Source organism: Alteriqipengyuania triglochinis (genome assembly GCF_054655655.1).
The window spans coordinates 275,975-333,135 of sequence record NZ_BAAHNC010000003.1 but is presented as its reverse complement, the minus strand read 5'-3'; the positions used below and the strand labels follow the sequence as shown (position 1 = coordinate 333,135).

Below are 57,161 nucleotides of genomic sequence, written 5' to 3'. Positions count from 1 at the left end.
GGATCACCGCGCCGCGCAGGCGATCCTCCAACCGTTCGCGCACCCGCTCGATCTCGCGCACGCCAGGCAGGAAGGCGAGGATATCGCCCCCTTCCTCGCGCCATGCCTGCACGACCGCCGAGGCCATCGCATCCTCGAACCGTTCCGTCCCGCTCGACCCAAGCCATTGAATGCGAAGCGGATGACTTCGCCCTTCGCTCTCGATCACCGGGCAGTGGCTCATAAGCCCCGCGAACCGCTCCCCGTCGAGCGTAGCCGACATGACCAGCAGGCGCAGGTCCTCACGCAGCACGGCCTGCGTCTCCAGCGCGAGAGCGAGGCCGAAATCGCTGTCGAGGTGCCGCTCGTGCGCCTCGTCGAACAGCACGGCAGAGACGCCCGCCAGCTCGGGATCGGCGACGATCCGGTTCACGAAGATCGCCTCGGTCAACACGGTGATCCGCGTTTTTGCGGAGCGTTTGCTGTCTAGTCGCGTCAGGTAGCCGACCGTCTCGCCCGGCTTCTCCCCCAGCATCGCCGCCATCCGCTCCGCCGCGGCGCGCGCAGCGACCCGGCGGGGGGAGAGCAACAGGATCTCGCCGGTGCACCAGTCCACGCCCAGCAGTGCGGGCGCGACGGCGGTGGTCTTGCCCGCCCCGGGCGGCGCAACCAGCACCGCGCTGGGCGCATCGCGCAGCGCGGCCGTCAGCTGCGGGAGTACGTCATGGATAGGGAGGCGTGAGTCGGCAGGCATCACGCCGCCTCTAACCCAACCCGTCACCCCTGCGAAGGCAGGGGCCCGGATAACATGGCGGCTGCCATTCCATCGGCAAACGGCAAGCCCGCTGCCTATTCGCGACCCGCAATCGCCGGATGGACCCTGCCTGCACTGGGGCGACGCTAGCCCAGCGTGCCACTCACCCGTCTCAGACGAAAAGACGCGCCAGCAAGCCCAGAACGACCCCTAATGCCCCCGCGCCACCGCAAAGTGCGCCGCTTCCACCATCGCCTCGCGGGCCTTGCCGTCGGGGAAGATCGAGAGCGCATCCGCCGCGCGCTGGGCGAAGTGGCGGGCGCGGTCGCGGGTGGCGGTGACGCAGTCGTGCTTTTCAACCAGCGAGACCGCGTGGGCGAGATCCTCGTCCGAGGTCTGGAAGCCCGCGATCGCGCTTTCCCAGAACTTGCGCTCTTCCGCGTCGCCGCGGGCATAGGCGAGGATCACCGGCAGGGTCATCTTGCCCTCGCGGAAATCGTCGCCCCGGTCCTTGCCCATGTCCTTGGCCTCGGCCGAGTAGTCGAGCGCGTCGTCGACCAGCTGGAACGCGATACCCAGGTTGCGGCCATAATCGTCGAGCGCCTGCTCCTCCGCCTCGCTGCATTCCGCGACGACGGCGGAAATCCGGCTCGCGGCCGCGAAAAGCGCTGCGGTCTTCGATCCGATGATGTCGAGGTAGCGTTCCTCGCTGGTGGCGATCTTGCGTTGCGCGGTCAGCTGGGCGACCTCGCCTTCGGCAATGATCGCGCTGGCCGAGCTGAGGATCTTGAGCACCTTCAGGCTGCCATCCTCGGTCATCAGTTCGAACGAGCGGCTGAAGAGGAAATCGCCGACCAGCACGGTCGCCGGGTTGCCGAAGATGATGTTCGCCGCGGCCTTGCCCCGGCGCATCTCGGAACCGTCGACGACATCGTCGTGCAGCAGGGTGGCGGTGTGGATGAACTCGACTGCAGCGGCCAGCTTGTGATGGCGCGTGCCCTGGTAGCCGACAAGCTCCGCCCCGGCGAGCGTCAGCATCGGGCGCAGGCGCTTGCCTCCGCCCGAGATCAGGTGCCCGGCAAGGCGTGGAATCAGCGGGATCTCGCTCTGCATCCGGTCGAGGATCACGGCGTTGACCGCATTCATACCCGAAGCGGTCAGCGCGAGCATCGCGTCGATAGAGGCTGGAGAGGCGCCGGACGCGCGGGCGATAGGGACGATCTCGGCAGTCATCCGGTCAGGCAATGGCCAACCCGTGCGATCATTTCAAGCGCATAACGGACAACGGCTGTTGCGCTCCCCGAACAGGTGCTCCGGGCGTGCCATTCTGCGCACAGTACCGTGCAACGGGGCGCGCTTCGCCGGTGCGGGGGCAACCGAAGTGTGGCTATTGGGTCGCAACCCGGCGGTAGCCCAACGCTGCGATGCAAACAGCCGTTGTTAAGCGATCCCGAAATAGCATAAGCTTTCCACTCGGAAACTCAGGAGATTACACAATGAAGCTTGGCAAAGTTCTCGCCGCAGCCACCGCAGCCAGCCTCGCCGTCGCCCCGATGGCCGCACAGGCGGACGTCCGCACCAGCGCGCCGGTCGAAGGCGAAAGCGAGCTCGGCGGCTACAGCCTGCTCGCCGTGTTCGCCATCGTCGCCATCGGCATCGGCGTGGCCGCTTCGGGCAACGACGATGGCGTCAGCGCCTGAGCCGATCGTCGCGAATTGAATGATCCGAAGGGGTGCGGAGCGATCCGCGCCCCTTTTTCTTTGGCGCTGGCCCGCTTCCGCGCCGGGCGCCGCAACTCAGGCGCGCGGCAACGACAGCCTGACGAGGAGGCCGCCCAGGTCTTCGCTCTCGGCAAGGTCCACCGCTCCACCGTAGATTTCCGCGACATCGCGCACGATGGCAAGGCCAAGGCCGGTCCCGGGCTTGCCGGTGTCGAGCCGCGCACCGCGGTCGAAGATCTCGACCCGCTTTTCCTCGGGAATGCCCATCCCGTCATCCTCGATCCAGAGCACGCAGCGCGGATCGTCGGGCTCCGCATCGATCGTAACGAACACGCTGCCGCCGCCGTATTTCGCGGCATTCTCGATCAGGTTGCCGAGAATTTCGTCGAGGTCCTGCCGCTCGATCGCGACCTTCGCCTCATGCGAACCGTCGATGTCGAAGCGCACGTCGGGATAGAGCCGCTCGACCGCACGGCGGACCGCTTCCGCGCTGTCGCGCACCGGCGTCTGCGCATGGCCGACCGCACGGCGCCCTACGGCGCGTGCGCGGGCGAGGTGATGGTCGACATGGCGACGCATCGTGCGCGCCTCGCGGATCACGGTGTCGGCAAGGTCCGGCGCATGTGCGGTCGCGGCATTGTTGACCACGGTCAGCGGCGTCTTGAGCGCGTGGGCTAGGTTGCCCGCATGGGTGCGCGCCTCTTCCGCCTGCCGCTCCGAATGTTCGAGCAGCATGTTGAGCTCCTGCACCAGCGGCTGGACCTCCAGCGGCAGCGGGGCGGTCACGCGGTTGCTGCCGGCATTGCGGATGTTCTGGATCGCGTTCCGGATGCGGCGCAGCGGGCGCAGGCCGACATAGCTTTGCAGCAGCACCAGTACCATCAGGCCAAGACCAAGGATCACGAAGCTGATGACCAGGATCCGGCGAATGCGGTGGATTTGCTCGTCGATCTCGTCGCGCGAGGAGGCGACCGCGAAGGTCCACAAGGTATCGCCCCCCGGCAGCACGGCGTCGCGCTGGGCAATCCGCAGCGGTTCGCCTTCGAACTGGCGGCTGTCGTAATTGACAACCTCGTCCTGCACCGACGGGCGCAGTTCCAGCGCCTGGTCCCACAGCGATCGCGAGGGATGGACCGCTTCGCTGTCGAGTGTCACCGGCTCACCCGCGGGGCTGATCTGGTAATAGAGGCCTGAATTGGGTTCCAGAAAGCGCTGGTCACCCATGGGACGGATCAACCAGACCTGGCCGCCCGGCTGGATCTGCGCCGAAGCGATCAGTGCAGTAAGGTTGTTGTCGAGCTGAGTGTCGAAGTTCGTTTCGACCATGCTGGTCAGCGTGCGATCGAGCGCGAGCCCGCCGCCCAGCAACAGGATGATGATCCACAGCGCCGAGATGATGATCATGCGCCATGTCAGGCTGCCAGTATGCGGCGCCATGAAATCGCGCGGACGCCCTTCATACGCCTCGCCCGCCACACGGTCCGGCGCATTCGGATCGCGCCTGCCCGGTTTGTGCGTCCGCACGACCGCCGCAGGCGCGCCCTTACGCTCGGGGGGCGTCGGCGGGGTCGTCGAGGCTGTAGCCAAGGCCACGGATCGTTGTGATGACTTCCGCGCCCAGCTTCTTGCGGATGCGGGTGACGAAGACCTCGATCGTGTTCGAATCGCGGTCGAAATCCTGATCGTAGATATGCTCGATCAGTTCGGTGCGGCTGACCACCTTGCCCTTGTGGTGCATCAGATAGCTCAGCAGCTTGTATTCCTGCGCCGTCAGCTTGACCGGGTCGCCACCGCGCGTGACGCGGCCCGAACGGGTGTCGAGCCGCACGTCGCCGGCAGTAAGCTCGCTGCTGGTATTGCCAGAAGCACGGCGGATCAGCGCACGCAGGCGGGCGATCAGCTCTTCGGTCTGGAACGGCTTGGCGAGGTAATCGTCCGCGCCCGCATCCAGGCCGGCGACCTTGTCCGACCAGCTATCGCGCGCGGTCAGCACCAGCACGGGGAAGGTGCGTCCTTCCTTGCGCCACATGCCGAGCACGGTCAGCCCGTCGATCTCGGGTAGGCCGAGGTCGAGGATCACCGCGTCGTAATTTTCGGTCGAGCCGAGGAAATGCCCGTCCTCCCCGTCGGTCGACAGGTCGACGGCATAGCCGTTCTGTTCCAGCGTCGATTTCAGCTGCTCGCCCAGCGTGGGCTCGTCTTCCACGATCAGGATGCGCATCGGCGTCTTTTCCTTGTCACTTGCCCAGTCTCTCTAGCAAGCTCGCTCCTTGGAGCGGATAGCGCACAAACGTCAACAACATGGCCTGCCTTTGTGCCAGATAGCTCAGCGGGAGCGGCCGATGACACGGCCGGTTCGCGCGTCGATGTCGACGTCGATGACCACGCTCCTGCGGATGAAGCGAAACCGGTAGGCGGTTGCGACCGGGTCGTAGGCGAAGCCGAGATATTCGTAGCAGTTGTTCGCGTTGCGCGCATTCGAACACAGCGGCCCGTCCAGCGTCTTGAAGGCGATCTGTTCGAGCTGTCGCAGCGGCAGGGCCTTGCCCGATTGCGTATCGCGCCGCGCCGCGTCCTGCGCGGGGCTGCTCTGCGCAAGCGCAGGCACTGGCGTTGCGGCGATGGCGCAACCGAGCAGAAGAGGGGCGACGATCCGTTTCATGTGTTCGTTACCAGTGGCCCGAAGCCATTGAACGACCTCTGAATGCACCGCAGCCCCCTTCGTTCAGATTCCTGCTCGAATTTGTGAACGAATAACTTAATTGACCGCCTCGTAGGTGACACTGACGGTGACCCCGGTCTCGACCATGCCCGGCTGCACCGGCGGCGCACCGCCGATCCGCGAGCCGGTAACGACGATGGCATCGGCGCTGAATTCGCGCGCGGAACCCTGGACACTCTCCGAGATGCTGAGGACGCGGACGTTGGAATAGCCCGCGACCGCCGCATAATCCATCGCCATCGTCCGCGCCCGCTCCAGCGCGCGGCGGCGTGCCTCGGCCTTGGGCTCGGTGTCGTCGGAGATCGAGAAGGTCGGACCGTTGATGTCGTTCGCCCCGGCCTTCACCAGCGCATCGAGTACGTTGCCGACCTCTTCGGTATCGCGCAGGGTCACGCGCACCTGATTCGATGCTTCGTACCCGCGAAAGATCTGGTCTCGCGTCTGCTGATCGTAATCGAAGCGGGCACCGAGGTTGATGCGCGTTGTCTGAATGTCGCGCTCGGGAATGCCGAGCGAGCGCAGCCGCGCAATCACCTGCTCCATAGCCTGCGAGTTCTGCGCCAGCGCTTCCTGCGCGGTCATCGCCTCGTTGCGCACGCCCGCGCTGATCGTGACCTCGTCCGGCTCGACCTCGACCTGCTCGTTCACGACCAGTTCGATCACCGGACCCGTGGCCTGAATCTGGACATCGGCAGCCGCGGCGGGGGCGGCCAGCAGGGCAGCGCTTGCAAGAAGAATGGGGGAGATGCGCATGATGGGGGAAAGTCCTTCTCTTGATAGAACGGCGCGATGAGGCTTACGAGTCTCGCAAGGGGAGAGCACCAGCAATGAAATTGTTCCGCATCACCATGTCGATCTTGCTTGCCGCGAGCGTAGCGCCCGCGCTTGCCCAGTCAACGCCCGAACCGACCGGCATGGAGCGGGTGCCCGATCGGCCGGCGGATGTCGGCGAAGGGCCCTTCGGCAGCCTGATCGTCTCCGGCGCGATGGTCATCGACGGGACCGGCGCGCCGCCGACCGGACCGCTCGACATCGTGATCGAGGGCGACCGGATCGTGGCCATGGCACCCAGCGCGGCCAATGCGCGGGCACGCGATGCCGCCGACCGGGTGGTGGATGCGGGCGGGATGTACGTGATCCCCGGCATGATCGACATGCACGGCCATAATGGCGACCCCGGCAAGGCCCCCCAGTCCGACTATGCCTATCGCCTGTGGCTGGCCCATGGCGTCACCACCGTACGCGGGGTGTCCTTCTATTTCGGCCCCGGCGACGACCTGTCCGACCGCGCCCGAAGCGCGGCGAATACGATCGTCGCCCCCCGGCTGGTCCCTTACGCCGCATTCGGCGACAAGTGGGACGGCGGCAGCATCGACAGCCCGGCCAGGGCGCGCGAATGGGTCCGCTGGGCGAAGGCGGCCGGGTTCGAAGGGGTCAAGTTCTTCAGCCATCCGCCCGCACTGCTGGAAGCCGCGCTCGATGAGGCGGAGAAGCAGGGCATGGGCACGGTCGCCCACCTTGCGCAGATGGGTGTTGCGCAGGTCAATGCCCGCCGCGCGGTGGAGCTGGGGCTCGACGACGTCACCCATTTCTACGGCCATTTCGAAAGCCTGCTCTCCGACACGGCGCTGGTCCGCTACCCTGACGACTACAACTACCGGGACGAACAGGCCCGCTTCGCCTGGGTCGCTCGTCTGGCCGACCAGATCGTGGAGCCGGGGAGCGAGGAGTGGGACGAATATGTCGACTTCCTGATCGACAGCGACGTCACGCTGACGCCCACCTTCAACATCTACTCGGCGAGCCGCGACGTAATGCGGGCGCGCACGCTCGAATGGCACGAACGGTACACCCTGCCCTCGCTGATGGATTTCTACGAGCCGAGCCTCACCAATCACGGCAGCTATTACCACGACTGGACGACCGAGGACGAAGTCGCCTGGCGCCGCTTCTACCGCCACTGGATGGACCTGACGCGCGATTTCCACCGCAAGGGCGGCAGGGTGACCGCGGGATCGGACCCAGGCTATATCTACCAGACGTGGGGCTTCGCCTATGTCGCGGAACTGGAAATGTTGCGCGAAGCCGGGCTTAGCGCGCTCGAGGTGATCCGTGCGGCAACCTACAACGGCGCACAGGAGATCTGGGAGCACAAGGGCGAGGAGCCGCCCTACGGATCGATCGCGGTCGGCAAGCTCGCCGATCTCGCGATCGTGGACGGCAATCCGCTCGCCAACCTGAAGGTGCTCTACGGCACCGGGCACAAGCGGCTGAACCGGGAAACCAATACGATCGAGACCGTCGGCGGCGTGCGCTGGACGGTGAAGGACGGCATCGTCTACGACGCCCCCGCCCTGCTCGAGAGCGTAGCGCAGATGGTCGAGGAGCAGAAGCGGCAGCGCGGCGAGCCATGATGGCTTGATGCAGGGCCCGCGCGCGCCTACCTCGCGCGCTCTATGGCGCAGCCCCCGATCCTCTCCTGGGAAAACCTCGGCCTCCAGCAAGGGGGCCGTTGGCTGTTCGGCGGGCCCGATCAGGACAATATCGACCTGCATGTCGGCCCGCGCGATCGCCTCGCGCTGATCGGCCGCAACGGTGCGGGCAAGACGACGCTGTTCCGCCTGATCGACGACAAGCTCGATGCCGACCAGGGCCAGCGCAAGGTCAAGCCCGGTACGCGAATCGTGGTGCTGGAGCAGGACCCTGATGTGTCCGCCTGCAACACCCTGATGGACTTCGCGCTCAGCGGCGAGAACCCGCCGGCCGAGCACGAGGTGGAGGCGATCGCATCCCAGCTCGGGATCGACATGAGCCGCGAGGCCAAGGGCGCGAGCGGAGGCGAGAAGCGCCGTGCAGCCATTGCCCGCGCTTTGGCGCAGGACCCCGACCTGCTGCTGATGGACGAGCCGACCAACCACCTCGACCTCGCGGCGATCGACTGGCTGGAAAGCTGGCTCGACCGCTATACCGGTGCCTTCGTCGTCATCAGCCACGACCGTACCTTCCTCAAGCGGCTGACCCGCGCGACGCTGTGGCTCGACCGGGGCACCATGCGCCGCAAGGAAGTCGGCTTCGGCGGGTACGAGGCGTGGGAAGAGCAGGTCTATGCCGAGGAAGCGCGCGCGGCGGAGAAACTCGACGCGAAGCTGAAGCTGGAAGCGCACTGGCTGGAGCGTGGCGTCACCGCGCGGCGCAAGCGCAATCAGGGGCGGCTCGAAGCGCTTTACAAGATGCGCGCGCAGCGTGCCTCGATGATCGACACGAGCGGCACGGCCAAGCTGAAGCTGGCGACCGAGGAGGACTTCAAGAGCAAGTCGGTGATCGTCGCCGACCATATCTCGAAGAGCTATCCCACCCCGGAAGGTGGTGAGCGCACGATCATCCGCGACTTCAGCTTGCGCATCCAGCGCGGCGACCGGATCGGCATCGTGGGCTCCAACGGCGCGGGCAAGACCACGCTGCTGAAGATGCTGACCGGCGAGATCGAGCCCGACAGCGGCAGCGTCGACATCGCCAAGACGCTGACCGGCGTGATGATCGACCAGCAGCGCAGCCTGCTCGGCCAGGGCAAGACCGTGCGGCAGGTACTGGCCGAAGGCGGCGACTGGATCGACGTTCGGGGCAATCGCAAGCATGTGCAGGGCTACCTCAAGGAGTTCCTGTTCGATCCGGGCATCGTCGACACCAAGGTGGACATCCTGTCGGGCGGCGAACGGTCGCGACTCCTTTTGGCCCGCGAGTTCGCGCGTGCGTCCAACCTCCTCGTGCTGGATGAGCCGACCAACGACCTCGACCTCGAGACGCTCGACCTGCTGCAGGAGGTCATCGCGGACTACGAGGGCACCGTGCTGATCGTCAGCCACGACCGCGATTTCCTCGACCGCACCGTCACCGTCACGCTCGGCCTCGACGGTTCGGGCAAGGTCGATGTCGTGGCGGGCGGGTACGAGGACTGGGTCGCCAAGCGCGCCAAGCCCATCGTGGGCAAGTCGAAGTCTGCGACCAAGAGCGCGCCGCCGCCGCCTCCCCCGCCTCCGCGCGCCGACAAGCTCAGCTTCAAGGACCAGCGCGACTACGACACGCTGCCCGAACGGATCGAGGAGCTGGAACTGGCGATCGCGCGTGGCGAGCAGATCCTCGCCGATCCGGACCTGTATTCCAAGGACCCGCAGCGATTCGCCACGATCTCCAAGGGCATCGAGAACGCGCGGGCAGAGAAGGACGCGGCGGAAGAGCGCTGGCTCGAACTCGCCGAGCGGGTCGAGGGTTGAGCGCGGCGGATCCGAACACAGACCTGCACCGGGAGATCGCCGCCTGCCGGGTGTGCGAGACAGCGCTCGGCTTCACGCCCCGCCCCGTGGCGCAGTTCTCCGCAACCGGTCGCATTCTCATCGTCGGGCAGGCACCGGGCAGCAAGGTCCATGCGAGCGGCATTCCGTGGGACGATGCGAGTGGCGCGCGGCTGTGCGAATGGAGCGGACTGACCCGCGACCAGCTGCACGATCCAGCGCTCGTTGCAATCGTCCCGATGGGCTTCTGCTATCCCGGCAAGGCGAGCGGCGGCGACAAGCCGCCCCGCCCCGAATGCGCACCGCTGTGGCACGAGCGTGTGCTGGCGACCCTGCCCGACGACCGGCTGACGCTGCTCGTGGGCACTTACGCCCAGAAACGCTACCTCCCCGCCACGAAGGGCGAGCGGATGGCGGACCGGATCGCGAACTGGCGAGATTTCGGCGACACCATCCCGCTGCCCCACCCCTCGTGGCGATCGACCATGTTCATGCGCAAGCATCCATGGTTCGAAGCCGAGATGCTGCCCGAAGTCCGCAAGCGCGTGCGCGCCATGCTCGCCTAGCCGAGCCCTTCGTCGGCCATCGCCGCCTTCACCGCATCGCGCGCGAGGTTGCGCTCGCGATAGGCGACCAGCGATTGCGGAAGGTCGATGCCGAACTTGTCGGCCCACAGCAGCGTGACCAGCAGGTAGTTATCGACCACCGTAGGCCCATCGCCGACCAGCCACTCGCGCCCGTCCATCAGCGTTTCGGCGAGCTGGTATTTCTGCGCCACTGTGTCCTTCGCCTTGGACTTCGCATCGCCCTCGGCCCCGCCGAACAGCGGCGCGTAGGCATTGTGGATCTCGGTTCCGATGAAGCCGATCCATTCGTGCAGGCGGAAATGCGCCTCGCCTTCGGGCAGGGTGCCGGTGGCCTTCGCCAGGTACGGCAGCACGGCGGCATTCTCCGTGATCAGGCCGAAATCGTCGGTGACGATCGCGGGCACGTAGCCGCGCGGGCTGATCCGGTAGAAATCATCGCCATCCTCGGTCCGATGCTTGGACAGGTCGACCTTCACCGTTTCGTGGTCGAGACCGCCCTCGATCAGGGCGATATGGCTGGCAAGGCTGCAGGCGCCGGGGGAATAGTAGAGCTTCATGGTCGATGGTCCTTCATGTCCGCGTCTTCCCACGACCAACGGGCGGAGCGCCCGCACGATCCACAAGCGCGGACCGAACGCGCGATGCCTGACACACCTGACACAGTGTCCAGAAGGCAAAAACCGCACCTCACCGAATGCGGTAGAAATCGGCCACGCGCTCCAGCGCGAGCTTGAGCACCAACTTGCCGCTGCGCGCTGGCCATTGCAGCGCGCGTTCGGCCTGCGGCAGGCTCTCGCACGCGCAGACCACGCGCCACAGCACATCGGCGAGGCCGCTACCCGCCGCCGCCAGCGCGCCGTCGAACCGCTCCTTCGCCGCCAGTTGCCGCTCCGTCGGCGAGAGCCCTGTATCGGGCCCGCCTTTTATCCGCACCGGGTCCCACCGCATCGTGACCGAGGGCGAAAGCTGCGCCTTCTCGTAGTCGGCGCGCAGCCGCTCGCCCGCGTCGAACAGGCGATCGCTCAGATGGCCGCGCGCGTGCAGCCAGGTTAGCGGGCTTTCGGCGAGGTTCACGGTGACCGATCGCCGCCGCGCCTGCACCTTGCCCTCCCTCGTTCTCCGGGGCCCCTCGCTCGTCAGCTCGCGTTCCGCCAGTTCGCGCGTCATCTCCATCTCCATCGCTGCTTCACTCGGCGCGGGACTTGCCAAAAGCGACAGGCTGTAGGAAAGTGAATTCACCGGATTGGTAAAAGGCGAGCCAAACAATGATTAACCGGATACGTGATATTCGCCGTCAGAAAGGGTGGACACTGGCCGATCTGGCCGCCGCCTGCGATCCGCCCACCACCGCGCAGACCATCGGACGGCTGGAGACGGGCACACGCAACCTCTCGCTCAAATGGATGGAACGGATTGCGGCTGCCCTCGGGATCGATCCCGAGCTGCTCGTCCGCTCGGAAGACGCAAACCCGATCGCCATCGTCGCGACGCTGGACGATAGCGGCGCACACGCGCTCGAGACCCCGCGCGAGGCGGTGACGCCGGGCGACATGGGACAGGGCGCAACGCAGCTGGTCATGCAGGTCGCAGCGAGCACCGGGGCCTATCGTGCGGGCGATCAGCTCTGGCTGCGGCAGATCGCGCCGGAAGACGCGGCACGCGCGATCAACCGCGACGTGCTGGTCCCGCGCCGCGCGGGCCGCTTCGCCTTCGGGCGACTGGTCGACAGTGCACCGGGGCGCCTCGCGCTGCTGCCGCCCGAGCCGGGCCGCAAGCAGGTCGTGGTGGAAGATCCCGCCTGGCTCGCCGTGGCCGAAACACTGGTGAGGCCGTTGTAGCGCGATGCCCCGGCTGCTCTCCCTCGCAACGCTCTACCCCAATGCCGCTCGTCCGCGCTTCGGCACCTTCGTGGCCAATTCGCTGGAGGCGCTGGCGGCGCAACCCGGCTGGGATGTAACGGTGGTCAACCCGGTCGGACTACCCCCGGTGATCGTGGGCGAATACAGCGCCCTCGCCGACGCCGCTTTCGACGAGGATCGGGGCGGGATCAGCGTTCATCGGCCGCCTTTCACGTTGATCCCCAGGATCGGCGGACGGCTCAACCCCGGCATGATCGCGCGCAGCGTCCTGCCGCTTGCCCGCCGGCTGCACGAAGAGCGGCCCTTCGACATGGTCGATGCGCAGTTCTTCTACCCGGACGGGCCCGCCGCCGCCGCCATCGCGCGCGACCTGGGCCTGCCGCTGGCGATCAAGGCACGCGGCGCGGATATTCACTACTGGGGCGGCAGGGGCTTCGCGCGGGCGAAGATGCTCGACGCCGCGAAGCAGGCCGCGCGTCTGCTATCGGTCAGCAAGGCGCTGGCCGGAGACATGGCCGCGCTTGGCATGGACCGCGGCAAAATCGCGATCCACCACACCGGCCTCGACCGTGACCGGTTCCGGCCCCTTCAAAACGCGGGGCTACGGCGTCTGCTGGGCGAGCGGCTCGATCTGCCGTTGGGCGAGAAGGAGCTCATCCTTGCCACCGTGGGCGCGCTGATTGAGCGCAAGGGCCAGGCACTGGTGCTGCGCGCACTGGCAGAGCTTGCGGCAGAAGCCACGCCCGGCGCGCGGCTGCTGCTGGTCGGCAAGGGACCAGACGAGGCGAGGCTGCGCGCGTTGGCTGACGAGCTTGGACTGGCCCCTCGGGTGCACTTCCTCGGCTCGGTCGACCACGACCTGCTGCCGCTGATCCTGTCCGCCGCCAATGCGATGGTCCTGCCCTCGGCAAGCGAGGGGCTGGCGAACGCGTGGGTCGAGGCGCTTGCCTGCGGCACGCCCATCGTGGTGGCGGATGTCGGCGGCGCGCGCGAAGTGGTGCGCGGGGCCGCCGCTGGAATCATCGTGGCGCGCGATCCGTCTTCTATCGCACGGGGCGTGCGCACGATCCTCGACAATCCGCCCGCCCCTGCGGACACCGCGCGGGTGGTCGAAGGTTTCGGCTGGCCCGCGCACGCGCAGGCCCTCGATGCCATTTATTCGGAGGCGATCGCGGGCTGAGTTGCCTCAGCCCGCGATCGCAAGCGTCAGGGATCGGCTGGCGGGCCTCAGGCCTCGCCGCGCGCAATCTTCTCCTGCTGGTCGGCCTTGCCATCCTGCGGCACGAAGCTGGTCGAGGTGACGCCCAGCCAGATCAGCAGCGGGGCCGCCATGTAGATCGAGCTGTAGGTGCCCACGAAGATCCCCAGCGTGATCGCCGCGACCATGCCGAACAGGCTGGCCGGCCCGAAGAACAGCAGCGGGATCAGCGCGACGAGCAGCGTCAGCGAGGTCATCACGGTACGCGCCAGCGTCTCGTTGACCGACAGGTCGAGCAGTTCGGGCACGGGCATCTTGCGGAACTTCTTCAGGTTTTCGCGGATGCGGTCGTACACCACGATTGTGTCGTTCAGCGAATAGCCGATGATGGCGAGGATCGCGGCGATGATCTGGAGGCTGAATTCGAGCTGGGTCAGCGCGAAGAAGCCCATCGTCAGCGATACGTCGTGGAACAGCGCGAACAGGCCGCCCACGCCGAACTGCCATTCGAACCGGACCCAGATGTAGATCGCAATTGCTGCCATCGCGGCCAGCAGCGCGTACAGCGCACGCTCCCGAAACTCGTTCGAGACCTTGCCGGACACGCTGTCGACCCCGTCGATCCGCATGTTCGGGTATTCGGCGTCGAGCGCGGTGGTAATATTGCGCGTCAGGCGATCGGCGAATTCCTTGTCGCCTTCGGCCTCGGCTGGCAGCTTGACGCGGATCGAGATCTCGTTGGCGGCGCCGAAGCGCTGCACCACCGGGTCGCCGGTATCGGGCAGTCCGGCCACCGTCTCGCGGATTTCGGGGATCGGCGCCTCTTCCTGGCCGACGAAGGTGGCGCGGATTTCCTGACCGCCGGCGAAGTCGACGCCGTAGTTCAGGCCCATCGTGGCCACCGCGGTCCAGCTCAGTGCGATCAGGATGATGCTGAACACGTAGAACGGCACGCGCCACTTGAGGAACTTGATGTTCGTATCGTCGGGGACGAGCTTCAGGAGTTTCATGTGTCTTCTCTCGCCCCGGTCAGATGTTGAGGTCGCGCGGGCGCTTGGCCTTCAGCCAGCCCGCCACCCACATGCGGGTCAGCGTGACGCCGGTGAAGACGCTGGTGAACAGGCCGATGATCAGGACGACCGCGAAGCCGCGGATCGGGCCCGAGCCGAACATGAAGAGCAGCGCACCGGCAATGAAGTTGGTGATATTGGCGTCGTAGATCGCACGGCTGGCTTCGCGGTAGCCGGTTTCCACCGCCGTCACCACGCGCCGCCCGCGCTTGCGCTCTTCGCGAATGCGTTCGTAGATCAGCACGTTGGCGTCCACCGCCGCACCGATGGTGAGCACGAACCCGGCAATACCGGGCAGCGTCAGCGTGGTGTTGAGCACCGCCATGATGCCCAGGATCATGATCACGTTGATGACCAGCGCCATCGTCGCATAGACGCCGAAACGGCCATAGGTGACGATCATCAGGGCCACCACCAGCAGCGAACCAATGCCCATCGCGATCAGGCCCGCCTTGATCGAGTCCGCACCAAGGTCAGGCCCGACGGTGCGTTCCTCGACGATCGCGAGGTCCACCGGCAGCGCGCCCGAACGCAGCGAGATCGACAGCGCGGCTGCGCTATCGGCATTGAAGCTGCCCGAAATCTGCGCCGAACCACCGCGGATCGGCTCGTTGATATTGGGTGCGGAAAGAACTTCGCCGTCGAGGATGATGGCGAAAGGCTTACCGACGTTCTGGGTGGTCAGCTGCGCGAAGCGCTGGGCGCCCTGCGAGTCGAACTTGATGTTGACGACGTTTTCGTTCGTCTGCGGATCGACGCCTGCGCTCGCGTCGACCAGCCGGTCGCCCTGGATGCCGCCGAGGCGACGGACCGCGATGCTGCTGCCTTCGAACGGGGTGCCCGCGGCGTAGGGGAATATCTCGCTGCCCGCAGGCGCAATGCCCTGCGCCACATCGGACGGCAGCGCGTCCTGATCGACCAGCTTGAATTCGAGCCGCGCGGTCTGGCCGAGCAGTTCCTTGAGCTGTTCGGGATCCTGCAGGCCGGGCACCTGCACCACGATCCGCGTATCACCTTGGCGGATGATCGTCGGCTCGCGCGTGCCCAGCTCGTCGATCCGGCGGCGAACCACGTCGGTCGCCGAATCCATCGCCTGCGTCACCGCATTGTCGATCGCCTGCTGCGAAGGCGTAAGCACGACGCGGCTGGTGTCGACGACAGTCAGCTCCCATTCGCGGGTCAGCCCCTCGCCGTTCATCAGCGGGGTCAGGATTTCGCGCGTCCGGTCGATCTCGCCCGCATCCTCCAGCATGAAGGAGAGGCGGCCATTGCTGGTCGAGACATCGCCGATGCGCACTTCCGGGCTCGCATTGCGAAGCGCGTTGCGCACGCTCTCTTCCATGTTCTGGAGGCGCTGCGCCGCCACCTGCGAGGGTTCCGCCTCCAGCAGGATGTGGCTGCCACCGGCGAGGTCGAGGCCGAGGTTGACCGTCGGCTCGGGCAGTTCATCGGGATAGGAAATGCCCGCAGCGGCGAACAGCGAAGGGATCGCGCAGATGGCGACGGCGAGCGTGAGCCCCCACAGCCAAATTTTGCGCCAGCGTGGAAATTCGAGCATCTCGCGGGTCTTCCTGCGCTCAGTCGTTGCTGGCTTTGGGGAGGATCACGTCGCCGATCGTGCTCTTCACGGCCTTGACCCGCACGTCCCGCGCCAGTTCCAGTTCGACCTCGTCATCGCGCACGGCGACGATCTTGCCGATCAGCCCGCCCGCGGTGACGACCCGGTCGCCCTTCTTGAGCCCGCCGATCTTTTCCTGATGATCCTTCTGCCGCTTCATCTGCGGACGGATGATAAGGAACCAGAAGATCAAGATCATGCCCACGAAGGGCAGGAACTGCATCCAAGCCGGTGGCGCACCTGCTGCGCCGGCCGCGGCGGTCATGAGATCGAGCATTGGGAACCGGGTACCTGTTTGAAAGTGAACGGTCGAGATGGAGTGCCGGGATGGTGAGTGCAAGCTTCGCGGCGAAGCGAAACGCAGCTGCCCTCCCAGGCCCGCCTTGACCGGCGCGACTAGCAGCCTTGCAGGCGGAGAGCAATCGCGCTCGGCCCGACTTTGCGTGGCGAGTGAAAGGAGGGCATTGCCAGCCGCGCGAAGCGTCCCTATAGGCCCCCTTCCACTGCTCGGGAAGTAGCGCAGCCTGGTAGCGCATCACACTGGGGGTGTGGGGGTCGCAGGTTCGAATCCTGTCTTCCCGACCAGTGGAATTACCCTCTTCATCGCGATGTGCACCACCCGCCTTCCCGCCCATCCGGGCGATCGCGCAGGCTGGTATCCAACGGCCGGGACCCTATGTGGGCGGGCATGACAACACGCCCCCTCCTATCGCTCCACCGCGCCGTGCGCGATGATATCGACACGCTCGTCACCCGCCGACCCGTGCCGGGCGCAGGGCTCGAACAGGTCGATCCGTTCCTGTTCCTGAACCACCACGGGCCGCAGACCTACCCGCCCGGCAATCGCGGCCTGCCGTTCGGGCCCCATCCGCACCGCGGATTCGAGACCGTGACCTTCATCCTCGAAGGCAGCCTCGCCCATCACGATACCGGCGGCGGCGAGAGCATCGTGGAAGAAGGCGGCGTGCAATGGATGACCGCAGGCAGCGGCCTGACCCATGCCGAGCTTTCGCCCGAATCCTTCAAGCAAAGCGGCGGCCCGCTCGAGATTCTCCAGCTTTGGGTCAACCTGCCCGCGCGCCTGAAGATGACGACGCCTGCCTACATACCCGTAACCGCGGACCAGATCGCGGCGGTAGAGCTGGCCCCGGGCGTTACCATGCACCCCACCTCGGGTACGCAGGGCGCGCCGATCGAATCGCTCACTGGCGTCATGCTCGCCACGATCGAGATAGCGCCCGGCAGTTCGGCCACCCTCCCCGCCCCCGAAGGCCGCAATGTGCTATTCTATACCGTGCGCGGCGCAGCAAGCGCCGGCGGCAGCGAGGTGCCCGAGCACACGCTCGCGAAGCTGGGCGACGGGGATGGCGTCGAAGTGTCGAGCGAGAGCGGCTGCCTGCTGTTGTTCGGCCATGCGGACCCGATCCGCGAGCCGATGGTCGCCCACGGCCCGTTCGTGATGAACACGCGCGAGGAAATCGTGCAGGCCATCAGGGACCATCAGGCCGGCAAGTTCTGAGCGCGGGTTCCGCGCCCATGGCCGGTGCGCTAGACCGCTGGGCATGAGCAATATCACCATCACCCGGGTCGAGAACGATTCGAAGGGCCTCTACGTCGCTCATGTCGATGGCGTCGACGAGGTGGGCGAACTCACCTTCTCCCGTGCCAGCCCCACGCTCGTGATCGTCGACCATACCGGCGTGCCCGACAGCCTGCGGGGCAAGGGCATCGGTTCGGCCCTTGCAGAGCGGGTCGTGGCGGATGCACGAGCCGAGGGTTTCCGCATCGTCCCGCTGTGCCCCTTCTTCAAGGCCCAGGCGATGCGCCACCCCGACTGGGCCGACGTCGTTCAGTAAGGCGGGCCTGCGCAGGGGCCATCATGTCCCCACCCCCGGGAAAGTAAAAACGGCGCGGAAGGCATTGCCTCCCGCGCCGTTTCTTTGGGCAGTGCCCGGGCTTGCGATCAGAAGCCCGCGCGCACCGTGATGCCGTAGGTCCGCGGCTCGGCGAGGTAGGCAGAATAGGTCTGCTGCTCGGCCACGAAGGGCGTGTTGAAGGCGACCTGCGTGTAGTCCTGGTCGAACAGGTTCTGGCCCCACAGTTCCAGCGCCCACTTTTCGTCCGGGCCACGGATGCCGATGCGTCCGTTGACGAGTACGAAGCCGTCCTGTTCCTTGCCGTACAGCAGGTCGGAGCCGGTGTTGTAATCGCTGCTCATGCGGGTGTTCAGGTAGAACAGGCCGCTCAGGCCGCTGTCGCCGATCGGCGGGGTATACGAAACCGATGCGGTCGCGGTGATCTCCGGCGCGTTCGACATGTTGTCGCCCGGCAGCAGACGCAGCGCCGGATCAAGCGGAGTACCCGTATCATCGCCGATCAGGTCGTCCTCGTACCGGGTATCGGCGTAGGTCAGGCCGAAATTGGTGGTGAGGAAGCGTGCCGGCCGCAGGCTCAGTTCGGCCTCGACGCCCTTGGCGACGACGCCGGGCTGCACGTCATCGGGGCTACAAGCGCCGGTCGTGATGTCGTTGTCCAGATCCGCCCCGCCCAGCGACGTGCCGCACGCGTTGATGTTCTGAACGACGAAGACCGAGCCGTTGAAGGTGTTCAGCTGGAAGTTCGAGAACTCCTGGTAGAACGCGGCGACCGACAGCGTCCAGTTGCGCCCGTCGTACTTGCTGCCGATTTCGAAGGCGTCGACGGTTTCCTGGCCGAACTGGAGGTTTTCCGTCGAACCGGTCACCGCCGGGTTGCCGACCACCGGGCTCGCCTGAAGCGCCGAACGGTCGAGGTTGAAGCCGCCCGCCTTGTAGCCGCGCGAGTAGCTGGCGTAGGTCAGCAGGCGATCGGTCGGCTTGAACGAGAGGATCGCGGTGCCGGTGAATTCGTCCTCGTCACGGCTGTCGGACAGCGTGACGCCGTTGAGTTCGGCGGTGCTGTTGCCCTGGCATGACAGCGAGATAATCCCGCCCGCCAGCGCTGCGGCACCCGTGCCGAGCAGCGGCGAAAGCAGCGCCCGGTTGGTCGGGCACACGGTGTTGTCGTTGCCGAAGGCTGCGTCGAAGTCCTTGGTTTCGCTGGTGTACCGAAGGCCGAGGGTCAGGTTGAGCCGGTCCGTAATGTTCACGATGTTATGCGTGAAAACCGCGAAGTTGTTGCTCTCCTGGTTGTAGACATCCCTCGTCGAACCGAGATCGTTGATCGTCGCGAGGTTATCGAGCCCGGCGAAGATCAGCGGCGATGCCGGGCCGAGCAGCGGAGCCACGACCGTGCGGGCTCCCGCCGAGATACAGCCCGAAGAGGACGGATCGGCCAGCGCGGGGTTGATCGCGTTGACGACGCGGCAGGGCGCGAAGGCTCCGTACTGCGTGCCGAAGCGCAGGTTGTCGCGCGTTTCGAGCTTCTCATTGGCAAAATAGCCGCCGATCAGCCAGTCGAGCGTGCCGTCGAAGGCTTCGCCCTGCAGGCGCAGTTCCTGACTGAAGGTCTTGAACTGACGCGCACCGGCGTCTTCCCCGGGTGTGCGGTAGAGGATGTCGACCTGCGTGTAGTCGGTGTCCGACCCCTGGAAGTTGGAATATTCGCGATACCCGGTGATCGAGGTCAGCTGCGCGCCGCCGAAATCCCAGTTCAGTTCGAAGCCGACGCCGTAATCCTCGGTCTCACCAGCATAGCTGCGGCCCTGACTGACATAGATGTCGCGGTTGAAGGTATCTTGCGTCAGCGCAGCCGGATTCTGGCCGAGCGCCAGCAGCACCGGCACGATCGGGTTCGCCGTGCTGGTCAGCGCGGGGGTCTGCGTGCCGGGATAGTCGAACTTCGCATCGGCAGAGACCGGCGAGACATCGTCCGCAAGGCGCGCCAGCGGTGCGAAGCTGGGCTGCACGAAGGTCGCGGCGCAGCACGCCTCGTCCTTCTTCGAATAATCTGCCGTCAGGCGTGCGGTGATCGTTTCGGACGGTTCGAACAGCAGCTGCCCGCGCACCAGATAGCGGTCGCGATCATTGACGTCGGTATTGTTGACGACATCGTTGTAGAAGCCGTCACGCTTGAAATAGACACCGTCGACACGGGCCGCGAGCGTTTCGCCGATCGGGCCGGTGACGCCGCCTTCGACACGGATCGCATCGTAATTGCCGTAACTGAACGCGCCGTAGCCGCCGAATTCGAATTCGGGCGGAGCGGTGTAGATGTTGATCAGGCCGGCCGAGCTGTTGCGCCCGCCGAGCGTGCCCTGCGGACCGCGCAGCACTTCGACCCGGTCGATCGGGCCCAGTTCACTCAGCGCGTTGCCCGAACGCGACCGGTATACGCCGTCGACGAACACCGCGACCGAGCTTTCGAGACCGGGGTTGTCGCCGACCGTGCCGATGCCGCGGATACGCGCGGAACCATTCGATTCGTTGCCGGTGGAGGAAACCAGCAGCGAGGGGGCGACCTGGTTGAGTTCGCGAATATCGTTCGCGCCGGAATTGCGCAGTTCTTCCGAAGAAACCACGTTTACCGCGACCGGAACATCGGTCAGCTGCTGGGTACGACCCTGCGCGGTAACGACGATGACGGGGCTGTCATCGAGCTGCTCTTCCATATCGGTGGCAGCGCTTTGCGGATCGGTGTCCTGCGCGAAGGCAGCCACATGCGGAAATGCGAGACTGCCGGCGAGCGCGCCCAGCGCGATCGAGCGAGTGAGGGTGGCTTTCATGCTTACTCCCGGTAAAAATTATTACATGCGACGGGAGACGGGCAGGCCGGATTGCAGGCGCAGACGCTGCATTTCCAACCTAACAACCCAAGCGGCGCGCCATTCTTTAATGTGTCGTCACCACTCGGAAATAGCCTTCTCCCAAGCATTTGCAGCTTGCCTGCATTGGAATAGAATTACAAGTCGCAGCAGCTTTCGGGTCATTACTGTGGCACTTCCGCGACACCGCGCGCAACAACCGAGCTTTCCGTAACGTCAGTATAATTTGAGTCTTGCGTAAAGCGCACGCAAGTGGCCGCGCGACCTCTAAATGGCCTCGATCAAACGGGTGCATCCCAAGTAAAAACCGATGTCATATTCGTCGTTCCTTGCGATCCCGCCGTGCCCCCTGCGCGCGTTGCTGTCGCCCGCCGCCGCTCCGCCAGCGGATCACTTCGCCGCAGCCGCTACCTCGCAGTTGAGCAGCGTGTCTTCGAAGAACATGCGCAGCGCCTCTGCGCTCGAACTGGCGTCGAGCTTGGCGAGCATGTTCGCCCGGTGGATTTCCACCGTCCGCGGGCTGATCCCCAGCCCGATCCCGATCGCCTTGTTCGAATGCCCGTCCGCCATGCAGGCGAGCACCTCGGCCTCGCGCGGGGACAGCCTGCCCAGCCGGATCCGCGCACAGGCGGCCCTGCGGCGCGCGCTGGCGTAGTCCGCCTGCCCCTTGTCGAGCTGCGCCAGACTGCGCTTGAGCAGGGCCGCGTCGATCGGCAAGGCGAGGTAATCGTAACCGCCCCCTTTGACGAATTCGGCGATCCGCTGCGGCGAAGGCTCCTGCCCGAACGCGATGATCGCCAGCCACTCTCCGAACTCCATCAGCCTGCGGCGCACGACGAGCGCGTCGAGCCGGTCATCGGCGACCAGCACCGCCGTGTCCGACGCCTCGCGGTACAGCAGGAACTCGGCCAGCCGCTCGTACGGCTGCACATGAAATCCGGTCGCAGCCAGCACGCGCAGCATATGCGCCAGCGCATCCTTGTCCGGATCGATCAGTACCACTTTGTCGCGCATTGCCGATGTCCCCCATGCTTGCGGCCGCACTGGCCGTGAGGACAACATCCGCGTTTATGCGCTCCGCAGAAATACGAGGAACTGCGGATGTCGAGCTATCGGGCACGCGGGCCGCGCGCTCACAAGGGCCGCCGCCACCGTAACCGCGCAATGGCGCGTGCTCCGAAACGGACGAAAATCGCCGCCGACATCTTGCGAGTGCATTAACCTTAAGAAGCTATTGCCGCTGCGCAGATGCCGTGCGGCTCCCGCTCGCGAAGCGCCCTTTAAAAGTGCGGTCGCAATGCCGTTCTTGGTCACGGGAAGAGGAAGAACGATCATGCGACATGGGCGGGCTGCTGCCGAGGAGGTTAACCACGAGGCGCTGCGCGCGTCACCGGGACTTCACACACCGGAGCACCACGGCGACATTCACGATGCCATGGGGCGGATCGCCGACATTGTCGTCGCCAACGGCGAGGGGCTGACGCTCGAAAGCCTGATCAAGGCGTTCTGGCGCAGCTATTCGGCGAGCCAGGGCAACGTCGTTTCCATTCACGAGGCACGCGGCGGCACGCCCGGCCCCGTCGCGGCCGAAGATGCCTTTGCCCGCATGCCCGGACGGATCGACCGGATGGCGCAGAGCCTCGGCCTTCTGGGCGACCGGGTCGACCGGAACGAAGAGCGTTTCGTGCGCGAAGCCGCCCGTGCCGCGCGCGCCTATCGCGACGAGCTCGACCTGGCGACTGCCTGCCTGCCCGTGCATCGCCGCCATGCCGATGGCCTGGGCGACGCGCGCCCCGATGCGCCTGCGATCGAGACGAGCCTGCCCAACCGCGCCCAGTTCGAGGTCGCCCTGAGGGAGAATTTCCGCATCGCCCGCAACGAGGTGGAACCGCTGTCGGTCGCGATCTGCTCGGTCAGCCGGATCGATCAGATCGTCGAGAACCACGGGCTTCATACCGCCACCCGCCTGATGGAACGGGTCGCCAGCACCTTGTCGCTGGCAACGCGCGGGGAATGCTACAGCGCCCGCAAGACCGCGTCAGAATTCATCATGCTGGCGCGCGGGATCACCATCACGCAGTTCCAAGCAATCCTCGAACAGAGCATCGTCGACCTCTCGGCGCGCCGCTGGCAAGACAGGTTTTCCAACAAGACGCTCGGCATGGTCGAAATGCATGTGGGCATCGCCCACGTCTTCGATTTCGCCAATCCCGCCGAAGCGATGCGCGCAGCGGATTTCGCCCACGGGCGGGCGATGCTCGAACCGGCGGGCACGGTGGTGCTGGCCGATGCGTGCGACCTCGACGAGGATTGAGCAGGGCCAGCGCGATCGCCCGGCGCCACCCCCTTGCGATCGAGAACTTTATTTCTTTGAAAGCAGTGCTGGCCTAGCATCGCCTGCATGAACGGCACATCCCCTTCCAAGAGCGGTGGCGCGTCCCCCGCCCCCGTCCTCGTAACCGGCGGCGCCGGCTATATCGGCAGCCACGCGGTCCACGCCCTGCGCGATGCAGGCCGCCCGGTGGCGGTGATCGACAATCTTTCGACCGGCTTCCGCTTTGCGGTGCCGCAGGACGTCCCCTTCTACGAAGGCGACGTTGCCGACCGCGACCTGCTCGCCCGCATCTTCGCCGACCAGGGGACGCGCGCGATCATGCATTTCGCGGGCTCGATCATCGTGCCCGAATCGGTGGAGAAGCCGCTCGCCTATTACGACAACAACACGGCCAAGAGCCGGACGCTGATCGAAGCGGCGGTGACGGCAGGCGTGCCGCACATCCTCTTCAGCTCGACCGCCGCGACCTACGGCGTGCCCGACGTCTCACCGGTGACCGAGCGGACGCCGACCGTGCCGATCAATCCCTATGGCTGGTCCAAGCTGATGACCGAACAGATGCTTGGCGACAGCGCGGCGGCTTACCCGATCAACTTCTGCGCCCTGCGCTACTTCAACGTTGCAGGGGCAGACCCGCAGGCGCGCACCGGCCAGTCCACCGCCGGCGCGACGCACCTGATCAAGGTTGCGGTCGAAGCCGCGCTGGGCAAGCGCGACGCGGTGAGCGTGTTCGGGACCGATTACGACACGCCCGACGGCACCGGCGTGCGCGACTATATCCACGTCAGCGATCTGGCGGCGGCGCACGTCCTCGCGCTCGATGCCCTGATCGCGCAACCGGACCGATCGATGACGATGAATTGCGGCTACGGACGCGGGTTCTCGGTGCTTGAAGTGCTCGACGCGGTCGACCGGGTGACCGGCGCCCAGGTCGAACGGGTCTTCGGGGGACGGCGCGCGGGCGACCCGGCGATGCTGGTCGCCGACAGTTCGCTGCTGCGTGCGACAGTGCCGTGGACGCCGAAATACGACGATCTCGATACGATCATCGAACACGCGCTGGCATGGGAAAAGAAGCTCTCGTCGATCCGCGCCGAAGGGTAGCGGCTAGGCGGCGCCGGCCCGTGCGTCGCGCTTAGATCGCCACCGCCATGCGCGCCATCAGCCGCCGTGCCGCGTTCCAGACCGACTGGCGGCGCGACGCATCGAGCATGTCGCACAGAAACGTGTCGAACGACGCGCGGTCGTTCTTCGCGGCGGCGGTCGCGCAATCCACCAGCAGCATTTCGTCATAGCTCATGCGGCTGCGGCACGGCGGGTTCAGTACGATGGGTTCGGGCCACGCCCTGCCCGCTTCATCAAGGAAGACGAGGAAAGAATGCACCGCCAGCGGCGCGCCGAGCTGGTCGGCCAGGTCATCGCAGCAGAAGCTGCGCCCCCGCCGGGCAAGGTGCGTGTAGCGCAGCGCCTGGACGATCCGCGCGTGGACGGGCGCGACGTTCCGGATATCGGGCGTGCTGGTGAGAAGATCGAGATCGAAGGCCATGGCGATGGTCGTGCTCCTTGCTGCCGTCGAATCGGGAGTACCCCACCTTTTCCCCTCTGTAAATGCGACTAACTCGCATTAGCATATTATGGCGCAAGACATGGCGGCTGCTCGTGAACAAATCGCCCATCGCGACCGAAGACGGCGCGAAGCTGGTCACCGTCATGATGAAGCGCTGCATGTTTGCCGCGCCGCAAAGCGATCCCTTGTTCCTTTTTGAAAACTAGGTATGCTCGCTCCCAGAACGTGCAAAAGCGCGTCGCGTGGGAGAGAAAACGATGGCCTGGGATTTCGAGACCGAGCCCGGTTTCCAAGAGAAGCTGGACTGGATGGAAGGCTTCGTGCGTGAGAAGGTCGAGCCGCTCGGCCTGCTCGGCATTCATCCCTATGACGTCAAGAACTCGCGGAGAAACGCGCTTGTTCGGCCCTTGCAGGACGAGGTGAAGCAGCAGGACCTGTGGGCCTGCCACCTCGGACCGGAACTGGGCGGACAGGGCTACGGCCAGGTCAAGCTGGGCCTGATGAACGAGATTCTCGGCGGCGCGAGCTTCGCGCCGATCGTGTTCGGCTGCCAGGCGCCCGACACCGGCAATGCGGAGATCATCGCCCATTACGGCACGCCGGAACAGAAAACGCGGTATCTGGAACCGTTGCTTGAAAACAAGATCGTTTCAGCTTTCTCGATGACCGAGCCACAGGGCGGATCGGACCCGACCAACTTCGTCACCCGCGCCGAGCCTGACGGCGATGACTGGAAGATCAACGGGGAGAAATGGTTCTCCACCAACGGCAAGTGGGCCGATTTCCTAATCGTGATGGCGGTGACCGATCCCGATGCTCCGCGCCACCAGCGGATGAGCATGTTCATCGTGCCGGTCGACACACCCGGCGTCGAAATCGTGCGCAACGTGGGCGTTTACGGGCAGGAGAACGGTTCGGAGAGCTACATTCGGTACACCGACGTGCGCGTTCCGGCGGATCATCTGCTGGGTGAGCGCGGCGGGGCCTTCGCCATCTCGCAGACCCGGCTGGGCGGCGGCCGCGTCCACCATGCGATGCGTACGGTAGGCAATTGCCGCCGCCTGCTCGACGCGATGAGCCGCCGCGCGGTCAGCCGCAAGACGCGCACCGGCACGATCGCCGATTACCAGAGCGTGCAGATGCAGATCGCGGACAGCTATATCGAGCTGGAGCAGTTCAAGCTGTTCGTCCTGAAAACCGCGTGGATGATCGACAAGCACCAGGACTACCGCAAGGTCCGCAAGGATATCGCGGCGATCAAGGCGCTGATGCCCAAGGTCTATCATGACATCGCGCAGCGCTGCATCCACATCCACGGATCGCTCGGCGTGTCGAACGAGATGCCCTTCGTGGGCAACCTGATCGGGTCGATGGTGATGGGCATCGCCGACGGCCCGACCGAGGTTCACAAGGTGACGGTTGCGAAGCAGCACCTGCGTGCATACCGCGACATCGAAGACCCGATCTTCCCAGACTATTCGCTGATCGAGCGGCGAGCGCGGGCGCAGGACATGTACGATCCGGTCGAGGAAATCGTCGAGGCGGCGGAATAGCCCGGATGGCCACCACCGCCCCCCCCACCGCGACGTCTTCCGCCCTCGCCCCCACTCCGCCGATGACGCGGGTGCATCGGCTCAGCTTCGGTTTCGGCGCGATCGCCAATGGCGTGAAGAACGCCGCCTTCTCCACCTACCTTCTGCTGTTCTACAACCAGGTGCTCGGCGTCCCCGCCGCCATCGTATCGGGGGCCATAGCGCTCACGTTGCTGGTCGACGCCTTCGCCGATCCGTTCATCGGGCGCTGGTCCGACATGACGCGCTCGCGCATCGGGCGGCGCCATCCCTTCATCTTCGGCTCCGCGCTACCGACGGCGGCGTTCTTCGTGCTGTCGTGGTTCCCGCCGGACGGCCTCAGCGACATGCAGATGGGCGTCTGGATCTTCGCGCTCGCCTCGCTCACCCGCATGTCGATCAGTGCGTTCGAGATCCCGACCAGCGCGATGGCGGCCGAACTGACAGACAATTATTCCGAACGCACCGGACTGTTCGGACTGCGCTATTTCTTCGGCTATCTCGGCACGTTCGGGTTTGCGGCCTTCTCGCTCGCGGTGTTTTTCGTCGCCACGCCAGAGATTTCGCGCGGGCAGCTGAACCCCGAAGGCTACGTCAAGTTCGCCTGGCTCGGCGGGGCGCTGATCCTGATCGCCATCTTGGTATGCGGCTTTGGCACCCTGAGCCGCGTGCCCCAGCTGCGCCAACGCGACGAACCGGGCGAGGGGGCCACCCCCGCCTCGCACTTTAAGGAGATGTTCGCAGCCTTCCGCAATCGCGGTTTCCTCGCGATTTTCGGCTTCGGCGTGTTCAAATATACTGCCATCGGCCTGTATGCGGCGACAACGGTCTATTTCAGCACCTATGTCTTCAAACTGGAGGCAGACCAGCTGGCGCTGCTGACCTTCGACAGCCTGATCGCTGCCGTCCTCGCCGCCCCGCTCGCGCCGCGTTTCTCGCGCTGGCTGGGCAAGCGCAACACATCGATGTTCATGGCGATAGTCGGCATCACGCTGGGCATCTCACCGCTGTTCCTCACGCTGATCGGCGCCTTCTTCCAGCCCGGCGATCCGATGCTGCTGCCGACTTTGTTCGTGATCGGCGCGGTCTACGGCGCGATGATCGCAATCTCGCTGATCAACACATCGTCAATGCTGGCGGACGTGGTGGAAGACCACGCGGTGCGCACCGGCCAGCACACGGCAGGCGTGTTCTTCGCGGCCTCCAGCTTCATGCAGCAATGCTCTGCCGGGCTCGGCATCATGATGGCGGGCATCGTGCTCGAACTGTCGCACTTCCCGACCAAGGCCGACGTCGCGCAGATCACGCCCGCGATGGAGCAGAGCCTGATCATCCACTACATTCCGTTCTCGCTCGGCCTGTGGATCATCGGCGCGCTGTTCCTCCTCTTCTACCCCATCACCGAAGAAACGCACCGCGAGAACGTGGAACGTCTGAAGGCGCGCGAGGCACAGGCGCGCGAACAGACAATCCGCGACGGCGCCTTCGGCTCTCCGGCAAGATAGGATGGATTACGTATGGTAACCGACCCTACCGCACCGAAACTCGGCTTTGTCACCAAGCTTCTCTACGGCACCGGCTCGATCGGCTACGGGATCAAGGACGTCGCCTTCCGGTCCTTCCTGCTGCTCTACTACAACCAGGTCGTCGGCGTTCGTGCAGAGCTCGTCTCCTTCGCGATCCTCGTGGCGCTGGTGGTGGATGCGATCTCCGATCCCGTGGTCGGCCAGTGGTCGGACTCGATCCGCACGCGGCTGGGCCGGCGGCATCCGCTGATGCTCGCCTCCGCCCTGCCCGCCTCGGCCAGCTTGTTGCTATTGTTCTTCCCGCCTGCGGGGATGAGCGATACGCAGATCTTCTGGTACATCCTGGTGATCGGCTGCTGCGTGCGTACCTTCATCACCTTCTACGAGATCCCGAGTTCCGCCCTCGCGCCCGAACTGACCAGCGATTACGACCAGCGCACCTCGATCGCCAGCTACCGCTATTTCTTCGCCTATCTGGGCGGGGTCGGCATGGCTTTCCTCACGCTGCTGGTGTTCCTCGCCCCGACGGCGGAATACCCTGTCGGCCAGCTCAACCCGGCGGGGTACGAAACCTTCGCCATCGTCGGGGCAGCGCTGATGCTCGGCGCGATCCTGCTGTCGAGCTTCGGCACGCTGCACCGGGTCAAATATTTCAAGATGCCGCCCGCGCCGGAGAAGATCGGGGCGATCAAGACCCTCGGTCAGATGGGCCGCACTTTCTCCAACAAGGGCTTCCTCGCGATCCTCTCCTTCGGGGTGCTCAAATATACTTCGGTGGGGATGACGTCGGCGCTGAACATCTATTTCGGCACCTATTTCTGGGGCTTCAGCTCCACCCAGCTGGCGATCCTCACCGTGGACTCGCTGGCGGGCGCGTTCCTCGCGCTGTTCTTCGCGCCGCTGGTTTCCAAGAAGTTCGGCAAGCGCAATGCCGCCTTCTACCTCGCGATCGTCGCGGTGGTTTTCGCCAGTGCGCCCTACCTGCTGCGGTTCGCGGGAATGATGCCCGAAAACGGAGATCCGCGCCTTGTCGCCAGCGTCTTCGCATTCTCGATGCTGTTCCAGCTGTGCGGCGTATCCTCCGCCGTGCTGACCCATGCAATGATCGGCGATATCGTGGAGGACAGCCAGCTACGCACCGGCCGCCGTTCCGAAGGCCTGTTCTACGCAGCGAACACGCTGATGCAGAAGTCGACCTCGGGCCTGGGTGTGTTCGCGGCCGGTCTGCTGGTCGCCTTTGTCGGCATCGTGCCGGGAACCGATCCGCGCACGATAGACCCCGAGATACCGCGGATGCTGGCGCTGGTTTACGTGCCGACACTGATCGTGCTTTATCTGGGCGGCGCAGGCTTCCTGTTCGCTTACCGGATCGACCGCGCCAGCCACGAAGCCAATGTGGACGAGCTCGCCCGGCGTGACCGTGCGAGCGCGCTCAACGCCGACGAGGTCCCCGAACCGGCGGAATAGCACGCCCCGCCCTCGCCATTATTTTACGAACGACCGACCAAGGAGCAGATCATGGCTACCCAGCTTGAACCAGAGGCGCGCGAGAGCGCCGACGTCTTCCGCGAGGAAGTGCGGCAATTCCTCGCCGACAAGTTTCCCGAAGAGCTCAAGGGCAAGAGCATCTCGCTGAGCGCGACCGAAGGCCCGATCAAGGAGACCGAGGCGCAGAAGGCCTGGCGCGAAGCGATGGGCGAACGCGGCTGGGGCACGCCCACCTGGCCGAAAGAATACGGCGGCGGCGGGCTTTCCCGCAAGCAAGCGGCCATCCTGAACGAGGAACTGGCGCGAGCGGGTGCCTACAACCCGATCGGCGGCATGGGCGTGATGATGTTCGGCCCCACGCTGCTCGAATATGGCAGCGAGGCGCAGAAGCAGGAGCATATCCCGCCGATCTGCCGCGGCGAAATCCGCTGGTGCCAGGGCTATTCCGAACCCAATGCCGGGTCCGACCTCGCGAACCTCCAGACGATGGCGGAGGACAAGGGCGACCACTACCTCGTCAACGGGCAGAAGACCTGGACCAGCGGCGGCCAGTGGGCGGACAAGTGCTTCGCGATCGTCCGCACCGACCGCAGCGACAAGCACAAGGGCATTTCCTTCCTGCTGATCGACATGGATTCCCCCGGCGTCGAAGTGCGCCCGATCACCATGATCAGCGGCACCAGTCCGTTCTGCGAAACCTTCTTCACCGATGTGAAGGTGCCCAAGGAGAACCTTGTCGGCGAGGAAGGCCAGGGCTGGACCATCGGCAAGCGACTGCTGCAGCACGAGCGCACGAACCTGTCGGGCGCGGCACCCGGCGGGCGCGGCGGCGGCAGCCTTGCGGACATCGCCAAAAAGTACGGCAAGGTGAACAAGGACGGCACTTTGGCAGACCCCGTGCTGCGCGACCGGATCGCCGATTTCGAAATCCGCTGGACCAGCTTCCTGCACACCGCGCGCCGCGCGGTCGAGGAAAGCAAGGCCCAAGGCGGCGTCTCCGAAATCAGCTCCGCGCTCAAGAAACTCGGCACAAAGCTCGGCCAGGAACGCGCCGAGATGACCATCGAGATCATGGGCCTCCAGGGGCTCGGCTGGGAAGGCGAAGGCTTCAGCCCGATCGAGCTCCAGGGCGTGCGCGCCTGGCTCTACGGCAAGGCCACCACGATCTACGGCGGATCGACCGAAATCCAGAACAACGTCATCGCCAAGCGTGTGCTCGGCATGCTCGACCACCAGTAAGCTTCAGGCAGTAAGACTCAGGAATTATCGACATGGCAGTTCTCAACGAAGAGCAGGAAATGCTGCGCGACATGGCGCGCGAGTGGACCACCAACGAAAGCCCCGTGACCGAATTCCGCAAGGTTCGCGCCTCGGGCGAACCGGAGGCGTTCGACCGCGCGGCCTACTCCGCGATGGCGGAGATGGGCTGGGCCGGGATCATCATCCCCGAAGAGCATGGCGGATCGGATTTCGGCTTTCTCTCCGCCGGTCTGGTGGTCGAAGAACTGGGCAAGACCCTCACGGCCAGCCCACTGATCGCGACCACGCTTGCCGCCAGCGCGATCATGCTCGGCGGAAGCGACGAACAGAAGGCCAAGTGGCTGCCCAAGCTCGCCAGCGGCGAAGCCATCGCCACGCTCGCGGTGGACGAGAGCGCGCATCACGATCCGGCCGAGATCGAAACCAGCGTCTCGGGCGGCAAGCTGACCGGCACCAAGGGCTTCGTCGCCGAAGCACACGGCGCGGACCTGTTCGTGGTCGCCGCCAAGGACGGACTCTACCTGGTCGAGAAAGGCGACGGCGTCACCCTGACCACCCGCCGCCTGACCGACCAGCGCAGCCATGCCGACATCGCCTTCGATGGCGCTATGGCCGAGAAGCTGGAGAACGGCGGCGACAGCCTGCTGGACGACGTGCTCGACCGTGCACGCGTGCTCACCGCTGCCGAAATGCTCGGCATGGCGCAGATCGTGTTCGACACCACGCTCGATTACCTGAAGCAGCGCGTGCAGTTCAATCAGGTGCTCAGCTCGTTCCAGGCATTGCAGCACCGCATGGCGGATCTGTTCGCGGATCTGGCGCAGATGCGCTCCGCGGTCGAAGCGGGGCTGCAGGCGGTAGACAGCGGCGTCGGCGCATCGCGCGCGGCGATCGTCGCCAAGGCCGAAGCCAACCGGGTGCTCCACACGATCAGCAACGAAGGCATCCAGCTGCACGGCGGGATCGGCATGACCGACGAGTACGACATCGGCCTCTATCTCAAGCGTGCGCGGGTGCTCGAGGCCTCATGGGGCACGCGCAGCTACCTCAAGAACCGCTTCGCAGCGCTGAGCGGCTACTGACACCTTGGATCCGCTCGAGGATTCCGAGGGACTGGAAGACACGGCCGGCGCGCGGCGACGCGCGCTGGCCGACCACGCGCGCTTCGTAGACGAGAACCTGAAGCGGAACTACACCGCCAACTTCATCCACGGCGTGCTGGGGATGACCGGCTTCCGCCTGATCTACGCCCCCACCATCATCCCCGCCTACCTGCTGCTGCTGACCGGCAGCACCGCCGCCGTGGGCCTCGGCACGGCGCTGCTCCAGCTCGGCGCGACGATCAGCCCGATCGCCAGCGGATCGCGGATCGAGCATCGCAGCCATATCCTGCCCTACGCGATCGGCGTCGGATCGATGATGCGGCTGATGATCCTGGGGCTCGCGCTGACGGGGTATTTCCTAACCGGCAACCTGCTGCTTATCGGGACCTTCGCCTGCTTCGTTTTGCTCGGCTTCTTCACCGGCGCGCAGCGGGTCGCGTTCCAGATGCTGATGAGCAAGCTGATCCCGATCCGAAAGCGCGGGCGGTTGCAGGGCTATCGCAATTTCGCAGGCGGCCTGATTGCCGCGCTGCTCGCCTGGGCGGCGGGCAACTACCTGATCGAGGACAAGTGGCTGGGCAATGGCTATGCCACGACCTTCCTCTTCGCCTTCCTGCTGACCAGCGCCGGGCTGGTCGTGCTCAAGACGATGATCCGCGAACCCGCCGCGCCGGTCAGCCGCCCGCAAATGCCGATGATGCAGCGCATCCGCCAGTTTCCCGAGCTGTTGCAGGATCGCGACTTCGCGTGGTTCTTGGCGGTGCAGTGCTTCTCGACGATGGCCCGGGTCGGCGCGCCGTTCTGGACGATCTATGCGGGCACGCAGCTGGGCCTCGATGGTGCGCTGATCGGCGGGCTGAGCTTCGTGTTCCTCGGGTCTGACACGCTCTCCAACGTGTTGTGGGGCCCGCTGGGCGATCGCTTCGGCTTCAAGATCATCTACGTGCTGGCGTTGTGCAGCTCGGTCGCCGGGGTGACGCTGCTGATCCTCGGCAGCACCGCCGTACCGATCTACGCGGCCTTCGTGCTGCTGGGCGTCGGCGGATCGGGCTGGATGCTCGCCTCGACCACGATGGTGCTCGAATTCGGGGAGCCGCAGGATACGCCGATGCGGCTCGCCTTCGTCACCACTCTGGAAGGGGCGATTGCCGCGAGCGGGCCGGTGCTCGCAGGACTGCTGGTGGCGGTCAGCGGGTTCCAGCCGCTGTTCTTCATCGTGCTTGCGGCGCAGATCGCGGCGCTAGTGCTGCTGGTCGTCAAGGTGCGCGAGCCGCGTCACCGGGTGGCGACAGTCTAGCAGACGGGCCGCTAGCTGCGCTCGGCCAGCATCCCTTCGCTGAGCACCGACAGATAGGTTTCGACCGCCTCTCCATGGTGGTCGAATCGCGCCGCCCAGCGCCGCGCCTCATAGGCACCGTTGAGCGTCGACATGATGATCTGGCTGGCAACCAGCGGGTCGATCGCGCGCACCGACCCGTCGGCGAACCCGTCGATCAGGAAGCCTGCGAAACGCCGCGCAAGGCGGTTGGAGCGCATCACGACGTCGATCTTGGTCTCGCTGTCGAGCGCCTGCAGCGCGGTGGTGCGCAGCAGCGGCATGGAATCGAAGAACTGCAATTCCAGCAGTTCGTTGAGAATGCTTGCCAGGCGCGTCCAGTACGAACCTTCGACATCGTAGCCCGCCATCTGCACTTTCGAGAGGCGATCATAGCTGCGCTGGAAGCACTCCAGCACCAAGTCGTCCTTGGCGTCGTGATGGTGGTAAAAGCTGCCCTTGGTCACATTGAGCGCCTCGGCAATGCGGTTGACCGACGCCCCGCGATAGCCGCGTTCGTTGATCATCACCGTGGCCGCACGCAGAAACTCGTCGTTCTGCTGCAGCGGGCGATCCTCGTGAATGCGCCAGCCGCCGTCTTCGAGCTTCGCCGGATTCCACTCGCCACGCTGCGCAGGGATGCCGAAGCACAGGATATCGACGATCTTGGTCTCGACCCTTGCGAAATCGAGCACCGAATAGCGCCGCGACCACACCGGCCACCACAGCATCGCCTCGATCAGGATATGCGCCCGCGCAGAGAAAAGCGCGCGCTGCTTCTCGTCCGCAGGCTCGCCGAAGAAAGCGCGCACATCGTTGACCATCTCGCGATAGGCGAACAGCAATTCGTCCTGCTGTTCCTGATCGAGCGAGCGGATTTCGGACAGCGCGGTCATCAGGCCGCGTTCGCCCTCGCGGATACGCCCGCGCAGGGCGACGTGCAGGTGAACGAATTTGGCGATCCGTTTTTCGGGCGTCGGTTCGGCCAGGGCTGCCCCGGCCATCTCCTTCAACAGCGCGATGGTTTCGGCATAGACCGAGACAATCAGCTGGTCTTTGCGCGGGAAATAATAGGTGACGCTGGTCGCGTTCAGCCCGATCGCCCGCGCCACCTTGGTGAGAGTGGTCGCCTGAACACCCGTTTCGTTGATCAGTACCGATGCGGCGTGCAGGATGGCGCTGCGCTTCTCGCCGAACTTCTTCGTGACGTCAGGCTTCTTCGCCATCCGCTTCCCCCAGCATCATTACCCGCCCCGTTCGCCCAAGTTTCCGGCAAGCGGTAGCAGGCTTCAGAAGAAGCTCGAAAGCTCCTTTTTCAAGATCTTGCCATTGGCATTGCGGGGCAAGGTCTCGTTTGAAAAGGCAATTCTTACCGGCACCTTGAACTTGGCCAGCCTGCCCGCAACCCATTCCTGCAATTCGGCTTCGGTTGCGCTCGTGCCCGGCGCAAGGTGGACCACCGCTGCGGGCTCTTCACCCAGCTGCTGGTGCGGAATGCCGACCAGCGCGGCATCGGTCACCGCCGGGTGATCGTAGAGCACGTTCTCGACTTCCGACGAATAGATGTTCTCGCCGCCACGAATGATCATGTCCTTCGCGCGGTCGGCGATGTAGCACCAGCCTTCCTCGTCCAGCCGGGCGAGGTCGCCGGTGCGCACCCAGCCGTCGATGAAAGTCTCGGCAGTCGCTTCGGGATTGTCCCAGTACCCTTTTACGATCATCGGACCGCGCGCCCACAATTCGCCGATCTCGCCGGTCGGCAGTTCGCGCGTGCCATCCTCGCTCATGATCTTGAGGTCCGCGACTGCAACCGCAGGCCCGCAGCTGTCGGGCCGGTTGAGGTAATCCTCCGACGAATGGCCGGTCACGGTCGCCATCGTCTCGGTCATGCCCCAGCCGCTGCCGGGCAGAGCGCCAAATTCCTCGTGAATCTTGCGCACCAGTTCGGGCGCGGCGGGCGCGCCGCCATAGGCGATCGCTTCGATGCTGGAGAGATCGTAGTTCTTGCGCTCGGGATGTTCGAGCAGCTGCCAGGCGATCGTCGGTACGCCGCCGGTGGAACTCACCTTCTCGCGCTCGATGATCTGGAAGGCCTCGACCGGGTCCCACCGGTACATGAAGATCATCGTGTTGCCCGCCGCGATCGCGCCCATCAGCCCGGCGGAACACGCGGTGACGTGGAACAGCGGGATGACGGTGAGCGTCGTCTTGGGCTGCGGCGCGGGTATTTCCTCGCCGCGGCGCAGCACCGCGCAGGCGGCACCGAAGCCGCTCGACATGATGTTGGTGCACAGGTTGCGATGCGTGCCCAGCGCGCCCTTCGGCTTGCCGGTCGTGCCACTGGTGTAGAAGATCGTTGCGTCGTCTTCGGGCAGGATTTCGGCATCGGGCAGCGTGCGGGCAGGCAGGTCCTTGTAATCGTTCGGCGTGCCGAGGATGTCTTCCAGTCGCGCTGCGCCGTCCAGATCACCTTCGTGACGGGTGACGAGCACATGCTCGAGCTGCGGCATGTCGCCGCGATGCTCGGCGATGCGTTCCCACCGCTCCTCGTCACAGACGAGCAGCCTGGTGCCCGAATTGGCGAGGCCGTAGGCCAGCTCCCCGCCGGTCCACCACGCATTGAGCGGCACGCAGATCGCGCCGATGGTGACGGCGGCGAAGAATACGACCGGCCATTCGGGCAGGTTGCGCATCGCCAGCGCGACCCGGTCGCCCTTGCCGATACCCATCGCCTGAAATTCGTGCGCCAGCGCGGCGACTGCACGGCCCCACGCATCGTAGGTCACCCGCTCGTCCTGGTAGATCACGAAGGTGCGGTCCCCGTGCGACGCACCCAGCATGGCGATGGCACGCAGGTTGGGCGGAGCGTTCTTCCACACACGGGTTTTGACGCCGCGAATGTCGATTTCCTCCATTTCGAACCGCATGCCCGGCGCGGTCAGGATTGCCTTGCATTCGGCACGGCTGCGCGCAGGCCAGTTCGCAGGCGGGGTCCAGCCGATGGCAGAGGCGAGGTCTTTCGGTTTCGCGGTGCTCGCCATCACAGGACCTCGAACAGCCCGGCCGCGCCCATCCCGCCGCCCACGCACATGGTCACGACGACATATTTGACGCCGCGCCGCTTGCCCTCGATCAGCGCGTGGCCGACGCAGCGCGCGCCGGTCATGCCGAAGGGGTGGCCGATCGAAATCGATCCGCCGTTGACGTTGAGCCGGTCGTCCGGGATGCCCAGCTTGTCGCGGCAGTAGAGCACCTGCACCGCGAATGCCTCGTTCAGCTCCCACAACCCGATATCGTCGATCTTGAGGTCGAACCGTTCGAGCAGCTTGGGGATCGCAAACACAGGCCCGATGCCCATCTCGTCCGGCTTGGTGCCCGCGACCGCCATCCCGACATAGCGGCCCCTCGGCGTGAGGCCGCGCGCCTTGGCGACCTCGGCTTCCATCAGCACGCTCGCCGCCGAGCCATCGGCCAGCTGGCTCGCGTTGCCGGCGGTGATCGTGTGCCCCTCGCCCATCACCGGATCGAGCTTCGCCAGCCCTTCCAGCGTGGTGTTGGGACGATTGCACTCGTCCATCGCGACGGTGACGTCCTTCTTGGACACCTCGCCGCTCTCTCGGTCTTTCACGTCCATCACGGTGGAGACTTCGATGATCTCGTCCGCCAGCTTTCCACTGTCCTGCGCAGCCGCCGTGCGCTGCTGCGACTGGAGCGAATACGCATCCTGATCCTCGCGGCTGATGCCGTAACGCTTGGCGACGACCTCCGCCGTGCCGATCATCGGCATGAAGATGTCGGGATGCATCTTGAGCAGCTCTTCGTCGCGCTGCGGCTTGCCCGTGTTGTTGCGGATCGCGGTGATCGATTCCACGCCGCCCGCAACGCAGATGTCCATCCGGTCGACGATGATCTGCTTGGCGGCGGTGGCGATCGCCATCAGCCCGCTGGAACACTGGCGGTCTATGGTCATGCCTGCGACATCGACCGGGAGCCCGGCGCGCAAGGCAATCTGGCGGCCGATATTGAACCCCTGCGCCCCGCCCTGGCTGGCGGCACCGAAGACGACATCCTCGATCTCATTGCCGTCGAGCCCGGCGCGTTCGACCGCAGCCTCGACAGACCATGCCCCAAGCTGGACCGGGTGGGTTGCGTTGAAGGCCCCGCGAATCGATTTCGCAAGCGGGGTACGGGCGGTGGACACGATTACGGCGTCGCGCATTTTCCAGATATTCCTTTCCCTCGTGCCGACTCGTGCGGCTTGGGGGCGATCTTGCCCGTCCCGACGCGATCAGGCAAGCGCTGCGAAATTTTTTCTGAAAGAAGGGTATGAGCCTTCACATCGCCGTAAAATCCGTTACCCCGGCACGGATAAAGATAAGGTACGGCACTTGAGGGCCGACTGAGATGGTGGAGAGGTCAATGAAACTGGGCAAACCCGAAGATCGGGGGTTCGACGGCGAGAGGCTGCAACGGATCGACCGTTTCCTCGACGAAACCTATCTCGACACCGGACGGCTCAACACCATGCAGCTGCTGGTTTCGCGCGACGGGCAGCCGGTGCATTACTACCAGGGCGGGACGCTGCGCGACGATGGCACGCCGATGCGCGAGGATGCGCTGTTCCGCATCGCCAGCATGACCAAGCCGGTCACCTCGATCGCGTTCATGCAGCTGGTCGAGCAGTGCAAGGTCGCGCTGGAAGACCCGGTCGCTCGCGTCCTGCCAGAGTTCAAAGGCCTCGGCGCCTATTCGGGTGGTGGCGGCGACCTGCCCTTCGCGCCCATGAGGCAGGGCCAACCGATGCGCTTCGTCGATCTGATGTCGCACATGTCGGGGCTCACCTACGGCTTCCAGAACCGCACCAGCGTGGACGCCGCCTATCGCGCCGCGAAGCTCGACCTGTCGCGCGGCGCGGTCACTTCGGACGAATACATCGCGACGCTGGCGCGCATCCCGCTCGAATTCGAGCCGGGTAGCCAGTGGAACTACTCGGTCTCGACCGACGTGCTCGGTGTGTGCGTGGAGCGCCTGTCGGGCATGGCGCTGGGCGATTACCTGCGCGAACACATCTTCGCCCCGCTGGGGATGGACGATACCGGGTTCGACATCGATCCCGCGCAGCAGGATCGGCTCGCCGATGCCTATGCCTACCGCCCCGGGCAGGCCCCGCGTCTGATCGACAAGGGGGCAGAATCGCGCCTGATGGAACCGGCCAAGTTCCACTCAGGCGGCGGTGGGCTGATCTCCACCCTCGCGGATTACGACAAGTTCTGCACCATGCTGGTCAATCGCGGTGCCTATCAGGGCGGGCAGATCGTCTCTCCCAAAACGCTCGACCTGATGACCGCCAATCACCTGCCCGGCGGCGCGGACCTCACGCAGATGAGCCAGAGCCTGTTCAGCGAAGCGAACAATGCGGGCACCGGCTTCGGCCTGGGCTTCGCCGTGGTCACCGAGCCTGCGCGCACGCTGATCCCGGCGAGCAAGGGCGAATTCTACTGGGGCGGCGCCTATTCGACCGCCTTCTTCGTCGATCCGGTGGAGCGGATTACGTGCGTCTTCATGACCCAGCTCTACCCCTCTTCCGCCTATCCCATCCGCCGACAGCTCAAGACGCTGATCTATTCGGCGCTCACCCAAAGCAACGCAGGAGTATCCGACCGATGACCTCACCCATTCGCACTGAAAAGCACGACAATGTGCTCGTGATCATTTCCGACAATCCGCCCGTCAACGCGCTGGGCCAGGCCGTGCGCGCCGGGCTGACCGACGGCATCGCCGAGGCGCTGTCCGACGATAGCGTCGAAGCGGTCGTGATCCGCTGCGACGGACGCACCTTCTTCGCAGGCGCCGACATCACCGAGTTCGGCAAGCCGCCGCAGGGGCCGAGCCTGCCCGAAGCGCTCGACAAGCTGGAGGCGAGCGACAAGCCGGTCGTCGCCGCGATCCACGGCACCGCGCTGGGCGGCGGCTGCGAAGTCGCGCTGGCGTGCCATTACCGGGTGGCGGTGCCGAGCGCGAAGATGGGCCTGCCCGAAGTGAAGCTGGGCCTGATCCCCGGTGCCGCGGGCACGCAGCGCCTGCCGCGTCTGGTGGGGGCAGAGGCCGCCCTCCCCCTCGTCGCGATCGGCAATCCGATTTCGGCCAAGAAGGCGAAGGAAATCGGCCTGCTCGACGAGATCGTGGGCGAAGACAGCCTTGCCGCCGACGCCATCGCCTTCGCCAAGTCGAAGATCGGCCAGCCCGTCCCGCGCACGAGCGAGGGCGACGCCAACCAGGATGGCATCAAGAACCCCGACATCTTCGACGAATTCCGCGCCAAGAACGGCCGCAAGATGCGCGGTTTCGACGCGCCCAACGCGGCGATCGAGGCAGTGAAAGCAGCAGGCGAGCTGTCCTACGCCGAAGGCGTGAAGAAGGAACGCGAGCTATTCGGCAAGCTGATGACGGGCACCCAGTCCAAGGCGATGCGGCACTATTTCTTCGCCGAACGCGCCGCCAACAAGATCGACGATATCCCCGCCGACACCCCGCTGATCGACATCAAGAAGGTCGGCATCATCGGTGCGGGCACGATGGGCGGCGGGATTGCGATGAACTTTCTGTCTGCCGGTATCCCGGTCACCATCCTCGAGATGAAGCAAGAAGCGCTCGATCGGGGCACCGGCGTGATGCGCAAGAACTACGAGAACACGGCCAAGCGCGGGCGCATGACTGCCGAGCAGGTCGAACAGGCGATGGGCCTGCTCACGCCCACGCTCGAATATAATGACCTCGCCGATTGCGACCTCGTGATCGAGGCGGTTTACGAGAGCATGGACGTCAAGAAAGACGTCTTCGGCAAGCTGGACGAAGTGGTGAAGCAAGGCGGCATCCTCGCCTCCAACACCAGCTATCTCGACATCAACGAGATCGCGACCGCCACCAAGCGCCCCGGCTACGTGCTGGGCCTGCATTTCTTCAGCCCCGCGAACGTGATGAAGCTGCTCGAAGTGGTGCGCGGCGAGAAGACGCGCGACGATGTGCTGGCCACCGCGATGAAGCTGTCGAAAAGAATCGGCAAGGTCGCGGCAGTCTCCGGCGTGTGCCCCGGCTTCATCGGCAACCGCATGCTCTCGCAGCGGCAGGCGCAGGCGAACAAGCTCATCATGGAAGGCGCGAACTACTGGGACGTCGACGACGTACTGCTCGAGTTCGGCTTCCCGATGGGGCCGTTCCAGATGGGCGACCTCGCGGGGATCGACATCGGCTGGCACCGCGACCCGAGCAAGGTCACGACCGTGCGCGAGGCGCTGTGTGCCGTGGGCCGCTTCGGCCAGAAGGCGGGCAAGGGCTTCTACGACTACGACGAAGCGCGCCAGCGCACCCCGTCGGACGAGGTGAAGCAGATCATCGCCGATTTCGCGGCGAAGGAAGGCAACGAACAGCGCGACATCTCGAAGGACGAGATCCGCGAGCGGCTGCTCTACCCGATGGTCAACGAAGGCGCGAAGATCCTCGACGAGAAGATGGCGCAGCGCGCGAGCGATATCGATGTGGTGTGGATCAACGGCTACGGCTGGCCGCTCTATACCGGCGGCCCGATGTTCTGGGCCGACACGATCGGGCTCGATACCGTGGTCGCCGGGCTGGAGAAGCACGGCCTGCCGGTGAGCGATTACCTGCGCAAGAAGGCCGAAGCGGGCGAGAGCTTCAACTAGGCTCTCCGCTCAACCGGACATGAAAAGGCCGGCGCCCCACGCGGGACGCCGGCCTTTCTTTTTGGAAGCAATCAAAGCTCGCTGGGCAATTCGCGAATGTCCTTTTCAGGGTCGTCGACCAGCTGGGGCTCGACATTCAGCTCCATCACGTAACGGGTCTTGGGCGTGTAAGCCTTCCACTCGGGCAGCAGCGCGCTCGACGGGGTGCCGGTCTTCGCGAAGGCGATCCAAGCATCGCTCATCATGTCGGCCATGATCTGCGCGTCCTCGCCGGTGCCGACCAGCGCGGCGCTCTCCACCGCATTGTCGAACATCAGCGGGATGTCGAGCGTGTGCGGCGTGCGCAGCATACCCCCGCCGATCGGCGTCTCCCACGTCAGGCGATAGGCATAGACCGGTGCGCTTGCCGTGCGGCTCTGCTGGTCCGCCAGCAGATAGGTGCCGCGCACGAAGCGGGTGCCCATCGCGATGCTGGCGAGGTGGGTGGGCGAGTAATCGGGGTAGCGCTTGCGGTAGGCATCGACCGCCGCCACCGCCTGCTCGCCCATCGCGCCGGTCATCGCGGACAAAGTGCCTTCGGTCAGCCGCCCGAACCACGGTTGCGCGGCGACGAACAGCGTCATCTCGTCCTTGTTGTAGCCGATCAGCACCGGGATATCGCGCGACTGCTCGGGCGCGGCGGGCAGGAAGGGATCGCGCGGGATGATCGTGCCATCGGCGATCGGCCCGAACTGCGGCCCGGTGCCCATCGCGCTTGCCGGTGTCGCCTTGCGCACCGCCTCGACGATCTCATCGCTGCGGACATTGCGCAGGTCTTCGAGGGTTTCGACGCCCGCCTCATCGAGGATCTTGGCCGCATAGTCAGCCGCCTCGGCAGGCTTGCCGCTGAACACACCGGGGCCCGACTGGATCACCGCCTTGTCGAACAGGCCATCGGCAGAGGGCATCGCCATCAGGTGGCTGACCTTCGATCCACCGCCGGACTCGCCCATGATCGTGACATTGTCCGGATCGCCCCCGAAGGCTTCGATATTGTCGCGCACCCATTCGAGCGAGCGGACCAGATCGAGATTGCCGACATTGCCCGAGGCGGCGAAATCCTCGCCGAACTTTTCGGCCAGGTTGAGATAGCCGAAGGCGTTGAGGCGGTGGTTGACCGTGACGACTACGACGTCGCCCTTCTCCGCCAGGTTGCGCCCGTTATAGGCGGGCCAGTTGCCCGACCCGTAGGCGTAGCCGCCCCCGTGGAACCACACCATCACCGGGCGCTTGCCGCCGTCGCCTGCTTCCGGAGTCCACACGTTGAGGAACAGGCAGTCCTCGTTGTCCATCTTGGCTTCGGTCGAGGTCGGGAAGATCGCCTGGATGCGGCGGGTCATCTCGGACTCGTTCGGGCCGCTTGCCGAATAGATCTGCATGCACGGCGCGCCGTAGCCGGTCGCGTCGGCCACGCCTTCCCACGCATCGGGCTTTACGGGCGGCTGGAAGCGCAGGTCGCCCAGCGGCGGTGCGGCGTAGCGGACGCCGAGGAAGGCATCGATGCCACCCTGTTCGAGGCCCTGGACCGACCCCGCTTCGGTCTTCACCACCGGAGTTGCGGCGGGCGGCTCCTGCCCGGTTGCCGGCACGCAGAGCGCAAGCGCGGCAATCGAAGCGAGCATCATGGCATGTCTGGGCATCGATAGTTCTCCCCCTGTTGGTTCCCCGCACGGCAAGGGGCGGAACGCCGCTGTGCGGCCCCCGCCCCTCCCGTGGCTGTCTCACTCGTTCGCGCTCAGAAACGCACCTTGGTGCCGATCTTGAAGGTGCGGCCCTTGGCGGTGCCGATGAACGGATCGTAGCTGTATTCGAGGCGCGCCTGCGCCGGGTCCGTGTCGAACACGTTCTCGACACCCGCCTGCAGTTCTGCCTCGAGCCCGCCAAGCGTGAGATCGATCGACGCGAAGACGTCGTGCGAGAAGAAGGAACCCACTTCGCGCCCGAAACTCGTGCCTCCGAACTCGGGCGTTTCCGCGCAGAACTCCTTACCTTCGCAGCGGTTATCGGTAGCCCCGCCGATGTAAGTGCTGGACCAGGTTACGCTTACGGGATCGACCTGAAGATTGAGGTAGCCGCTCGCCCGCCATTTCGACACGGTGCCCGGTTCGCGGTCGTAATTGGTATAGCCTGCCGCGTCGTAGCCTTCGCTGAAGAGCAGCCCGTTGAATTCGAAATCGCCGAATTCGTATTCGAGCGTGTAGGTCGCATTCGCGCCGAGATTCACCCTGACCGGGCCGAGATCGGTGCGGTAGTTGGCACTGAAGTCGAGGCCGCTGGTGGTCACGTCGGGACCGTTGACGGTCTGCGTCTGAAGGCGGCTGATGTCGTTGCCGATGGTGGTGCCCTGCGTGCAGACCCCGCCGGCAAATACCACGTAATCAACGAAAGGACTGGAGCAATCTACAAGCTGCGTCCCGTCCTGTCCGCCGGGCGCGACATTGGCCGCGATTTCCTGAAGCGGGAGATTGGTGAACCGCCCTTCGAACTCGTAGGCCCAATAGTCGACGCTGAAGTTGAATCCGCCGAATTCGAGGATCCCGCCGACATTGTAGGTCAGCGCGGTTTCTGGCGCGAGGGCCGGATTGCCGACCGTATCGGTCGCCTTGAAGTTGCCACCCAGAACGTCGATCCCGGCCACCGCGCGCACCCCGGCAGTCCCCAGATCGGCGGGCAGCGGCCCGCGGAACGTATCGCCCACCGACCCGCGCAGGGCGAGGAAATCGGTCACCTGCCAGCGGGCGGAGAGCTTGGGATTGACGGTCGAGCCTACCAGGCCTCCGTAATCCTCGTACCGGATCGCGCCGGTCAGTTCGAAGCCGTCGAACACTTCCATCTGCGCTTCGGCGAAGAAGGCATACACATCCTGCGAAAGGCGCGCGCGGGGGTACTGGCCGAGGAAGGTGAACGCACCCACCGGGAAGTTGGTATCGTTCGGATCATCGAGGCACGAGGTGTCCCCCTCGATCGCGCACGGATACGCATTGGGATCGCTGAACCGGTTGAGCGGATCGGTCGCGAATTCGGTTTTCCGGAACTGGCCGCCGAAGGCGTAGCCCAGCGTCCTTCCGAACAGCGTCATGTCGCCGCTGAACACGGCATCGAAGATATACTGTTCTTCGGTCGCGCGTGTCCCGCTGCGCTCCGTCATGTAATCGATCACTTCGATCGAGTTCTCGTTCCCCGGAACGTAAGCCGGATTTTCCAGGCCTAGCGCTGGATTGCCGGGTGCGGAATTGATGAAGGGATTGAAATAGAGGCACCCCCCGGCACCCGGGGTCGTGCCGGTGCAGGAGTCACCGCCCAAACCGTTGAGCGCGCGTTGCAGCCGGTCGCTCACGATGTCGTTCGAGAACGCGAGGCGCGAACTGCGGATGTAGGTGCCGAAGGTCTGCAGCGCCAGATTGTCGGTCAGATCCACATCGAACCCCGCCGACACCTTCCACGCGTCGTTTACCGCCTGCCCGTAACCGGACCCGCCCGAGTTCAAGGGATTGCCACCCAGCGCGAAGGGCCGGAACAGCACGATCGAGGACAGGATCGGAGTGAACAGCCGCGGCGGCGTTCCCGGCGCGAAGGACTGTTCCAGAAAAGCGGCATAGCCGGGGTTGCTTGCCGGAACGGTAAACGCACTCACGCTGCCCGGCCCGTTGGGCCCCTGGGTGATCGGGTTGCTGGGCGAATAGCCCAAATCCTTCAGCTCGGTATGCGAATAGAGCGCTTCCGCGGTGAAGCTGACGCGGTTGGAAAGGTCGGCGGTGAACTGCCCATAGACCTGATAGCGGTCCTCCTTCTCGATCAGATTGACGAAGGGGATGTAGCTATAGCGGCACACGGGCAGCGGAGTGTCGCCCGCACGCGGATACGCGCCCTGGATGCCGCCCAGCGACTCGCATGCGTCCAGCTGGCTGCCATCGACGCCCAGCCCCAGAGTGGTGACACCGCGACCGGGTATGAAGCCGACCGGCGCGTAGAGCCCCGGATTGCTCAGGAAGGAATAGCCCGTCGGATTTTCCGCATAGGGCACCTTGGTGAAGTCGCGCGCCGTGGTCGGCAGTTCGGACCGGTGCTGCCAGCCTGCGCCGATCATCAGATTGGCATCGCCGATGTCGAACCCGGCGAGCGCACTGACGCGGTAATTGTCGTCCGACCCGTCGACGAATTCGTAATCCCCCGCGATCTCGATCCCGTCGAAGTCCCGGCGGGTGACGAAGTTGGCGACCCCGGCGATCGCATCGGAGCCGTAGGTGGAAGCTGCGCCATCCTTCAACACCTCGATCCGGTCGAGCGCGAATAGCGGGATCAGGTTGGTGTCCGCCGCACCATCGCCCGGTTCGGTCGCGAAGCGGCGACCGTTGAACAGCACCAGCGTGCGCTCACGCCCGAGGCTGCGCAGGTTGATCGAGCCGACGCCCAGGCTGCCGCCCGCGCCGTACTGGTTGGAATCGCCGAGCACCGGGCCGACCGAGGGCAGGCTCTTGATGAACTCCAGCGGGCTGTCGATGCCGCGCGCTTCCAGCTCTTCCTGGCCGAACACATCGACCGGCAGCGCGCCATCCTCGCGCTGGCCGCGGATATAGGACCCGGTGACGACGATCGTGGTCTCGGGATCCGATTCGATCTGCTCCGCCAGCTCCGGCTGGTTTTCCTGGCTATCGACCGGGGTGGTCTGCGCCATCGCTGCGGGGGCAAGCGCGAATGCGCATGCTGTCCCCACCATGAAGTGCGGTTTACCAATCATCTCTCTCTCCCAACATCGCCGTTTTTCCGGCTTTTGTATTCGGTCAGACTATTCGTCCTTCGTGGCGGCATCCTCCTCGGGGCCATCGGGCAGTGCATCTGCCGGTGCCATCTTCGGGCCGGTCGTTTCGATCAGCGCGGCTTCGCCTCCTGGGCGGTACGCTTCCCAGGTGAAGTCGGCGCATTCGAAGGAGCGCGCGCCGGGCGCCATCTTGACGAAGGCGACCCAGCATCCGTTGACCTTGTCCGCCAAGGCGCGATCGGCGGCGTCGGCGTGTTCCCCGCCCCAGCTCGACCGGTCGATCGAATCGAAAGTGAACATCAGTTCGGCCGAGTGAATCGGCCCATCGGCCCATTCCCCCGCGCGGAAGGCGGGCGTGTGGTCGAAGCGGTAGAGGAACGCCGGGGCGCCCGCGTCACCCGCCAGCGCGGCGAAGGTGCGCGCGGCAGCGAAGCCCTTCTCTCCCGCATTGGAGCCCACCAGCAGGGGCACGTCGGCCTGCGTCCCGGAACGCAGCGCGGCGATGGTCGATGTCGGTTTGAAATTCGCGTCGGGCGTGAAGAAGAAACCGGCGCGCAAGGGCTCCGATGCGGCGAAGGTCTGCGCGGAAATGCTGCGTAGCTCGTCCGCGGTGACGTCGGGCCCGATGCCGATGGTCTCCAGCGCCTCGATCGCCATGCGCTGCGCCTCGGCCTTCGGGCGGTCGGGCAGCAACAGGCTGCCGGACTGGACGATCGCCTTGTCGAACAGGCCCTTCGCGGAAGGCAGCGCCAGCAGGTTGGCGACGATCCCGCCGCCCGCGGATTGCCCTGCGGCGGTCACCCGATCGGGATCGCCGCCGAAGGCCTCGATATTGTCCTTCACCCATTCGAGCACGGCCACGGCATCCTGCAGCGCGTAATTGCCCTGCGGCTCTTCGGGATGATCCGCGTCGAGTGCGGGATGAACGAGGTTCGCCAGCGCCCCCAGCCGGTAATTGACGCTTACCGTGATGACGCCCTGCTGCGCGTTGGCCGTACCATCATAAGAGCCGAGGCTGCCCGCCCCCAGGAAGAACGCGCCGCCGTGGAACCACACCAGCACGGGCGCATCGCGCGCATCTTCGGGCGCGGTGACGGTGAGATAGAGGCAGTCTTCGGACTGGGCCCCGTTCACGCCGCCGAAATTGGCGACCATGGTGTCGGTATCGACCGGCTGCGCGCATGGTGGTTCATGCGCGGTCGCCGCCCGCACCCCCTGCCACGGTTCGACCGGCTGTGGCGGACGCCAGCGATTCTCGCCCGTCGGCGGCGCGGCATAGGGCACGCCTCGAAAAACCAGTACGCCGTTTTCACGCGATCCCATCAGGGTGCCCGCACCCACTTCCACCTCGGCCCCGTCGATAGGGTCTGGCATTTGAGCGTCGAGAGCCTGTGGCACCAGGCCGGTTGCGAGGACGGCCAAAGCCGCCGGAAACCGCGTCATTCTCCCCTCCTCATTTTTTCTGCCCACCGTCATAGCGCGGCGTTTACAATCTAACAACAAGCATATTCGAATATCGGGTACGATATAGAGACGGATTTCTTACACCTTCGTACGAGCGTATTCGGGTGGACATGCAAGGCCCGGTCGGAATAGCCTGCCACGATGGAGCTGACCCGCGCAGAACTGTTCGAACGCATATGGTCCGAACCCATGGGGGCGGTCGCCGCGCGCTATGGCCTCACCGGCAACGGCCTTGCGAAAATCTGCGACCGGCTCGCCGTTCCACGCCCGCCCCGATCGCACTGGACCCGCAGCGCCGCCGCGCGCGATCCGCGCCCGGAGCTGCCCCCCGCCCCGATCGGCCTGAGCGAGACTTTCGCGCTCGGTCGGCGCCAGGCCCGCCAGTCGCCCGGCACCCGCACGCGCATGTCGGCCGAGGAAAGGCGGCACCACCTGATGGAGATCGCAAGCCGGATCGCCCTGAGCGAAGGGCTGTCGGCGGTGACCATCCGGGACGTGGCGCGGCTTGCCGGGATCAGCGAAACCCAGGTCCACAACTGCTTCGGCGGCCGGACCGAGCTGCTGCTGGCCCTCGCGCGGCGCGAGATTGCCAGCCAGGAATCGCAGCGGCGCAGGCGCATCGCGCGCGGCACCAACCACCAGACCCGCGTTATGCTCTCGACCATCGGCTATCTGCACGAAGCCGCCCGGCGCGGGCCCTTGCTGCAAATGCTGCTGCGCACGCCCGAGGTGCGCGACGCGCTGAAGCCCGAACGGATTGCGCAGAGCGATGCGGCGCGGGCGCCGATCCTCCAGCAACTGGCCGGACAGGGCAAGATGGACATGCAAAGCGCGCGCGCTTCGACCGCCGCACTGACCGCAGTCAGCCTGAAGGCGGGCGGAATCGTGGCAAGCAGGCGCGCGCCCTTCGCGATGGTCGAGGAAATCTGCCTGACCGTGGTGATGGCCGGCGTCCTCAGCGATGAGAACCTCGCCGCGGGTGTGGACTAGGCCGCAGGGGCGACGGCGAACCCATCCACCGAGGCCGAAACCAGCCGTCGGCAGGTTGCATGGGCCGTATCGCGATCGATCTCCGCACCGCGCACCAAGCGCGCCAGCGCCTCGGGTATCCCGGTCGTGAGTTCGAGCAGCACGAAAGCCTCGCGCGGCGCCAGGCCGAGCGGACGGCGCGTTTCCTCCGCGACGCGCCGCAGCAGACGGCGAAACTGGCGCTGGCTTTCCGGCCCCAGGGGGCTGTCCTGATGCCGCTCCCGCAGGATCAGTTGCAGGATCGGCCCGCTCTCGATCAGGTAGTCGAGATAGGCGGCATAGGCCGCGCTCGCGCGCTCGCGATAGGTCGCCGGCGTGGCGTCGAGTTCGGGCAGGATGCGCGCCGCGAGCCGGTCCAGATGCTGGAGAAAGAGTGCGTCGACGATCGCGGGCACACCGTCGAAATAAACGTAGAGGAGGCTGCGGCTGACGCCGACCCGGTCCGCCACCTCGCCGAGCGAGAGATTGAGCGTCCGGCCTTCGCGGATCAGTGCCTCCGCTGCGGCGAGCAGTTGCTGCTCGCGATCGTCCTCTGCCGGGATGGCCTCCATAGGTCCGCTGTGCCGCCACACCTGACAATGCACAAGGCCGCCCTGCGGCAGCCGCGCGATTTATCCCTACTGGTGTGACCGTCAGCTTCCTTTGATCCGGCCAGGCACAGGAAAAAAGGGAGAGCATCGCAGCGGATGCTCCCCCAGTGCGCTCGAGAGGAGCGTTACTCGGCCGCTTCGGCCAGCGCCTCGCTCTTGCGGTACATCATGTGATCGTAGTTGGTGCGGTAGAACATGTCCTTCACCTCCTCGTCGAACCCGTCGAGCGAGGCTTCGAACTTGCCGTAGGGATCCTTGGTGCCCTCGGGGTGCGGATAGTCGCTCGAGAACAGGTAGAGCTCCGGCGCGGAGTCGCGGATCATGTGGCCCACGTCCTCGTTCGGGAACGGCGTGAAGCGGACCGCGCGCTTGAGGTACTCCGAAGGCATCAGGTCCATGTCCTTCAGGTACTGGTCGGTCTTGTTGAACGAGTACCAGCCATGGTCGAGCATGCGCAGGAACTCGGGCACCCAGCCCGCCCCGCTTTCGATCACGCCGCCGCGCAGATCGGGGAAGCGCTGGAAAACGCCGTCGTAGACCATCGCGGTGAGGAATTCCTGCGGCGCGTACCACAGGCACATGAAGTCGGGGAAACGCAGGTTCTCGCCGCCGCCGTGTAGGTCGGCCGCGCGCTCGCGCCCGTTGTTGCGGAACCTGGTTGGCTGGGTCTTCGTGCCCGGCCCGATGTGCAGCATGAAGGGAATCTTGTTGTCCTCAAGGTACTGCCAGAACGGATCGAAATCGGGGTGCCCGGGGCTCTTGTCGCCCGCCGGGCCCGCGCTGAACATCACCGCCTTGGCGCCTGCCCCCACCGCGCGCTTTGCCTCGGCAAGGCCGCGCTCGGGATCGTCCAGAGGCGTGAACGCGACGCAGTCCATCCGCGCATCGGCATCGCAGAACTGCTGCTGCGCCTTGTTGAGCGCGGTGGCCGCGGCATAGCGCTGGTCGTCGCTCTCCGCCTTGGTGATCGCGCCCAGCCCGAATGTCGGGAAGACCAGCTGGCTCTGGAAGCCCAGCCAGTCGAGCGCCTCGACCCGTTCTTCGGGGTCGAAGCCGCCATAGCCGAGCCAGCCTTTCGCGCCCTGGATCGGGTTCTCGAGCGCCTTGGCGCGCGCCTCAGGGTCGTTCTTGCGTGCCTTCGCGGCGTCGATCATCTTCACGATCCGATCGCCGCCATCGCGCTTCGAATACACCTGCGAATACATCTCCTTGTACTCGCCCTCGAGATGATCGGCGAGCCAGTCCTGCGTTTCCATGGTGTGCGAGTCGGCGTCGTTCACGACCCGGCCTTTGGTATAGGTCATCGGCTTCTCCCTGCGTTGTCCGACGAGTATTGTCACACTAGTTGTTATGGTGTCAACGCCCTGACCGCAAAGCTGCTGCAAAGCGAAGTTTGTCACTTTCTCTCGCACTGACTTGCCATTGTCGGCATGGCTGAATATCGGGTATGGATCGTTTGGGAGTTCCAATATCGCCGATCTTGTCAAAATCCTCGCCCTCGAGACCGTCGATAACACGACTTTCGAGGGCCGGTCGGGTCCGGCCATGGGCCCGCGCCTGTTCGGCGGCCACGCAATCGCGCAGGCGCTGCTCGCCGCATCGCAGATGGAGGATGGCACCCGCCTGCCCCATTCGCTGCACGCCCATTTCCTGAAGGCCGGGTCGAGCGCGCAGCCGGTGCGCTACGCCGTCACGCCGCTGTCGGCCGGGCGGAGCTTCGCGGTGCGGCGGGTGGACGGCTATCAGGGCGATACGCTGATCTTCACCATGACCGTGTCCTTCCATGTCGAGGAGGACGGGTATGAGCACACCGCCCCTGCTCCCTTCCCGCTCGACATCGAGGCCGCGCTTGACGGGCTTGAGGAATGGCGCGCCAGCGACGCCCAGGCGGCCAGCCTGCCGATCGTCGAACGCTTGCAGAAGCGCCCGATCGAGATCGTGCCGATCGATCCCGAGGCGATCTTCGGCGCGCTGGGTGGCGAGGCGAAGACCGCCGTCTGGATGCGGATGCGCACGCCCACCGGGTCCGATCCGCTCCTCCAGCGCGCGCTGCTCTCCTACGCGTCGGACATGATGTTCCTGCGCAATGCGCTGCTGCCCCACGGCATCCGCCCGGGCAGCGACATGATCCAGGCCGCCTCGCTCGACCATGCGGTGTGGTTTCACGAGACGCCCGATTTCGACCGCTGGCACCTTTTCGCGACCGAAAGCCCGTGGGCCGGACATGCCCGGGGCCTCAATCGCGGCCACTTCTACGATCTCAGCGGCCGGATGGTCGCCAGCGTCTCGCAGGAGAGCCTGATGCGCCCCAAGGGCGACGGCCGCGCAGAGGCCGCGGCGAAGTCATGACAGCACCGGCCGCGGACGGCCAAACCCGCGGTGGAAAGGACCCCCGATGAGCACCACCGAGACAGCGCGTTTCACCTTCGTTAAACTGACCGTCGCCAATATCGACGCCGCAACCACCTTTTTCGAACAGGGGTTCGGGCTGACGCATGCCGACACGGTCGACACACCGACCTTCCGCGAACACATGATGACGGGGCCGAAAGGCGCGATGACGATCGTGCTGTTCCACTGGAAGGACGGCCGCACGATCGACACCGGGAACGGCTATGGCCCGGTCGGGATGATCTCGCGCGATCTGGATGGCGATCTGGCCCGCGCGATCGCGGCGGGTGCCACGCAAAAAGGCGAGACGGTGCAGTTCGGCCCCGCACGGATCGCCTTCCTTCGCACACCCGATGGCCACGAGATCGAGATCCTGCAGATGGGCGAGACGTCCGGCACGGCGTGACCTCGGGCGGTCAGATACCCTCCTTTGCGTTCGTCAGGCTGGGCCACCCACGACGGGCCATAGCATCACCAGCGTGGTGATCAGGAAGCCGATCGCTGCGGAAGCGAAGGCGTGACGATGGGCGTACCACCAGGAGATCTTGCCCTTACTCACTGTCAACTCCGACAGGCCCTTGCCACCCGCCGCCCAAGGCGCGGAACACGGCAATCTGCTGCCGGGACACATCGGCGTCCTGATCGGCGAGCGTCGCGCGCGCCTCGGCCAGAGTGCGTTCGGCATCGAGCGTTTCGAGCGAATTGATCAGCCCCTCGCGGTTCTGCGCGCGCACGATACGCGCAGCGCGCTCCGCCGAGGCGACCGCAGCGACCAGAATCCGCCGCCGTTCGAGCGAGCGGGCGTAGTTCGACAAGGCCGTCTCCGCTTCCTGCAAGGCGACGAGCACGGTGCCGTCGAATGCGGCTAGCGATCCCCGTGCGTCCGCCTCCGCCGCGTCGATCCGGGCATAGACCGGCTCGCGATTGGGGAAGGCCCAGTCGATCAGCGGGCCGAGCAGGAAGCCCAGCGGGCCGCCGGTGAACAGATCGCCCAGCTTGGTCGCATCCGATCCGATCGAGCCGCCCAGCGTGATGCGCGGGTAGAGGTCTGCGCGGGCCACACCGATCCGCGCCCCGTCGGCCAGCGCGCGCAGTTCCGCCGCGCGCACATCGGGACGCCGCGCCAGCAGCTGCGACCCGTCGCCGACCGGCAGTGGCGCCTCGATCTCGATCGGAACGGTCTGCTCGCCGATATTGGCCGGCAGCGCGGCGGGTGTCCGTCCGGTGAGCGTGGCCAGCGCGAACAGCGCGGCCCGCCGCTCCGCTTCGATCGCGGGGATCGTGGCGGCGCGCTGTTCGAGCAGGCTCTCGATCCGCGCCACCGCAAGCCCATCGGTATAGCCCGCATCGTGGCGCAGGCGGGTCAGGCGCAGGCTGTCTTCGAGCAGATCGACGATCGAGCGTGCCACGCGCAACCGCGCCCCCGCGCTGGCGGCGTCGGCGTAGGCGCGCGTGGTGTCGGCCGCCACCATCACCCTGACCGCTTCCGCATCGGCGCGCGCCGCCGCGACATCGCCGCGCGCGGCCGCGATACCGCTGCTCACCCGGCCGAACAGATCGACCTCGTAGGCGATATCGGCGCCGATCGAGAACTGTCCGCCGTCGCGGTCCTGCCCCGGCAGGGTCTGCGCCTCGGGGGTGCGCCCATATCCGGCGGAGGCATCGAGCCCGACTTGCGGGAGCCGATCCGACCGCGCGCCGCGCAGCGCCGCCCGCGCCCGGTCGATCCGGGCGACCGACTGGCGAATGTCGGTATTGGCGGCGAGCGCATCGGCGACCAGTCCGTCGAGTACGGGGTCGTCGTACAGGCGCCACCAGTCCTGCGGCAGCGGTGCGGGGCTGACGACGTCGGCCTCGGCGGAAAGGTAGGGGCCGGTTTCCATATCGCGGATGGGGGTGGAGGCGATATGGTCCGGCCCCGCCGCGCAGCCGGCAAGAGCCAGCGCGGAAGCGGCGGAGAGGAAAAGCGTGCGAATGGTCATGGTGGTTCGTCCTATTCGGCCGGCTGGATCGCCAGGCTCGCCTCGTCACTGCGGCTGGAACCGCGCAGCGATGCGAGCCGGTCGCCCAGCGCGCGGCACACGACGTAGAAGGTGGGGGTGAAGACCAGCCCGAAGCCGGTCACGCCGAGCATCCCGAAGCACACCGCCGTGCCCAGCGCCTGACGCAGCTCGGCACCCGCGCCTGTCGCGATCACCAGCGGGACCGAGCCGAGGATGAAGGCGAAGCTGGTCATCAGGATTGGACGCAGACGGGTCCGCGCAGCCTCGATGGCGGCATCGATGGGCGACAGTCCATGCAGCGCCTCGCCCTGCCGGGCGAACTCGACGATCAGGATCGCGTTCTTGGCCGACAGTGCGATCAGCACGACCAGGCCGATTTGCGTCAGGACATCGTTGTCCATCCCCATCAGGTTGACCCCGATCATCGCCGCCAACAGGCACATCGGCACGATCAGGATGATCGCCAGCGGCATGATCAGGCTTTCGTACTGCGCCGCGAGCACCAGGAAGACGAGCAGCACGGCGAGTCCGAAGACGTAGATCGCGGTGTTGCCGGTGCTGGCCTGCTGGAAGGCGATGCCGGTCCATTCGGTCGAATAACCCTGCGGCACGGTCTCGGCCGCGACCTTCTCCATCGTCACCAGCGACTGTCCGGTCGAGCTCGTCGGCGCGGTGTCGCCGTCGATCGCCACTGCGGGCGCGAGGTTGTAACGGCTGACGCGGTACGGGCCGGTGGTGTCGGTCACGGTCGCAACCGATCCCAGCGGCACCATCGCTCCGTTGCCGGACCGGGCATACAGATTGCCGATATCGCTGACGTCGTCGCGATAGCCCGCATCCGCCTGCGCGGTGACGCGGTAGGTCCGCCCCAGCAGGTTGAAGTCGTTGATGAAAGCGCTGCCCAGATAGACCGACAGCGTGTCGAAAATGTCGCTCGGTGCGACGCCCAGCATCTGCGCCTTTTCGCGGTCGATATCGGTCTTCACCCGCGGCGTGCCGGTGTCGAAGAAGGTATAGACCCCGGCCAGCCCTTCCTGCTGGTTGGCCTGCGCGATGACGGCATTGGCCACATCCTGCATCTGGCGATAGCCTTGGCCCGAATCGTCCTTCAGCATCATGCGGAAGCCGCCGGCGGAACCGATGCCCTGGATGACGGGCGGCTTGACGATCATCAGGCGCGCTTCGTTGATATCGGCGGTCGCGGCCTGCGCCTTGGCGATCAGTTCGTCGATCGACTGACCGTTGCCCTCACGGTGATGGAAATCGTCGAGCACCCAGTAGGCGGCAGCCGAGCTGGCGGACTGGGTCTGCGTCGTCCCGTCGAAGCCCGACAGCATGACGGTGCCGGTAATTCCTTCGATCGGCAGCACGCGCTCTGCGACCTTCTTCATCACCGCATCGGTGCGCGTAGTCGCCGACCCCGGAGGAAGCTGGATAACCGAGACGAAGTATCCCTGGTCCTGCTGCGGCACGAAGCCGGTGGGGGTCATCGCCAGCGCGACCCCGGTGAGGCCGATCAGCACGCCATAGGCGAGCATCATGCGCCGAGGCATCGCCACCAGCCGCCCGGTCAGCCGCGCATAGCTGTCGCTGAAGCGCTCGAACCCGGCGTTGAACTTGTCGCCTGCCCGCTCGATCGTCTTGCGCCAGCGCGGCGCATCATCGGGCAGGTGCTCGTGCGGCCTGAGCAGCAGCGCGGACAGCGCGGGCGAGAGCGTGAGCGACACGAACAGCGAGATGATGGTCGCTGCGGAAATCGTGACCGCGAACTGCTTATAGAATTCGCCCGAGAGGCCACCCATGAACAGCGTGGGCACGAACACGGCGCACAGCACCAGCACGATGGCGATCAGCGCGCTGCCGACCTCGTCCATCGACCGCCGCGCGGCTTCGAGCGGGCTGTAGCCTGCCTCCAGATTGCGCTCGACATTCTCGACCACCACGATCGCGTCGTCGACCACGATCCCGATCGCGAGGACCAGCCCGAACAGCGAGAGGTTGTTGAGCGAATAGCCCAGCATCGCGAGCACGGCGAAGGTGCCGACCAGCGAGATCGGGATCGCGAGCACGGGAATGATCGAGGCGCGGGCCTTCTGCAGGAAGACGATGATGACCAGTACCACCAGCACCACCGCCTCCAGCAGCGTATGCAGCACGGCGTCGATGCTTTCGGCGATAAATTCGGTTGGGTTGTAGACGATGCGGTATTCAAGTCCCTGCGGGAAATCGGCCGCCAGCTCGTCCATCGTCGTCTTGACGCCTTCGGCCGCGGCGAGCGCGTTGGAGCCCGGCTTCTGGAACACCGGCAGGATCACCGAATCCGTGTCGTTGAGGTAAGCCGAGGTCGCGTAGTCGGCGGCGCCGATCTCGACCCGCGCCACGTCGCTGACGCGGATCTGGCGCCCCTGGTCGTCGGTGCGGATCACCACTTGGCCGAACTGGTCCGGGCTGGTGAAGCGCCCCTGCGTCTCGACATTGAGCTGGAAGGCGGAGTCCGGGCTCGGCTGCTGGCCGAGCGTACCGGCGGCGACCTGCACGTTCTGCGCCCTCAGCGCGCGCACGACATCGCTGCCCGTCAGGCCGAGCGCGGCGGCGCGGCCCGGATCGATCCAGACGCGCATCGCCAGTTCGCGCTGGCCGAACATCTGAACGTCGCCAACGCCTTCGAGCCGTGCAATCCGGTCCTTGATCCGGGTCTGCGCGTAGTTCGAGATATATTCGCGGTCGAGCGAACCGTCGGGCGACACCAGATTGACCACCATCAGGAAGTCGGGCGTGGTCTTGCGCGTGACGATGCCGAGCCGCTGGACCTCTTCGGGCAGTCGCGCCTCGGCAATGGCGACGCGGTTCTGGACCAGCACCTGCGCTTCGTCGAGATCGGTGCCCGGCGCGAAGGTGACGGTGATCGTCATCCGCCCGTCGCCGGTGGATTCGCTCGACTGGTAGAGCATCCCGTCGACGCCGTTGATCTCCTGCTCGATCGGATTGGCGACCGTATCGGCCACCGTTTCGGCGGAGGCGCCGGGATAGACCGCGGTGACGGTCACGGTCGGCGGGACGATGTCGGGATACTGGCTGACCGGCAGGAAGAAGTAGGAAATCGCGCCGACCAGCGTGACCAGCACCGCGAGAACGCAGGCGAAGATCGGCCGATCGATGAAGAAGCGGGAAATGTTCATGGACGCACTCCGGGCGTGGATTGGGGGCGTGAGGCTGCGCGCTGGCGCGTCTTAGCTGGCGAGGCTGGCGGAGGAGGCCGGGATCGAGGCGGGCGTTTCGGCCGGCGTGGCCGCCTCTGCCGGGGGTGCCGAAATCCGGCCCTTCTGTGCAGCGACCTTTTGCCCGGGCATGGCCATCTGTGTGCCCTCGATGATCACGCGGTCGGTGGGTTTCAGACCCTTTTCGATCACGCGCAGATTGCCCACCAATGGTCCGAGCTCGACCGCGCGGGTGGCGACCGTGCCGTCCTTGCCCACCACCAGCAGCAGCTTGCGCGTCTGGTCGGTGGTGACGGCGGTATCGGGGACCAGCAGCGCCTGCCGCGTGCCGCCGGTGGCCAGCCGCATCCGGCCGAACAGGCCCGGAGCGAGGAAGCCTTCGCCATTGCGAACGACCGCGCGGGCCCGGATCGTGCCGGATTCGCTGTCGAGCCCGTTATCGGTGAAGTCGAGCGTGCCGTGCCAGCGGTAGTCGGCCTCGTCCTGCAACCGGATCTCGACAGGCGTGCCCTTATCGAGCCCTTCGCGGCGTGCCTTGAGGAACAGCGCTTCGGAGCCGGTGAATTCGAAATAGACCGGGTCGACCGCGTTGATCGTGGTCAGCAGCGTGGCGGCACTGCCACCCCCGCCCGAGACGAGATTGCCCGCGTCGATCCGGCGGTCCGAAATCTGCCCCGAGATTGGCGCACGCACGGTGGTGAAGCCGACGTCCAGCGCCCGCGAGTTCACCCGCGCCCTGGCCGCGGCAAGCATGGCAGCATTGTTGCGCACCTCGGCCTGCAGCCTGTCGATCTCGGTCGCGGCGATCGCGTCGTCGGTGACCAGTCGCTGGGCGCGGCTCAGATTGTCGCGCGACAGCGCAAGCGCACTCTCGGCCCGCGCCACTTCGGCCTGCGCTTCGGCCAGCGCGGCGCGATAGGTTCGTGCGTCGATGGTGAAGAGCGGCGCGCCCTTGCGGACGAACTGGCCGTCGGTGAAATGGATGCGCGTGATCTCGCCCGAGACCTGAGGGCGGACCTCGACGCTGCGGCTGGCCTGGAACCTGCCGACAAATTCGTCCCACTCGGTGATTTCTTTCTGGAGCGGAAGGGCGGCGGTGACCGCAGGCGGTGCCGCAGCGGCGGGTGCGGCGGGCTTGCCGCCCAGCAGCCACCATGCGCTGAGCACCGCAACCAGCAGCGCGATGCCGATCCACAGCCGCCGATGGCGCACGAGACCGCCCGATTGCGCTTCGTCGCCCGTCCCCGGCGAGGAGGTCTCGTGCA

The 57,161-nt window shown here is 65.7% G+C and carries 46 protein-coding genes and 1 tRNA gene (2 of these 47 running past the window's edge); 22 read left to right on the top strand and 25 right to left on the bottom strand.

The features are described 5' to 3' along the window. Window positions 1–733, bottom strand: partial view of an ATP-dependent helicase HrpB gene (gene hrpB / locus ACYQ0L_RS11820; protein ID WP_459789420.1) — the start only. Its footprint begins 1,721 nt before the window's first position; the window shows 733 of its 2,454 coding nt (coding positions 1–733); the start codon lies at window positions 731–733; its stop codon lies beyond the left edge, outside the window. A 210-nt stretch (window positions 734–943) separates the two neighbouring features. Beyond that, window positions 944–1,966, bottom strand: a complete 1,023-nt coding sequence (locus ACYQ0L_RS11815; RefSeq protein WP_459789419.1) for a polyprenyl synthetase family protein — start codon at window positions 1,964–1,966, stop codon at window positions 944–946. A gap of 263 nt (window positions 1,967–2,229) precedes the next feature. Between ACYQ0L_RS11815 and ACYQ0L_RS11810 the strand changes: the two genes are divergently transcribed. Beyond that, window positions 2,230–2,433, top strand: a complete 204-nt coding sequence (locus ACYQ0L_RS11810; protein WP_459789417.1) for a hypothetical protein — start codon at window positions 2,230–2,232, stop codon at window positions 2,431–2,433. Between the two features lie 96 nt (window positions 2,434–2,529). Here ACYQ0L_RS11810 and ACYQ0L_RS11805 read toward each other — a convergent pair whose 3' ends face one another. The 4 genes from ACYQ0L_RS11805 to ACYQ0L_RS11790 form a co-directional block, all read right to left on the bottom strand. Then, window positions 2,530–3,891, bottom strand: coding sequence for a sensor histidine kinase (locus ACYQ0L_RS11805; RefSeq protein ID WP_459789666.1), 1,362 nt, complete (start codon window positions 3,889–3,891; stop codon window positions 2,530–2,532). Between the two features lie 106 nt (window positions 3,892–3,997). Continuing rightward, window positions 3,998–4,675 (bottom strand): response regulator transcription factor, encoded by a 678-nt coding sequence (locus ACYQ0L_RS11800; protein WP_459789416.1) that lies wholly within the window; start codon window positions 4,673–4,675, stop codon window positions 3,998–4,000. 105 nt (window positions 4,676–4,780) lie between these two features. Next, window positions 4,781–5,116 (bottom strand): PepSY domain-containing protein, encoded by a 336-nt coding sequence (locus tag ACYQ0L_RS11795; protein ID WP_459789415.1) that lies wholly within the window; start codon window positions 5,114–5,116, stop codon window positions 4,781–4,783. Window positions 5,117–5,212: 96 nt separating this feature from the next. Next, window positions 5,213–5,929, bottom strand: a complete 717-nt coding sequence (locus ACYQ0L_RS11790; protein WP_459789414.1) for an SIMPL domain-containing protein — start codon at window positions 5,927–5,929, stop codon at window positions 5,213–5,215. 74 nt (window positions 5,930–6,003) lie between these two features. On the opposite strand from ACYQ0L_RS11790, the gene ACYQ0L_RS11785 reads away from it, so the two are divergent. The 3 genes from ACYQ0L_RS11785 to ACYQ0L_RS11775 are packed head-to-tail and all read left to right on the top strand — an operon-like array spanning window position 6,004 to window position 10,031. Next, window positions 6,004–7,590: an amidohydrolase family protein gene (locus tag ACYQ0L_RS11785; protein ID WP_459789413.1), complete on the top strand. Its 1,587-nt coding sequence runs from the start codon at window positions 6,004–6,006 to the stop codon at window positions 7,588–7,590. A 42-nt stretch (window positions 7,591–7,632) separates the two neighbouring features. Continuing rightward, complete coding sequence (locus tag ACYQ0L_RS11780; RefSeq protein ID WP_459789412.1) at window positions 7,633–9,447, top strand: ABC-F family ATP-binding cassette domain-containing protein; 1,815 nt, start codon at window positions 7,633–7,635, stop codon at window positions 9,445–9,447. Beyond that, entirely contained in the window at window positions 9,444–10,031 is a 588-nt protein-coding gene (locus ACYQ0L_RS11775) for a uracil-DNA glycosylase family protein (RefSeq protein WP_459789411.1), read from the top strand. Before ACYQ0L_RS11780 ends, ACYQ0L_RS11775 begins: the two co-directional genes overlap by 4 nt. On the opposite strand, the gene ACYQ0L_RS11770 is transcribed toward ACYQ0L_RS11775, so the two are convergent. Further along, the gene (locus tag ACYQ0L_RS11770) at window positions 10,028–10,609 is read right to left on the bottom strand and encodes a glutathione binding-like protein (RefSeq protein WP_459789410.1); all 582 of its coding nucleotides are present in this window, start codon (window positions 10,607–10,609) and stop codon (window positions 10,028–10,030) included. The two genes, ACYQ0L_RS11775 and ACYQ0L_RS11770, sit on opposite strands and share 4 nt — an antisense overlap. A 130-nt stretch (window positions 10,610–10,739) precedes the next feature. Continuing rightward, window positions 10,740–11,219, bottom strand: coding sequence for a DUF6456 domain-containing protein (locus ACYQ0L_RS11765; RefSeq protein ID WP_459789409.1), 480 nt, complete (start codon window positions 11,217–11,219; stop codon window positions 10,740–10,742). 98 nt (window positions 11,220–11,317) lie between these two features. Here ACYQ0L_RS11765 and ACYQ0L_RS11760 point away from each other — a divergent pair, with 98 nt between their 5' ends. Both ACYQ0L_RS11760 and ACYQ0L_RS11755 read left to right on the top strand, forming a co-directional pair. Then, window positions 11,318–11,890, top strand: coding sequence for a helix-turn-helix transcriptional regulator (locus tag ACYQ0L_RS11760; RefSeq protein ID WP_459789408.1), 573 nt, complete (start codon window positions 11,318–11,320; stop codon window positions 11,888–11,890). A 4-nt stretch (window positions 11,891–11,894) separates the two neighbouring features. Next, a complete protein-coding gene (locus ACYQ0L_RS11755; protein ID WP_459789407.1) occupies window positions 11,895–13,091 on the top strand; it encodes a glycosyltransferase in 1,197 nt (398 codons plus the stop codon). 47 nt (window positions 13,092–13,138) lie between these two features. Here the strand turns inward: ACYQ0L_RS11755 and secF are convergent, their stop codons facing one another. Genes secF through yajC form a run of 3 tightly spaced genes read right to left on the bottom strand, consistent with a single transcriptional unit; the run spans window position 13,139 to window position 16,074 of the window. After that, entirely contained in the window at window positions 13,139–14,119 is a 981-nt protein-coding gene (secF, locus tag ACYQ0L_RS11750) for a protein translocase subunit SecF (RefSeq protein ID WP_459789406.1), read from the bottom strand. Window positions 14,120–14,138: 19 nt separating this feature from the next. Then, on the bottom strand, window positions 14,139–15,737 hold the full coding sequence (gene secD, locus ACYQ0L_RS11745) for a protein translocase subunit SecD (RefSeq protein ID WP_459789405.1): 1,599 nt from the start codon (window positions 15,735–15,737) through the stop codon (window positions 14,139–14,141). Window positions 15,738–15,756: 19 nt separating this feature from the next. Then, window positions 15,757–16,074 (bottom strand): preprotein translocase subunit YajC, encoded by a 318-nt coding sequence (yajC, locus tag ACYQ0L_RS11740; RefSeq protein ID WP_459789404.1) that lies wholly within the window; start codon window positions 16,072–16,074, stop codon window positions 15,757–15,759. A 231-nt stretch (window positions 16,075–16,305) separates the two neighbouring features. Here yajC and ACYQ0L_RS11735 point away from each other — a divergent pair. The 3 genes from ACYQ0L_RS11735 to ACYQ0L_RS11725 all read left to right on the top strand — a co-directional run bounded on the left by ACYQ0L_RS11735 (window position 16,306) and on the right by ACYQ0L_RS11725 (window position 17,653). Next, window positions 16,306–16,382 (top strand) — tRNA-Pro (locus ACYQ0L_RS11735). A gap of 103 nt (window positions 16,383–16,485) precedes the next feature. Next, entirely contained in the window at window positions 16,486–17,316 is an 831-nt protein-coding gene (locus ACYQ0L_RS11730) for a pirin family protein (protein ID WP_459789403.1), read from the top strand. Window positions 17,317–17,359: 43 nt separating this feature from the next. Continuing rightward, window positions 17,360–17,653, top strand: coding sequence for a GNAT family N-acetyltransferase (locus ACYQ0L_RS11725; RefSeq protein ID WP_459789402.1), 294 nt, complete (start codon window positions 17,360–17,362; stop codon window positions 17,651–17,653). Window positions 17,654–17,760: 107 nt separating this feature from the next. Here ACYQ0L_RS11725 and ACYQ0L_RS11720 read toward each other — a convergent pair whose 3' ends face one another. Beyond that, a complete protein-coding gene (locus ACYQ0L_RS11720; RefSeq protein ID WP_459789401.1) occupies window positions 17,761–20,499 on the bottom strand; it encodes a TonB-dependent receptor in 2,739 nt (912 codons plus the stop codon). A 429-nt stretch (window positions 20,500–20,928) separates the two neighbouring features. Then, window positions 20,929–21,552, bottom strand: a complete 624-nt coding sequence (locus ACYQ0L_RS11715; RefSeq protein ID WP_459789400.1) for a response regulator transcription factor — start codon at window positions 21,550–21,552, stop codon at window positions 20,929–20,931. Window positions 21,553–21,871: 319 nt separating this feature from the next. Here ACYQ0L_RS11715 and ACYQ0L_RS11710 point away from each other — a divergent pair, with 319 nt between their 5' ends. Beyond that, complete coding sequence (locus ACYQ0L_RS11710) at window positions 21,872–22,852, top strand: diguanylate cyclase domain-containing protein (RefSeq protein WP_459789399.1); 981 nt, start codon at window positions 21,872–21,874, stop codon at window positions 22,850–22,852. A gap of 87 nt (window positions 22,853–22,939) precedes the next feature. After that, a complete protein-coding gene (gene galE, locus ACYQ0L_RS11705) occupies window positions 22,940–23,977 on the top strand; it encodes a UDP-glucose 4-epimerase GalE (protein WP_459789398.1) in 1,038 nt (345 codons plus the stop codon). 31 nt (window positions 23,978–24,008) lie between these two features. Here galE and ACYQ0L_RS11700 read toward each other — a convergent pair whose 3' ends face one another. Continuing rightward, entirely contained in the window at window positions 24,009–24,419 is a 411-nt protein-coding gene (locus ACYQ0L_RS11700; RefSeq protein WP_459789396.1) for a hypothetical protein, read from the bottom strand. A 278-nt stretch (window positions 24,420–24,697) separates the two neighbouring features. On the opposite strand from ACYQ0L_RS11700, the gene ACYQ0L_RS11695 reads away from it, so the two are divergent. Genes ACYQ0L_RS11695 through ACYQ0L_RS11670 form a run of 6 tightly spaced genes read left to right on the top strand, consistent with a single transcriptional unit; the run spans window position 24,698 to window position 32,685 of the window. After that, window positions 24,698–25,993 (top strand): acyl-CoA dehydrogenase family protein, encoded by a 1,296-nt coding sequence (locus tag ACYQ0L_RS11695; RefSeq protein WP_459789395.1) that lies wholly within the window; start codon window positions 24,698–24,700, stop codon window positions 25,991–25,993. A 5-nt stretch (window positions 25,994–25,998) separates the two neighbouring features. After that, the gene (locus ACYQ0L_RS11690) at window positions 25,999–27,516 is read left to right on the top strand and encodes an MFS transporter (RefSeq protein WP_459789394.1); all 1,518 of its coding nucleotides are present in this window, start codon (window positions 25,999–26,001) and stop codon (window positions 27,514–27,516) included. Window positions 27,517–27,528: 12 nt separating this feature from the next. Further along, entirely contained in the window at window positions 27,529–29,004 is a 1,476-nt protein-coding gene (locus ACYQ0L_RS11685) for an MFS transporter (protein ID WP_459789393.1), read from the top strand. 51 nt (window positions 29,005–29,055) lie between these two features. After that, the gene (locus ACYQ0L_RS11680; protein ID WP_459789392.1) at window positions 29,056–30,264 is read left to right on the top strand and encodes an acyl-CoA dehydrogenase family protein; all 1,209 of its coding nucleotides are present in this window, start codon (window positions 29,056–29,058) and stop codon (window positions 30,262–30,264) included. 32 nt (window positions 30,265–30,296) lie between these two features. Next, the gene (locus ACYQ0L_RS11675; protein ID WP_459789391.1) at window positions 30,297–31,367 is read left to right on the top strand and encodes an acyl-CoA dehydrogenase family protein; all 1,071 of its coding nucleotides are present in this window, start codon (window positions 30,297–30,299) and stop codon (window positions 31,365–31,367) included. 4 nt (window positions 31,368–31,371) lie between these two features. Further along, the gene (locus ACYQ0L_RS11670; RefSeq protein WP_459789389.1) at window positions 31,372–32,685 is read left to right on the top strand and encodes an MFS transporter; all 1,314 of its coding nucleotides are present in this window, start codon (window positions 31,372–31,374) and stop codon (window positions 32,683–32,685) included. An 11-nt stretch (window positions 32,686–32,696) separates the two neighbouring features. Here the strand turns inward: ACYQ0L_RS11670 and ACYQ0L_RS11665 are convergent, their stop codons facing one another. From ACYQ0L_RS11665 to ACYQ0L_RS11655, 3 genes are all read right to left on the bottom strand, one after another. Continuing rightward, complete coding sequence (locus tag ACYQ0L_RS11665; protein WP_459789388.1) at window positions 32,697–33,929, bottom strand: TetR/AcrR family transcriptional regulator; 1,233 nt, start codon at window positions 33,927–33,929, stop codon at window positions 32,697–32,699. 63 nt (window positions 33,930–33,992) lie between these two features. Next, a complete protein-coding gene (locus ACYQ0L_RS11660; protein WP_459789386.1) occupies window positions 33,993–35,744 on the bottom strand; it encodes a class I adenylate-forming enzyme family protein in 1,752 nt (583 codons plus the stop codon). Then, a complete protein-coding gene (locus ACYQ0L_RS11655) occupies window positions 35,744–36,922 on the bottom strand; it encodes an acetyl-CoA C-acyltransferase (RefSeq protein ID WP_459789385.1) in 1,179 nt (392 codons plus the stop codon). The genes ACYQ0L_RS11660 and ACYQ0L_RS11655 overlap by 1 nt, the downstream gene beginning before the upstream one ends. Window positions 36,923–37,122: 200 nt before the next feature. Here ACYQ0L_RS11655 and ACYQ0L_RS11650 point away from each other — a divergent pair, with 200 nt between their 5' ends. Both ACYQ0L_RS11650 and ACYQ0L_RS11645 read left to right on the top strand, forming a co-directional pair. Next, on the top strand, window positions 37,123–38,370 hold the full coding sequence (locus ACYQ0L_RS11650; protein ID WP_459789384.1) for a serine hydrolase domain-containing protein: 1,248 nt from the start codon (window positions 37,123–37,125) through the stop codon (window positions 38,368–38,370). Beyond that, the gene (locus tag ACYQ0L_RS11645; RefSeq protein WP_459789383.1) at window positions 38,367–40,403 is read left to right on the top strand and encodes a 3-hydroxyacyl-CoA dehydrogenase NAD-binding domain-containing protein; all 2,037 of its coding nucleotides are present in this window, start codon (window positions 38,367–38,369) and stop codon (window positions 40,401–40,403) included. Before ACYQ0L_RS11650 ends, ACYQ0L_RS11645 begins: the two co-directional genes overlap by 4 nt. 71 nt (window positions 40,404–40,474) lie before the next feature. Here the strand turns inward: ACYQ0L_RS11645 and ACYQ0L_RS11640 are convergent, their stop codons facing one another. The 3 genes from ACYQ0L_RS11640 to ACYQ0L_RS11630 form a co-directional block, all read right to left on the bottom strand. Then, window positions 40,475–42,082 carry a carboxylesterase/lipase family protein gene (locus ACYQ0L_RS11640; protein WP_459789382.1) on the bottom strand — a complete coding sequence of 536 codons (1,608 nt, stop codon included), beginning with the start codon at window positions 42,080–42,082 and terminating at the stop codon, window positions 40,475–40,477. A gap of 95 nt (window positions 42,083–42,177) precedes the next feature. Next, on the bottom strand, window positions 42,178–45,180 hold the full coding sequence (locus tag ACYQ0L_RS11635; protein ID WP_459789381.1) for a TonB-dependent receptor domain-containing protein: 3,003 nt from the start codon (window positions 45,178–45,180) through the stop codon (window positions 42,178–42,180). A gap of 48 nt (window positions 45,181–45,228) precedes the next feature. Next, complete coding sequence (locus ACYQ0L_RS11630) at window positions 45,229–46,644, bottom strand: carboxylesterase/lipase family protein (protein WP_459789380.1); 1,416 nt, start codon at window positions 46,642–46,644, stop codon at window positions 45,229–45,231. Between the two features lie 162 nt (window positions 46,645–46,806). Here ACYQ0L_RS11630 and ACYQ0L_RS11625 point away from each other — a divergent pair, with 162 nt between their 5' ends. Beyond that, window positions 46,807–47,655 carry a TetR/AcrR family transcriptional regulator gene (locus ACYQ0L_RS11625; protein WP_459789379.1) on the top strand — a complete coding sequence of 283 codons (849 nt, stop codon included), beginning with the start codon at window positions 46,807–46,809 and terminating at the stop codon, window positions 47,653–47,655. Here the strand turns inward: ACYQ0L_RS11625 and ACYQ0L_RS11620 are convergent. Continuing rightward, on the bottom strand, window positions 47,652–48,245 hold the full coding sequence (locus ACYQ0L_RS11620) for a TetR/AcrR family transcriptional regulator (RefSeq protein WP_459789378.1): 594 nt from the start codon (window positions 48,243–48,245) through the stop codon (window positions 47,652–47,654). The two genes, ACYQ0L_RS11625 and ACYQ0L_RS11620, sit on opposite strands and share 4 nt — an antisense overlap. A 164-nt stretch (window positions 48,246–48,409) precedes the next feature. Next, on the bottom strand, window positions 48,410–49,588 hold the full coding sequence (locus tag ACYQ0L_RS11615; RefSeq protein ID WP_459789377.1) for an amidohydrolase family protein: 1,179 nt from the start codon (window positions 49,586–49,588) through the stop codon (window positions 48,410–48,412). 241 nt (window positions 49,589–49,829) lie between these two features. Here ACYQ0L_RS11615 and ACYQ0L_RS11610 point away from each other — a divergent pair, with 241 nt between their 5' ends. Then, on the top strand, window positions 49,830–50,633 hold the full coding sequence (locus tag ACYQ0L_RS11610; protein WP_459789376.1) for an acyl-CoA thioesterase: 804 nt from the start codon (window positions 49,830–49,832) through the stop codon (window positions 50,631–50,633). A 46-nt stretch (window positions 50,634–50,679) separates the two neighbouring features. Next, window positions 50,680–51,081 carry a VOC family protein gene (locus ACYQ0L_RS11605; RefSeq protein ID WP_459789375.1) on the top strand — a complete coding sequence of 134 codons (402 nt, stop codon included), beginning with the start codon at window positions 50,680–50,682 and terminating at the stop codon, window positions 51,079–51,081. Window positions 51,082–51,226: 145 nt separating this feature from the next. Here the strand turns inward: ACYQ0L_RS11605 and ACYQ0L_RS11600 are convergent, their stop codons facing one another. The 3 genes in view from ACYQ0L_RS11600 to ACYQ0L_RS11590 are tightly spaced (at most 51 nt apart) and all read right to left on the bottom strand, a layout consistent with a single transcriptional unit that may run on beyond the window. Further along, on the bottom strand, window positions 51,227–52,657 hold the full coding sequence (locus ACYQ0L_RS11600; RefSeq protein ID WP_459789374.1) for an efflux transporter outer membrane subunit: 1,431 nt from the start codon (window positions 52,655–52,657) through the stop codon (window positions 51,227–51,229). An 11-nt stretch (window positions 52,658–52,668) separates the two neighbouring features. Then, window positions 52,669–55,857 (bottom strand): efflux RND transporter permease subunit, encoded by a 3,189-nt coding sequence (locus tag ACYQ0L_RS11595; protein WP_459789373.1) that lies wholly within the window; start codon window positions 55,855–55,857, stop codon window positions 52,669–52,671. 51 nt (window positions 55,858–55,908) lie between these two features. After that, window positions 55,909–57,161: the 3' portion of an efflux RND transporter periplasmic adaptor subunit gene (locus tag ACYQ0L_RS11590; protein ID WP_459789372.1), read on the bottom strand. It continues 76 nt past the right edge of the window; 1,253 of the gene's 1,329 nt are visible here — the last part of the coding sequence; its start codon lies beyond the right edge, outside the window; its stop codon occupies window positions 55,909–55,911.

Bases quoted from the DNA above. Each gene is read 5' to 3' on its own strand.
- ACYQ0L_RS11815 (WP_459789419.1), bottom strand. From the start codon at position 1,966: ATGACTGCCGAGATCGTCCCTATCGCCCGCGCGTCCGGCGCCTCTCCA.
- ACYQ0L_RS11810 (WP_459789417.1), top strand. From the start codon at position 2,230: ATGAAGCTTGGCAAAGTTCTCGCCGCAGCCACCGCAGCCAGCCTCGCC.
- ACYQ0L_RS11805 (WP_459789666.1), bottom strand. From the start codon at position 3,891: ATGGCGCCGCATACTGGCAGCCTGACATGGCGCATGATCATCATCTCG.
- ACYQ0L_RS11800 (WP_459789416.1), bottom strand. From the start codon at position 4,675: ATGCGCATCCTGATCGTGGAAGACGAGCCCACGCTGGGCGAGCAGCTG.
- ACYQ0L_RS11795 (WP_459789415.1), bottom strand. From the start codon at position 5,116: ATGAAACGGATCGTCGCCCCTCTTCTGCTCGGTTGCGCCATCGCCGCA.
- ACYQ0L_RS11790 (WP_459789414.1), bottom strand. From the start codon at position 5,929: ATGCGCATCTCCCCCATTCTTCTTGCAAGCGCTGCCCTGCTGGCCGCC.
- ACYQ0L_RS11785 (WP_459789413.1), top strand. From the start codon at position 6,004: ATGAAATTGTTCCGCATCACCATGTCGATCTTGCTTGCCGCGAGCGTA.
- ACYQ0L_RS11780 (WP_459789412.1), top strand. From the start codon at position 7,633: ATGGCGCAGCCCCCGATCCTCTCCTGGGAAAACCTCGGCCTCCAGCAA.
- ACYQ0L_RS11770 (WP_459789410.1), bottom strand. From the start codon at position 10,609: ATGAAGCTCTACTATTCCCCCGGCGCCTGCAGCCTTGCCAGCCATATC.
- ACYQ0L_RS11765 (WP_459789409.1), bottom strand. From the start codon at position 11,219: ATGACGCGCGAACTGGCGGAACGCGAGCTGACGAGCGAGGGGCCCCGG.
- ACYQ0L_RS11760 (WP_459789408.1), top strand. From the start codon at position 11,318: ATGATTAACCGGATACGTGATATTCGCCGTCAGAAAGGGTGGACACTG.
- ACYQ0L_RS11755 (WP_459789407.1), top strand. From the start codon at position 11,895: ATGCCCCGGCTGCTCTCCCTCGCAACGCTCTACCCCAATGCCGCTCGT.
- secF (WP_459789406.1), bottom strand. From the start codon at position 14,119: ATGAAACTCCTGAAGCTCGTCCCCGACGATACGAACATCAAGTTCCTC.
- secD (WP_459789405.1), bottom strand. From the start codon at position 15,737: ATGCTCGAATTTCCACGCTGGCGCAAAATTTGGCTGTGGGGGCTCACG.
- yajC (WP_459789404.1), bottom strand. From the start codon at position 16,074: ATGCTCGATCTCATGACCGCCGCGGCCGGCGCAGCAGGTGCGCCACCG.
- ACYQ0L_RS11730 (WP_459789403.1), top strand. From the start codon at position 16,486: ATGACAACACGCCCCCTCCTATCGCTCCACCGCGCCGTGCGCGATGAT.
- ACYQ0L_RS11725 (WP_459789402.1), top strand. From the start codon at position 17,360: ATGAGCAATATCACCATCACCCGGGTCGAGAACGATTCGAAGGGCCTC.
- ACYQ0L_RS11720 (WP_459789401.1), bottom strand. From the start codon at position 20,499: ATGAAAGCCACCCTCACTCGCTCGATCGCGCTGGGCGCGCTCGCCGGC.
- ACYQ0L_RS11715 (WP_459789400.1), bottom strand. From the start codon at position 21,552: ATGCGCGACAAAGTGGTACTGATCGATCCGGACAAGGATGCGCTGGCG.
- ACYQ0L_RS11710 (WP_459789399.1), top strand. From the start codon at position 21,872: ATGCGACATGGGCGGGCTGCTGCCGAGGAGGTTAACCACGAGGCGCTG.
- galE (WP_459789398.1), top strand. From the start codon at position 22,940: ATGAACGGCACATCCCCTTCCAAGAGCGGTGGCGCGTCCCCCGCCCCC.
- ACYQ0L_RS11700 (WP_459789396.1), bottom strand. From the start codon at position 24,419: ATGGCCTTCGATCTCGATCTTCTCACCAGCACGCCCGATATCCGGAAC.
- ACYQ0L_RS11695 (WP_459789395.1), top strand. From the start codon at position 24,698: ATGGCCTGGGATTTCGAGACCGAGCCCGGTTTCCAAGAGAAGCTGGAC.
- ACYQ0L_RS11690 (WP_459789394.1), top strand. From the start codon at position 25,999: ATGGCCACCACCGCCCCCCCCACCGCGACGTCTTCCGCCCTCGCCCCC.
- ACYQ0L_RS11685 (WP_459789393.1), top strand. From the start codon at position 27,529: ATGGTAACCGACCCTACCGCACCGAAACTCGGCTTTGTCACCAAGCTT.
- ACYQ0L_RS11680 (WP_459789392.1), top strand. From the start codon at position 29,056: ATGGCTACCCAGCTTGAACCAGAGGCGCGCGAGAGCGCCGACGTCTTC.
- ACYQ0L_RS11675 (WP_459789391.1), top strand. From the start codon at position 30,297: ATGGCAGTTCTCAACGAAGAGCAGGAAATGCTGCGCGACATGGCGCGC.
- ACYQ0L_RS11665 (WP_459789388.1), bottom strand. From the start codon at position 33,929: ATGGCGAAGAAGCCTGACGTCACGAAGAAGTTCGGCGAGAAGCGCAGC.
- ACYQ0L_RS11660 (WP_459789386.1), bottom strand. From the start codon at position 35,744: ATGGCGAGCACCGCGAAACCGAAAGACCTCGCCTCTGCCATCGGCTGG.
- ACYQ0L_RS11655 (WP_459789385.1), bottom strand. From the start codon at position 36,922: ATGCGCGACGCCGTAATCGTGTCCACCGCCCGTACCCCGCTTGCGAAA.
- ACYQ0L_RS11650 (WP_459789384.1), top strand. From the start codon at position 37,123: ATGAAACTGGGCAAACCCGAAGATCGGGGGTTCGACGGCGAGAGGCTG.
- ACYQ0L_RS11645 (WP_459789383.1), top strand. From the start codon at position 38,367: ATGACCTCACCCATTCGCACTGAAAAGCACGACAATGTGCTCGTGATC.
- ACYQ0L_RS11640 (WP_459789382.1), bottom strand. From the start codon at position 42,082: ATGCCCAGACATGCCATGATGCTCGCTTCGATTGCCGCGCTTGCGCTC.
- ACYQ0L_RS11635 (WP_459789381.1), bottom strand. From the start codon at position 45,180: ATGATTGGTAAACCGCACTTCATGGTGGGGACAGCATGCGCATTCGCG.
- ACYQ0L_RS11630 (WP_459789380.1), bottom strand. From the start codon at position 46,644: ATGACGCGGTTTCCGGCGGCTTTGGCCGTCCTCGCAACCGGCCTGGTG.
- ACYQ0L_RS11625 (WP_459789379.1), top strand. From the start codon at position 46,807: ATGGAGCTGACCCGCGCAGAACTGTTCGAACGCATATGGTCCGAACCC.
- ACYQ0L_RS11620 (WP_459789378.1), bottom strand. From the start codon at position 48,245: ATGGAGGCCATCCCGGCAGAGGACGATCGCGAGCAGCAACTGCTCGCC.
- ACYQ0L_RS11615 (WP_459789377.1), bottom strand. From the start codon at position 49,588: ATGACCTATACCAAAGGCCGGGTCGTGAACGACGCCGACTCGCACACC.
- ACYQ0L_RS11610 (WP_459789376.1), top strand. From the start codon at position 49,830: ATGGGCCCGCGCCTGTTCGGCGGCCACGCAATCGCGCAGGCGCTGCTC.
- ACYQ0L_RS11605 (WP_459789375.1), top strand. From the start codon at position 50,680: ATGAGCACCACCGAGACAGCGCGTTTCACCTTCGTTAAACTGACCGTC.
- ACYQ0L_RS11600 (WP_459789374.1), bottom strand. From the start codon at position 52,657: ATGACCATTCGCACGCTTTTCCTCTCCGCCGCTTCCGCGCTGGCTCTT.
- ACYQ0L_RS11595 (WP_459789373.1), bottom strand. From the start codon at position 55,857: ATGAACATTTCCCGCTTCTTCATCGATCGGCCGATCTTCGCCTGCGTT.